At 71.2% G+C, this 41,227-nt stretch carries 43 protein-coding genes; 18 read left to right on the forward strand and 25 right to left on the reverse strand.

What is annotated here, in order from left to right; translation table 11 throughout:
- Nucleotides 1-29 precede the first annotated feature (29 nt).
- Nucleotides 30-1,205, forward strand: a complete 1,176-nt coding sequence (locus tag MFF40_RS19290) for a vWA domain-containing protein (RefSeq protein ID WP_147854879.1) — start codon at nucleotides 30-32, stop codon at nucleotides 1,203-1,205.
- A gap of 24 nt (nucleotides 1,206-1,229) precedes the next feature.
- Here the strand turns inward: MFF40_RS19290 and MFF40_RS19295 are convergent, their stop codons facing one another.
- The 4 genes from MFF40_RS19295 to MFF40_RS19310 all read right to left on the reverse strand — a co-directional run bounded on the left by MFF40_RS19295 (nucleotide 1,230) and on the right by MFF40_RS19310 (nucleotide 2,771).
- Nucleotides 1,230-1,526 carry a type II toxin-antitoxin system RelE/ParE family toxin gene (locus MFF40_RS19295; protein ID WP_147854872.1) on the reverse strand — a complete coding sequence of 99 codons (297 nt, stop codon included), beginning with the start codon at nucleotides 1,524-1,526 and terminating at the stop codon, nucleotides 1,230-1,232.
- A gap of 24 nt (nucleotides 1,527-1,550) precedes the next feature.
- The gene (locus MFF40_RS19300; RefSeq protein ID WP_147854871.1) at nucleotides 1,551-1,781 is read right to left on the reverse strand and encodes a hypothetical protein; all 231 of its coding nucleotides are present in this window, start codon (nucleotides 1,779-1,781) and stop codon (nucleotides 1,551-1,553) included.
- Nucleotides 1,782-1,980: 199 nt separating this feature from the next.
- A complete protein-coding gene (locus tag MFF40_RS19305; protein ID WP_147854870.1) occupies nucleotides 1,981-2,301 on the reverse strand; it encodes a 2Fe-2S iron-sulfur cluster-binding protein in 321 nt (106 codons plus the stop codon).
- A 146-nt stretch (nucleotides 2,302-2,447) separates the two neighbouring features.
- A complete protein-coding gene (locus MFF40_RS19310) occupies nucleotides 2,448-2,771 on the reverse strand; it encodes an Hpt domain-containing protein (protein ID WP_147896987.1) in 324 nt (107 codons plus the stop codon).
- A 290-nt stretch (nucleotides 2,772-3,061) separates the two neighbouring features.
- Here MFF40_RS19310 and MFF40_RS19315 point away from each other — a divergent pair, with 290 nt between their 5' ends.
- Nucleotides 3,062-10,576 carry an apolipoprotein A-IV repeat region-like domain-containing protein gene (locus MFF40_RS19315; RefSeq protein WP_238261834.1) on the forward strand — a complete coding sequence of 2,505 codons (7,515 nt, stop codon included), beginning with the start codon at nucleotides 3,062-3,064 and terminating at the stop codon, nucleotides 10,574-10,576.
- A gap of 51 nt (nucleotides 10,577-10,627) precedes the next feature.
- Here MFF40_RS19315 and MFF40_RS19320 read toward each other — a convergent pair whose 3' ends face one another.
- On the reverse strand, nucleotides 10,628-11,068 hold the full coding sequence (locus MFF40_RS19320) for a DUF1489 family protein (RefSeq protein ID WP_147857009.1): 441 nt from the start codon (nucleotides 11,066-11,068) through the stop codon (nucleotides 10,628-10,630).
- A gap of 71 nt (nucleotides 11,069-11,139) precedes the next feature.
- A complete protein-coding gene (locus MFF40_RS19325) occupies nucleotides 11,140-12,111 on the reverse strand; it encodes a hypothetical protein (protein ID WP_147857010.1) in 972 nt (323 codons plus the stop codon).
- A gap of 164 nt (nucleotides 12,112-12,275) precedes the next feature.
- On the opposite strand from MFF40_RS19325, the gene MFF40_RS19330 reads away from it, so the two are divergent.
- The 5 genes from MFF40_RS19330 (at nucleotide 12,276) to MFF40_RS19350 (ending at nucleotide 17,337) form a co-directional block, all read left to right on the forward strand.
- A complete protein-coding gene (locus MFF40_RS19330) occupies nucleotides 12,276-13,442 on the forward strand; it encodes an MFS transporter (RefSeq protein WP_147896985.1) in 1,167 nt (388 codons plus the stop codon).
- Between the two features lie 66 nt (nucleotides 13,443-13,508).
- A complete protein-coding gene (locus MFF40_RS19335) occupies nucleotides 13,509-14,633 on the forward strand; it encodes an ABC transporter permease (protein WP_147855719.1) in 1,125 nt (374 codons plus the stop codon).
- 10 nt (nucleotides 14,634-14,643) lie between these two features.
- Nucleotides 14,644-15,453 carry an ABC transporter ATP-binding protein gene (locus MFF40_RS19340; RefSeq protein ID WP_187277788.1) on the forward strand — a complete coding sequence of 270 codons (810 nt, stop codon included), beginning with the start codon at nucleotides 14,644-14,646 and terminating at the stop codon, nucleotides 15,451-15,453.
- 98 nt (nucleotides 15,454-15,551) lie between these two features.
- Nucleotides 15,552-16,634 carry an MlaD family protein gene (locus MFF40_RS19345; protein ID WP_147855716.1) on the forward strand — a complete coding sequence of 361 codons (1,083 nt, stop codon included), beginning with the start codon at nucleotides 15,552-15,554 and terminating at the stop codon, nucleotides 16,632-16,634.
- Between the two features lie 121 nt (nucleotides 16,635-16,755).
- Nucleotides 16,756-17,337 (forward strand): ABC-type transport auxiliary lipoprotein family protein, encoded by a 582-nt coding sequence (locus MFF40_RS19350; protein ID WP_238261836.1) that lies wholly within the window; start codon nucleotides 16,756-16,758, stop codon nucleotides 17,335-17,337.
- 33 nt (nucleotides 17,338-17,370) lie between these two features.
- On the opposite strand, the gene MFF40_RS19355 is transcribed toward MFF40_RS19350, so the two are convergent.
- The 5 genes from MFF40_RS19355 to thiE form a co-directional block, all read right to left on the reverse strand.
- Entirely contained in the window at nucleotides 17,371-17,676 is a 306-nt protein-coding gene (locus MFF40_RS19355; RefSeq protein ID WP_147855714.1) for a DUF4258 domain-containing protein, read from the reverse strand.
- The gene (locus tag MFF40_RS19360) at nucleotides 17,673-18,080 is read right to left on the reverse strand and encodes a hypothetical protein (protein WP_147855713.1); all 408 of its coding nucleotides are present in this window, start codon (nucleotides 18,078-18,080) and stop codon (nucleotides 17,673-17,675) included. Before MFF40_RS19360 ends, MFF40_RS19355 begins: the two co-directional genes overlap by 4 nt.
- Nucleotides 18,081-18,164: 84 nt before the next feature.
- A complete protein-coding gene (locus MFF40_RS19365; RefSeq protein ID WP_147855717.1) occupies nucleotides 18,165-18,791 on the reverse strand; it encodes a helix-turn-helix domain-containing protein in 627 nt (208 codons plus the stop codon).
- Nucleotides 18,792-18,887: 96 nt separating this feature from the next.
- On the reverse strand, nucleotides 18,888-19,703 hold the full coding sequence (gene thiD, locus MFF40_RS19370; RefSeq protein ID WP_147855712.1) for a bifunctional hydroxymethylpyrimidine kinase/phosphomethylpyrimidine kinase: 816 nt from the start codon (nucleotides 19,701-19,703) through the stop codon (nucleotides 18,888-18,890).
- Complete coding sequence (thiE, locus tag MFF40_RS19375) at nucleotides 19,700-20,410, reverse strand: thiamine phosphate synthase (protein ID WP_147896984.1); 711 nt, start codon at nucleotides 20,408-20,410, stop codon at nucleotides 19,700-19,702. Before thiE ends, thiD begins: the two co-directional genes overlap by 4 nt.
- A 203-nt stretch (nucleotides 20,411-20,613) precedes the next feature.
- Between thiE and MFF40_RS19380 the strand changes: the two genes are divergently transcribed.
- Nucleotides 20,614-21,609, forward strand: a complete 996-nt coding sequence (locus tag MFF40_RS19380) for an NUDIX hydrolase (RefSeq protein WP_147896983.1) — start codon at nucleotides 20,614-20,616, stop codon at nucleotides 21,607-21,609.
- A gap of 69 nt (nucleotides 21,610-21,678) precedes the next feature.
- On the opposite strand, the gene MFF40_RS19385 is transcribed toward MFF40_RS19380, so the two are convergent.
- On the reverse strand, nucleotides 21,679-22,899 hold the full coding sequence (locus MFF40_RS19385) for a YbfB/YjiJ family MFS transporter (protein WP_238261838.1): 1,221 nt from the start codon (nucleotides 22,897-22,899) through the stop codon (nucleotides 21,679-21,681).
- A gap of 68 nt (nucleotides 22,900-22,967) precedes the next feature.
- Here MFF40_RS19385 and MFF40_RS19390 point away from each other — a divergent pair, with 68 nt between their 5' ends.
- A complete protein-coding gene (locus MFF40_RS19390; RefSeq protein ID WP_147855197.1) occupies nucleotides 22,968-23,846 on the forward strand; it encodes a LysR family transcriptional regulator in 879 nt (292 codons plus the stop codon).
- Nucleotides 23,847-23,861: 15 nt separating this feature from the next.
- Here the strand turns inward: MFF40_RS19390 and panB are convergent, their stop codons facing one another.
- The 4 genes from panB to MFF40_RS19410 all read right to left on the reverse strand — a co-directional run bounded on the left by panB (nucleotide 23,862) and on the right by MFF40_RS19410 (nucleotide 27,425).
- Nucleotides 23,862-24,680 carry a 3-methyl-2-oxobutanoate hydroxymethyltransferase gene (panB, locus tag MFF40_RS19395; protein WP_147855196.1) on the reverse strand — a complete coding sequence of 273 codons (819 nt, stop codon included), beginning with the start codon at nucleotides 24,678-24,680 and terminating at the stop codon, nucleotides 23,862-23,864.
- A 314-nt stretch (nucleotides 24,681-24,994) separates the two neighbouring features.
- Nucleotides 24,995-25,591: a rhodanese-like domain-containing protein gene (locus MFF40_RS19400; protein WP_238261840.1), complete on the reverse strand. Its 597-nt coding sequence runs from the start codon at nucleotides 25,589-25,591 to the stop codon at nucleotides 24,995-24,997.
- Between the two features lie 2 nt (nucleotides 25,592-25,593).
- Nucleotides 25,594-26,412 (reverse strand): quinoprotein dehydrogenase-associated SoxYZ-like carrier, encoded by an 819-nt coding sequence (locus MFF40_RS19405; protein ID WP_147855194.1) that lies wholly within the window; start codon nucleotides 26,410-26,412, stop codon nucleotides 25,594-25,596.
- Between the two features lie 41 nt (nucleotides 26,413-26,453).
- Entirely contained in the window at nucleotides 26,454-27,425 is a 972-nt protein-coding gene (locus MFF40_RS19410; RefSeq protein WP_147855193.1) for a quinoprotein relay system zinc metallohydrolase 2, read from the reverse strand.
- Nucleotides 27,426-27,553: 128 nt separating this feature from the next.
- On the opposite strand from MFF40_RS19410, the gene MFF40_RS19415 reads away from it, so the two are divergent.
- Nucleotides 27,554-28,120, forward strand: a complete 567-nt coding sequence (locus MFF40_RS19415) for a TetR/AcrR family transcriptional regulator (protein WP_147855192.1) — start codon at nucleotides 27,554-27,556, stop codon at nucleotides 28,118-28,120.
- On the opposite strand, the gene queC is transcribed toward MFF40_RS19415, so the two are convergent.
- From queC to cobT, 3 genes are all read right to left on the reverse strand, one after another.
- The gene (gene queC / locus MFF40_RS19420) at nucleotides 28,107-28,826 is read right to left on the reverse strand and encodes a 7-cyano-7-deazaguanine synthase QueC (RefSeq protein ID WP_147855191.1); all 720 of its coding nucleotides are present in this window, start codon (nucleotides 28,824-28,826) and stop codon (nucleotides 28,107-28,109) included. The two genes, MFF40_RS19415 and queC, sit on opposite strands and share 14 nt — an antisense overlap.
- A complete protein-coding gene (gene queD / locus MFF40_RS19425; RefSeq protein WP_147855190.1) occupies nucleotides 28,816-29,172 on the reverse strand; it encodes a 6-carboxytetrahydropterin synthase QueD in 357 nt (118 codons plus the stop codon). Before queD ends, queC begins: the two co-directional genes overlap by 11 nt.
- Before the next feature lie 233 nt (nucleotides 29,173-29,405).
- Nucleotides 29,406-30,458, reverse strand: coding sequence for a nicotinate-nucleotide--dimethylbenzimidazole phosphoribosyltransferase (cobT, locus tag MFF40_RS19430; RefSeq protein WP_147855189.1), 1,053 nt, complete (start codon nucleotides 30,456-30,458; stop codon nucleotides 29,406-29,408).
- A 132-nt stretch (nucleotides 30,459-30,590) separates the two neighbouring features.
- Between cobT and cobS the strand changes: the two genes are divergently transcribed.
- The 5 genes from cobS to MFF40_RS19455 all read left to right on the forward strand — a co-directional run bounded on the left by cobS (nucleotide 30,591) and on the right by MFF40_RS19455 (nucleotide 33,168).
- Nucleotides 30,591-31,415: an adenosylcobinamide-GDP ribazoletransferase gene (cobS, locus tag MFF40_RS19435; protein WP_238261842.1), complete on the forward strand. Its 825-nt coding sequence runs from the start codon at nucleotides 30,591-30,593 to the stop codon at nucleotides 31,413-31,415.
- Nucleotides 31,416-31,484: 69 nt separating this feature from the next.
- Nucleotides 31,485-31,727, forward strand: a complete 243-nt coding sequence (locus tag MFF40_RS19440; RefSeq protein WP_238261844.1) for a DUF433 domain-containing protein — start codon at nucleotides 31,485-31,487, stop codon at nucleotides 31,725-31,727.
- Between the two features lie 2 nt (nucleotides 31,728-31,729).
- Nucleotides 31,730-32,125 (forward strand): hypothetical protein, encoded by a 396-nt coding sequence (locus tag MFF40_RS19445; RefSeq protein ID WP_238261846.1) that lies wholly within the window; start codon nucleotides 31,730-31,732, stop codon nucleotides 32,123-32,125.
- A gap of 141 nt (nucleotides 32,126-32,266) precedes the next feature.
- Nucleotides 32,267-32,479, forward strand: coding sequence for a DUF1289 domain-containing protein (locus MFF40_RS19450; protein WP_147855238.1), 213 nt, complete (start codon nucleotides 32,267-32,269; stop codon nucleotides 32,477-32,479).
- A complete protein-coding gene (locus MFF40_RS19455) occupies nucleotides 32,476-33,168 on the forward strand; it encodes a retropepsin-like aspartic protease family protein (protein WP_147855237.1) in 693 nt (230 codons plus the stop codon). Before MFF40_RS19450 ends, MFF40_RS19455 begins: the two co-directional genes overlap by 4 nt.
- Nucleotides 33,169-33,181: 13 nt before the next feature.
- Here MFF40_RS19455 and dusA read toward each other — a convergent pair whose 3' ends face one another.
- Nucleotides 33,182-34,198, reverse strand: a complete 1,017-nt coding sequence (gene dusA / locus MFF40_RS19460) for a tRNA dihydrouridine(20/20a) synthase DusA (protein WP_147855236.1) — start codon at nucleotides 34,196-34,198, stop codon at nucleotides 33,182-33,184.
- A gap of 198 nt (nucleotides 34,199-34,396) precedes the next feature.
- Nucleotides 34,397-35,272: an SDR family oxidoreductase gene (locus MFF40_RS19465; protein WP_147855235.1), complete on the reverse strand. Its 876-nt coding sequence runs from the start codon at nucleotides 35,270-35,272 to the stop codon at nucleotides 34,397-34,399.
- Here MFF40_RS19465 and MFF40_RS19470 point away from each other — a divergent pair.
- On the forward strand, nucleotides 35,271-35,537 hold the full coding sequence (locus MFF40_RS19470) for a hypothetical protein (protein ID WP_147855234.1): 267 nt from the start codon (nucleotides 35,271-35,273) through the stop codon (nucleotides 35,535-35,537). The genes MFF40_RS19465 and MFF40_RS19470 overlap by 2 nt on opposite strands.
- Before the next feature lie 290 nt (nucleotides 35,538-35,827).
- On the forward strand, nucleotides 35,828-36,040 hold the full coding sequence (locus tag MFF40_RS19475; RefSeq protein ID WP_147855233.1) for a hypothetical protein: 213 nt from the start codon (nucleotides 35,828-35,830) through the stop codon (nucleotides 36,038-36,040).
- 116 nt (nucleotides 36,041-36,156) lie between these two features.
- Here the strand turns inward: MFF40_RS19475 and MFF40_RS19480 are convergent, their stop codons facing one another.
- From MFF40_RS19480 to bchO, 3 genes are all read right to left on the reverse strand, one after another.
- On the reverse strand, nucleotides 36,157-36,957 hold the full coding sequence (locus MFF40_RS19480; protein WP_238261850.1) for an outer membrane protein: 801 nt from the start codon (nucleotides 36,955-36,957) through the stop codon (nucleotides 36,157-36,159).
- A 270-nt stretch (nucleotides 36,958-37,227) separates the two neighbouring features.
- A complete protein-coding gene (locus tag MFF40_RS19485) occupies nucleotides 37,228-37,998 on the reverse strand; it encodes a gamma-glutamyl-gamma-aminobutyrate hydrolase family protein (RefSeq protein ID WP_147855231.1) in 771 nt (256 codons plus the stop codon).
- A 90-nt stretch (nucleotides 37,999-38,088) separates the two neighbouring features.
- On the reverse strand, nucleotides 38,089-38,994 hold the full coding sequence (gene bchO / locus MFF40_RS19490; protein WP_238261852.1) for an alpha/beta fold hydrolase BchO: 906 nt from the start codon (nucleotides 38,992-38,994) through the stop codon (nucleotides 38,089-38,091).
- A 207-nt stretch (nucleotides 38,995-39,201) separates the two neighbouring features.
- On the opposite strand from bchO, the gene MFF40_RS19495 reads away from it, so the two are divergent.
- Nucleotides 39,202-39,348 (forward strand): hypothetical protein, encoded by a 147-nt coding sequence (locus tag MFF40_RS19495; protein WP_187277752.1) that lies wholly within the window; start codon nucleotides 39,202-39,204, stop codon nucleotides 39,346-39,348.
- Nucleotides 39,349-39,387: 39 nt separating this feature from the next.
- On the opposite strand, the gene MFF40_RS19500 is transcribed toward MFF40_RS19495, so the two are convergent.
- Nucleotides 39,388-41,046 (reverse strand): magnesium chelatase subunit D, encoded by a 1,659-nt coding sequence (locus MFF40_RS19500; protein WP_147897718.1) that lies wholly within the window; start codon nucleotides 41,044-41,046, stop codon nucleotides 39,388-39,390.
- Nucleotides 41,047-41,227: the final 181 nt, after the last annotated feature.

Below are 41,227 nucleotides of genomic sequence, written 5' to 3' on the forward strand. Positions count from 1 at the left end.
CGCGCGCTTTGCTGGCGCGTTCTTCGGGGATGCTGCTGCACTTCTTCACGGCCCTCCGAGACGCGAAGGTTCCCGTCTCCCTCAAGGAGTACCTGACCCTGCTCGGCGCTCTCGACCAGGGCCTAGCCGAGCGGGACGTCGAGGCGTTCTACTTCCTCGCGCGCACGGCCCTGGTGAAGGACGAGGCGCATCTCGACCGGTTCGACCGGGTGTTCGGCACCGTCTTCAAGGGGCTGGAGACTCTCGGGGAAGCGGTGGAGCCCGCAGCCATCCCCGAGGAATGGCTGCGCAAGCTCGCGGAGAAGTATCTGACCGACGCCGAGAAGGCCGAGTTGCAGGCGCTCGGCTGGGACAAGTTGTTCGAGACCCTGAAGCAGCGCCTAGCCGAGCAGAAGGAGCGCCACCAGGGCGGCTCGAAATGGATCGGTACCGGCGGGACCTCGCCGTTCGGCGCCTACGGCTACAATCCCGAGGGCATCCGCATCGGCCAGGACGGCAACCGCAACTTCCGCGCGGTGAAGGTCTGGGACAAGCGCGAGTTCAAGGATCTCGACGACGACCGCGAGATCGGCGCGCGCACCATGCGCCTCGCGCTGCGGCGGCTGCGCCGCTTCGCCCGGACGGGAGCGGCCGAGGAACTGGACCTCGACGGCACGATCCGCGAGAGCGCTCGCCAGGGCTACATCGACGTGCGGCTGCGGCCGGAGCGGCGCAATGCCGTCAAGGTTCTGCTGTTCCTGGATGTCGGCGGTTCGATGGACTGGCACATCGAGCAGGCGGAGGCGCTGTTCTCGGCGGCGCGCTCGGAGTTCAAGCACCTCGCGCACTACTACTTCCACAACTGCCCCTACGAGGCGGTCTGGACCGAGAACCGGCGCCGGCACGAGGCCAGGACCCCGCTGACGGAGGTGATCCGCACCTACGGCAGCGACTATCGGGTGGTGTTCGTCGGCGACGCCTCGATGAGCCCCTACGAGATCGCCACGCCGGGCGGCTCGGTGGAGCATTGGAACGCGGAGCCCGGCGCCGTCTGGATGCAGCGGCTCCTCGACCATTTCCCGAAGGTGGCCTGGCTGAACCCGATACCGGAGACCCACTGGGGCTACACCCAGTCGATCGGGATGGTGCAGCGGCTCGTGGGCGGCCGCATGTTCCCCCTCACCCTCGACGGGCTCGACGCGGCGGCCCGGGCGCTGGTGCGGTGAGGGCCGGTCAAAACAGACAGGGCGTCAAAGGTTATCCGAACTCTGGCCGGGTCCGAAGACGCAGAGCACATCGACTGTCCCCGTGCCTTCGTCGTCTGTCATCGCGTAGACGATTCGGTGGCCCGCTACGGTGCGGGATCGCGTTCCATCATGCTCGCCGTCCGGCCACATGAGCGGGGTGTGTCGCAGTTCCTGAAGGGCTCTGTTGATCTGAGCAAGGCGGTGTGCCGCCCTCTCCCCTGCGACAGGCTGGCGGAGCCATCTTCGCACGGAAGCGAGATCAGCCGCCGCCGCGCGGGAAATCCGAAAGCGAAACGACACGGTTCGGAGTTCGTACGTCGCAAATTAGCGCTTGCGCGAGTGGGCAGAGGCTTCAGGAAGCTCGACCGGCTCTCCATTCACCCAGGCATCAAGCCAAGCATCGACATCGCCGTCCGCGATATATCGACCGTCTGCGATATCCGCTTTGGCGACCGCCAGCATCGACGCTTCGGCTGCGAGGCGAGCCTTACGCTGTTGTGCCGTTTCGTCGGACGAGTCCAGCCGATGTTCCTGCCGGAATTCAACCCTGGTCATGTTCAGGCTCCCGCAGCGTCGTCCCGAAAGATGGTAGCTTGCTTTCGGAAAACGATGATACCCGCGCGACAGCTCAGCCCCGCGCGAGCCTCATGGGGAGTCATCCTCGACTTCACCTGCGCGCTGAATATGACGCGTGAAGGCAAGCCCTATCGAAGGTGGGCAACCTTATTCTCTCGTCAGCTAAGCGCCTGATAGCCTATCCCTGCTGCGCCGGGGTCGAGACCACCAGCCCGTCCAGGTTCGGGGCGATCTTGATCTGGCAGGACAGGCGGGAATTCTCGCGCACGTCGGAGGCGAAATCGAGCATGTCCTGCTCCATGTCCTGGGCCTTGCCCACGACGTCGATCCACGCGTCGGCCACGTAGACGTGGCAGGTGGCGCAGGCGCAGGCGCCGCCGCACTCCGCATCGATGCCCGGGACGTTGTTGCGCAACGCCGTCTCCATCACGGTCGCGCCGACGCTGCCTTCGACGGTCCTCTCCGTCCCGGCGTGGTCGACGTATGTGATCTTGGGCATGCTCGGCTCCGGGCTCGCGTCGAGCGGCCTCGCTTCGACGGGCGGGGTGACTGCTTGGCGGCTGAGGCCATGGAATGCAAGCGCGGTGGCGGCGGTCCGTTCCGGATCGATCGCCGCATCGGCGCCTGTTCGGCGAACCGACGCTCTTAAGACTCGGCGTCCGGCGCGATCTCGGCCAGTGCCGCCGCGACGGCCTGAACGAGGTCGTCGAGGGCGACCGCCCCGGCGCCGGCCCGCAATCGTGCCTCGGCGGCGTCCGCGCAGGCGCGGACCCGGGTGGCGCCGACCCCGGAGGCCGAGCCCTTCAGGGTGTGGGCGAGGTCGGCGCGCTGGGCGGCCGGCAGGGACGGGTCGGTCAGCCGAGGTAGGATCGACCGGCATTGCCCGGCAAACAGCGCCAGCACCTCGTCGGCCAACTCGGCGTCGCCGAAGGTCTGCGCATCGAGTTCCGCACGGTCGATGGCCAGCATGCTCGAACTCCCGGAATCCGCATTCTTCTGGGGGTTGCCGAACCTCTCCCCATGATTCACCCCCCGATTCGCTGGACGGGGATCGCGCAGGGACCCTCATCTGCGCCAAGATGGTGGAGCCGGAAGGCGGCGGACCCGGTAACCATTCTCGTAACGGTTTCTGGGGTCGGACGGCGGCTCGGGTATCGGCAATCGGTGTCCGCGTCTAATCCTGTAATGGTAAACGGGACGTTGCGTCTCTGGCATCAGCCTCCCCAGGTGCCGGTGAAACCCGTGTGACGAGGCGTTGAATGGCGACCGAGAAGAAGCTGAAGGATCCGGCCGAGGCCGCGCTTTCTGCGATCGAGCAGGCGCTGAACCTCGACGCCCTGACGCCGACCGGCACCGAGAGCCGCGCCGAGCCGCGCCTGCCCGATGTCGGGGATGCCGATCCCCTGCTCGACGGTGCCCTCGACCCGGCCGGCCGCCAGACGCCGCCGCGCCTCGACCTCGACCCGCCGCTGGCCTCCGACCTGCCCCCGCCCGGCCGCGAGCGTCCGCGCCGCGAGGGCGGACTGCTGCCGCCCGACCGCTCGCTGGTGGCGAACGATGACCGGCGCAACATCGGTATCCTGCAGCAGACCTTGCGGGTGCGCTCCTCGCCCAAGCCTTATCTGTACGCGTTGCTGGCCGGCCTCGCTTGGATCGCCGGCCTGGTGCTGGTCGCCTGGCTGCAATCCGGCGGCGACCTGCGCGGCGTCGTCTCGGGCCTCACCCCGCTCCAGGCGACGGTGGGCGCCGCGGCCCTGCTCGGGCCGGTCGTCCTGTTCGTGATCGCCGCCATGCTGGCCGCGCGGGCGCAGGAGATGCGCCTCGTTGCCCGCGCGGTCGGCGAAGTCGCGGTGCGCCTGGCCGAGCCCGAGAGCTTCTCCACGGATGCGGTCCTGACCATGTCGCAGACGGTGCGCCGGGAAGTCGCCGCGGTCGGCGACGGCGTCGAGCGTGCGCTCGCCCGGGCCGGCGAACTCGAGACCCTGGTGCGCGGCGAGATCGCCACCCTGGAGCGGGCCTATTCCGACAACGAGATCCGCATCCGCTCCCTCGTCGAGGAGCTGGTGGCCCAGCGGGAATCCATCGTCACCAACGCCGAGCGGGTGCGCGGCGCGATCACCGGCTCGCACCAGAGCCTGAGCCAGGAGCTGGAGGGCGCGTCCGAGCGGATCGTCCTGGCGCTCAACGGCGCGGGCGAGCGCGTGACCGGGGCGCTCGACGCCCGCGGCGCGGCCATCACCGCATCCCTTGGCGAGGCCGGCGACCGGGTCGTCAGCCTGATGACCGGGCGCGGCGACGAGTTGATCGAGAACCTCGCGGCCACCAGCGAGGGCGTGCGCGGCAGCCTGCTGGACGTCGGCGAGAGCCTGACGCGCGCCTTCGAGACCCGCGCCCGCGACGTGACCGGCGCGTTCCAGTCGACCGGGGACGCCCTCACCGGGCGGATCGCCGAGAGCACCGCCTCCGTCGCCCAGAGCCTCGCCGAGACCGGCCTGCGCGTCAGCGAGTCCCTGGAGCGCCAGGGCGGCGTCGTGCGCGAGAGCTTCGAGCGCTCGGTGATCGGCCTGGAGAACGCTTTCCTGTCGCGGAGTTCCGAGCTGACGGAGCGGTTCGGCGCGATGGGGACTCAGATCACCGCGCGCTTCGCCGAGACCGGCGCGGCCCTCACCCAGGACATTGCCGGCCGCGGCTTGGCGCTGCGTGCCGAGATCGAGACGGCCGGCCTCTCCGTCGCCGAGGCGATCGAGAGCCGCGGGCGCGACGCCCAGGCCGCCCTGGCGCTGGCCATGGGCGGCGTCGGCGAGACGCTGACCAGCCAGGCCGGCACCGTGCGCGATGACCTGATCGGCACCGCCGAGCGGATCGCCGAGACGATCGCCGAGCGCGGCGATGCCCTGGCCGGGCGCATGGACGGCATCGCGGCGCGCCTGCACGACACCGTGACGGTCCAGGCCTCGGACCTCGAGAGCCGCGTCCAGGCGGCGGCCGAGCGGGCCGGCGGCCACATCACCGACAGGACCGAGGCCGCCACCCAGAGCCTGGAATCCGCTTTCTCGGCGCTGGGCCACGGCTTTGAGGCCGGCGCCGCCGCCGCCGTCCAGTCCCTGCGCGGCTCCGCGAGCACCGTCACCGGCGAACTCGAGGCCCACACGCGCGCGGCGTCCGCCCGCCTGGCCGATACCCTGCAGACCCTGCGCCACGGCTCGGCCGAGGTGACCGGCGCGGTCGCGGCCGAGACCGCGAACCTGCTGACCCATTTCCGCGATGCCGCCGACCGGGCCGGCATCGAACTCAATGAGCGCGGCTCTGCCGCGGTGACCGCCCTGCGCGGCGCCCTCGGCGACCTCAACCGCGAGCTGTCCGCCCGCACCGGCGACGCCACCCGCAGCCTGGCACAGGCCGCCCGCGCCATCTCGGACGACCTCGCCGCCCGCATCGGGGAGATGGAGGCCGCCTTCGGCGAGCACGGCAAGGGCGTGGCCGAACTCCTGGCCAGCCATGCCGAGGAGACCCAGACCCGGATCAGCGGCACCGGCCGCGACATCGTGCTCGCGGTGGCGAGCCAGGGTGCGCGCATCGCCGACACGCTCAGCCAGACCGGCGCGAGCTTCGCCGAGACCGCCGACGGCCGAGTCCGCGCTATCGACGAGACTCTCGGCAGCCGCCTCGCCGCCCTGCAGGAGACCATCGCCCGCGGCGACATCCTGGCCGACCGCATCGGCCGCGACACCGCGACGATGGGCGAGACCGTCGGGGCCCGGCTGGAGGAGATGGACCGGCTCATCACCGTCAAGGGCCAGGCGGTGGCCGAGACCATCGCGACCCGCGCCCGCGAGGCCGGCAGCCTGGTCGAGACCCATCTCGGCGACCTGGAAGCGCGCTCGGCCAAGCGCGCGGCCGAGATCGGCGACGTCGTGGCGAACCTGGTCGATCACGTCGACGGCCGGATCGACGCCCGCGGCAAGGCCCTGAACGAGGCGCTGGCCGCCCGGACCGGGGAGATGGCCCGGATCATGGAAGAGGGCAGCCGCAACCTGGTCGCGGTGCTCGACGGCCGGGCCGAGGGGCTCGGGCAGGACATCGACCGGCGCACCGCCGAGATGGCCCGCCGTATCGCGGGCAGCGCCGAGCATTTCGACGCCGGCGTCATCAGCCGTCTGCAGGAGATTGCCAACGCCCTCGATGAGCGCGCCCGCCTCGTGGACGAGAGCTTCGGCGTGCAGGCCTTCGAGGCGATCCGCCTGATCGAGGCGCGCACCCGCGCGGTCGACGAGGAACTGGCCGGCCGCACCCGCGACCTGGTCGCGACGATCACCGACCGGACCGGCGGGATCGACAAGGCGATGGCCGAGAGCATCGGAAGCCTCACGGGGGCCGTGGCCGAATCCACCCGGGTCCTCGAGGCTTCGCTGTCGGGCCGGGTGCAGGAGATCGTCCAGCTGGTGGACGAGCGGGCCCAGAGCGCCGACGCGGCCCTCTCCGCCCGCACCGAGGCCGTGCGCGCGGCCTTCGCCGAGCGTTCGGAACTGCTCGCGACGTTGATCGACGAGCGCATCGCCGCCATGTCGAGCGAACTCGACGAGAAGGGCCGGACCGTGTTCGGGGCGATCGGCGGCCGCATCACCGAGCTGGCGCGCCTGTTCGACCGCGGCGGCACCTCGCTGGCCGAGCTGATCGACCAGCGCGGCGACAGCGTCCTGTCCAAGCTCCAGCAGACCATTGCGGATGCCGAGCGGATGCTGGAGGCCGGCGAGGGCCGCCTCGGCCACACCCTGTCGAGCCGCACCGCCGACATCAGCGGCCTGCTCGACGAGGGCGTGCGTTCGGTCCACGGCCTGCTCGAAGACCGCACCAACCAGATCCGCGTGATGCTGGACGGCCATGCCGGCACCCTGGCCACCACCCTCGACGGCCGCATGGGCCCGCTCAACGAGGCGCTGGATACACGCGGCCGCGCCCTGATCGCCGCCGTCGAGGACGCCTTCGGCAGCGCCGCCGGGGCCCTGGATTCCCGGACCCAGGCGCTCGGCGGCCTGTTCGACGAACGCCTCGGGCACCTGGAGAACCTGGTCGAGGGTCGCGGCAACCGCCTGGCCGAGACCCTGGACGCCCGCGCCCAGGGCCTGCGGACCCTGTTCGAGGAAGCCCACACCGCCCTCGACGCGGTTGTGGAAGGCGGGGGCGGCCGCTTCGCCGCCTCGGTCGACACCAAGATCCAGGCGTTGCGGACGATGCTGGAGGCGGCGCCCGCCGCCGTCACCGCGCTGGTCGAGACCCGGGAGCGCCAGCTCGCCGCGACCCTCGACAGCCGCACGCAGCGCCTCCAGGCCCTGTTCGAGGAGGCTCAGGCCGGCCTGCGCGATCTCGTGGAGGTGCGCGGTCAGGAACTCGCCGACACGATCACCACCCGGACCGAGGGCCTGCGCCAGACCCTCGACGCGGCGCCCACCGACATGGCGGACCTGCTGGATGCCCGCTTCGCCGACCTGCGCGCCTTGTTCGATCGGGCGCAGTCGGAGATCGACCGCCTGGTCGACGGCCGCAGCCGCGAGATCGCCGGCACCATCGAGCACCGCACCCAGGCCCTGCAGACGGCGATCGAGCAGGCCAGCCCGGCCATCGCCGGCCTGCTGCAGGCGGGTGAGACCCAGATCGCCCAGGCCTTCCAGGCCCGGAGCGGCAACTTGGAGGCCCTGTTCGCCCAGGCGCAGTCGGAGATCGATCGTCTGGTCGACGGCCGCGGCCGCGAGATCGCGGGGGCGATCGAGCACCGCACCCAGGCTCTGCAGACCGTGATCGAGCAGGCCAGCCCGGCCATCGCCGGGCTGCTGCAGGCGGGGGAGACCCAGCTGGCCCAGGCCTTCGAGGCCCGGAGCGGCGACCTGCAGGCCCTGTTCGCTCAGGCCCAGGCTGAGATCGACCGTCTGGTCGATGGCCGCGGTCGCGAGATCGCGGGGACCATCGAGTACCGCACCCAGGCCCTGCAGACCGTGATCGAGCAGGCGAACCCGGCCATCGCCGGCCTGCTGGAGGCCCGCGAATCGCAGTTCGCCGAGACCTTCGAGGCCCGCAGCGGTCAGCTCCGGACCTTGTTCGAGCGGGCGCAATCCAGCCTTGAGCTCTCGGTGGAGAGCCGCGGCCGGGAGATCGCTATGGCGGTCCAGGCGCGCACGCAGGACCTGCGTACCCTCCTTGACGCGGCGCCTACGGGCGTGGCCGCCCTCCTGGACACCCGGATCGAGACCCTGCGCACGACCTTCGACGAGGCCCGTTCGGCGATCGAGACGTTGCTCAGCGAGCGCAGCCAGGCGCTGCTCGACGCCGCGCAAGGGCGCACCGGCTCGCTGGTCGAGGCCTTCGATGCGCGGATCCGCGACCTCGACGGCGTCGTCGAGGGGCGCACCGCGGCCCTGGTGCACACGGTCGAGGCGCAGAGCGAGGCGCTGGCCCGCGGGGTCGATGCCCGTGCCGACGCCTTCACTCAGCGCATCGACAGCCGCATGCGGCTGTTCGCGACGCTGGTCGCCCAGCGCGCCGAGACGCTGGCCACCGCCTTCGACGACCGCCACGACGCCTTTGCGGGCCTCATGGACGAGCGCACCGCCAGCCTCGTGGCGGCGCTCGACGAGCGGGCGCGGGCGCATGCCGAGCAGGTCGACGCGCACAACGCCGCCCTGGCCGACACGCTCAGCCGTCGCGAGGCGGCGCTGGCGGGCCTGATCGACGCCCGCACCGAGGCTCTGGGGGCCGGCTTCGAGCGCCGCGCCACCGCGCTCGGCGCCCTGGTCGATGCCCGCGGCGAGGCTCTGTCCCGCCGCCTCGCGGAGAGCGCCGAGGTGCTGGTCCGCGCCATCGAGGAGAAGGGCGGGGCGCTCATCGCCAGCGTCGACGGCAGCTGCCGTGCGGTCGGCGACAGCCTGGAAGGGCATGTCGAGCGCCTGCGCGCGGCCATCGACGGGCCGATGCTCGACCTGTCGCGGGCCCTGGCCGACCGTGCCGACGCCATCGAGCGCGTGCTGATCGAGACCGGCGTGCCTCTGGCCGAGACGCTACGGCTGCAGACCGAGGAACTGGCCGCGCAGTCGCGGGCCTCGGCCGAGCTGCTCCGCGCCGCCATCGACGACGGCGCGGGCCGCGCCCTCACCGAACTGTTCGAGACCAACGACCGGCTGGGCCGCGAGCTGGGTGCCGTCCTCCAGCGGATCGAAGGTGCCAACGCGGCGCTGGGCGAGCTGGTGTCCGGTGCAGGCACCAACCTCGGCGCGATCGAGCAGGGGCTGGCGGGCCGGGTCGAGCAGGTCCAGTCGGCGCTGCAGCGCATCGCCTTGGAGACCGGCCGCGCCACCGCCGGTGTTGCGTCCCAGGTCGAGGCCCTGCGCGAGGTCGCCAACACGGCGCTGCGCGAGGCGACCGGCCTCGCCGAGTCCCTCGACGGCCGCGGCCGTGCGCTCGGCGAGCAGACGTCCGTGCACGTTTCAGCGCTCGACCGGGCGGCCTCGTCGCTCGCCGCGATCGAGGAGCGCCTTGGGGCTACCCTGTCGGGCCGCGAGGCCGCGCTCGCGGAGGCGCTGGCCGGGTTCGAGGCACGCGCCAACACCCTGGAGCAGCAGGGCGGCGCCCTGGCCGAGACGATCGAGCGCACGCTGCGGACCGCCGAGGAGCGCGCCCGCGCCGTCGGCGAGGCGCTGACCCGCTCGGCGGAGGGCGCGGGGGCTTCGGTCACCAGCGCCTTCGAGGGCCTCAAGGACAGCGCGGGAGCCGAGAGCGAGAAGGCGGCCCAGGGCGTGCGGCAGGCCATCGAGGAGGCCGCCCGGGAGATGCGAAGCGGCCTCGACGAGGCGCAGACCAAGTTCGGGGCCTCGGTCTCGTCCCTGCGGGAGATGGCGGGCTCGATCCGCGGCGAACTCGACGCGACTCGCGCCGAACTCGCCCGGGGCGTCCTCGACCTGCCGCGCGAGACGCAGGATGCCACCGGCGAGATGCGCCGGGTGGTGGCCGACCAGATCAAGGCGCTGAACGAGTTGTCGGCCCTCGTGTCCCGCACCACCCGCTCGGTGGACGTGGCCCAGCCGCAGGCCCAGCGCCGGGTAGCCGAGGGCGGCTCCCGCGCCGTCTCGGCGGCGCAGGTGAGCAGCGCTTCGACTGCGACGCAGGCTCAGCCGGTCTCGACTCCGGCTCTGCCGGCGCCCCAGGTTCCGGCGCGGTCCGCCATCGGTCCGGCCCGGATCGAGGCGCCGCGGCCCTCTGCGACTGCCCGCCCCGCCGCCATGACGGCGGGCGGCGCCAAGCGCGGCTGGCTGTCGGACCTGCTGACGCGCGCCTCGCTGGACGAGGACGACGACGCCGAGCCGGCGGCCACCAGCGCCGCGTCCCCGGCGCCGTCGGGCCGCCAATCCCCGGCGCAGTCTCAGGCCCCCGCCGAGACCGGCCGGATCGCGCTGGACACGATCTCCACCGACATCGCCCGGATGATCGAGCACCGGACCGTGGTGGACCTGTGGGAGCGCTATCGCCGGGGTGAGCCGAACCTGTTCGACCCGCGCATCTACACGCCGCAGGGCCGGACCACCTTCGCGGAGATCCAGCGCCGCTACCGCGCCGATGCGGAGTTCCGCCGCAGCGTCGACCGGTACGTGGGTGAGTTCGAGCGGCTGCTGGGCGACGTGGTCAAGAACGACAGCGACGCCAAGCGGACCGACGCCTACCTCACCTCGGAGACCGGCAAGGTCTACACGATGCTGGCCCATGCCAGCGGGCGCTTCGACGGGGCGTAGGACGACGGCCGGCGCGGGTGCATCACGTACCCGCGCCGCCGGTACGCGGCCTCAGAGAAGGCCCAGACCGACCAGCTCGCGGCGCAGGGCCTCGGGCATCTCGGCGAGGTCGCCCGATTGCCCGGCGCCCAGGTCGGCCGGTGCGTCTCGGGCCGTGAGGTAGCGCCAGCCCTGGAACGGTCGGCAGGGGCGGGGCGACACCGGAACGAGGCGCGGGTCGAAGACGAGCCGGCAGCGCGGGATGCCGTCCTCTCCGGTCAGCTTCTCGATCGCGGTGATCGCCTGCCGACAGGACAGGGTCCCGCGGATCACCCAGTAGATCGAGCCCTTGCCGGCGATCTCGCGATGGCGCTTGGGCAGGGTGCGGGTGACGTGGAACGGGTCGGCCGGCCGACCCTCGCGCAAAGCCTCGGCCCGGTACCGCTCCTGACGGGCTTCGAGGTCGGCGATGGAGGCGGGTCCGACGCAGAGCTTGATCAGGTTCAGGGCCACGGAAGCGTTTCGTCTGACGGCCCTCGGCGGGCGGGGCCCCCTGATAGCAGGCTCCGGGCGCGTCCGCGCCGTCAGGCGAACAGGGCGAGCCGCTGCTCCGGCGGCAGCGCGTCGATCGCCGCGAAGCTCAAGGCCGGCAAGCCCGGTTCCAAGGCGGGTGCGGCCGCGAACTCGGCCCCATCCGCGTTGGGGCTGGGCTCGGCGTGTATGGCATCCATGCCTACGAACGCGTTTTCCGCCGCGAGATCCTCGATCGTCGCGTTTTCCGCCTCGTCCGAGACGGGCAGGAACACGATGTCCTCGTGCAGCGGCGGGCTTCCCGGGCGGGCGACGAGCGCCGCCGCGGTCACGGCCGGGACCTCCATGGCGATGTAGCGGTCGATGTCGCTCTGGCAGAGGTCGAGCGGTGGCGCGTCCGGCAGGGCCCCGGCCGCCGGGTTGACCGGCATCGGCGGGATCCGCTCGGCGTCGGTGCCCCAGATCGCGATCATCGACGCGAGCCGGTCCTCGAGGTAGCGCAATGTATAGACGATCCGGGCGGTGCGCTGGGCGGTGAGATCCTGAAACGAGCAGGCCGTGTAGATCGCGGTCGCGTGCCGATCCAGCGCGTCGCAGGTCGGGGCGTCGGCGCCCCGCTCGCGCAGGGTCCAGGCCGCCTCCTGGATCGCTTCGGCCGAGCCGAGGATGTCGGAGGTCGCCTGCTCGGTCTCGCGGACGATGGCGTCCAGCGCCAGGGAGGCCTGCGTCAGGCGGGTCTGCTCGTTGTCGCGCGCGCTGATCGCGGCGATCTCGGCCTTGGTCTGGCTGATCGCCGCGGCCATCTCGACGAGGTTGCCGTGCAGCTGACCGAAGGCTTGGTTGTCCCGCTCGGCCGTCACCACGTGCTCGAGCCGGCTCATGGCGCCGAGCAGCATCTCGGTCTCGGCGGCCCGGTTGCGCCGGGCATACTCGGCCAGAAACCAGCGCCCGCGCTCGCTGAGGCAGATCGTCGCCTCGATCGCCTCGTACTCGGCGAGGGCGCCTGCGGGGGCTGAACCGGACATGGGATCCCTCCGAACCCGAAAGGACGGCACGGCGACGGCCGGCGCGCGGTGCGAACCGGGAGACGGCAAATTGACAGGGAGGGTTTAACGGGCGCTTACGGCGTTCGCACCCGGGACCCGGGACGTCCCCGAACCCGCTTCCCTTCCTCCGGGACCTCTTATCCTTGCCTCGTCCGTCCGGCCCGGCGCGCCTGTCGCTGCTGTACGCCGTCGTCTTCACCGAGATCGGCATCGCGATGCCGTTCATGCCGCTCTGGCTCGACGGCCTCGGCCTCGATGCCGGGGTGATCGGCGTGCTGCTCGCCCTGCCGATCGCCACGCGGATCGTCGCGACGGCGCCGCTGATGAGCCTGCTCGACCGCGGGCTGGGTCCGCGGCGGCTGATCATGATCGGCAGCCTCGCCCTCAGCCTGACCTACGCGCTGATGCCCGGCGCCGCCGGGCTCGGCTGGCCCGCGCTCGCGTCGCTCATCGTCCTCAACGCCGTGGCCGGCGCGCCGCTGGTGCCGTGCATCGACTACCTGACTCTGGCGGCCGTGCGCCGCGACGCCCGCCTGGTCTACGCCCGGATCCGGATGGCGGGCTCCATCGCGTTCCTGCTGGCCAACCTCGCGGGCGGCCTGATGCTCTCCGCGCTCGGCGGCCAGCTCGCGGTGCCGCTGCTGCTCACCGGCCTCGCCCTGGCGGCGGGGTTCGTGGCCTGGCGCAGCCGCTCGGTGGTGGCCCTGCCGCAGGTCCCGTCCGGGACCGTGCGGCCGCGCCTGCCGCTCAGGCTGTGGCTCTGCATCGGCGCCGCGGCGGCGATCCAGGCGAGCCACGGGGCGATCTACGGGTTCGGCAGCATCTACTGGACCAGCCAGGGGATCGCACCGGCCTGGGTCGGCTCGCTCTGGGCGACCGGCGTGCTGGCCGAGATCGCGCTGTTTGCCGGCATCACCGCCCTCCCCGCCGCCTGGCGCAGCCCGGTGCGGCTGCTGGCTCTGGGCGCCGCGGCGGCGATCCTGCGCGCGGTCGGCATGTATCTTCTGGGCGACCACCTGGCCGCCCTGGTACCGCTCCAGGGCCTGCACGGCCTGACCTTCGGGGCGACGCAGCTCGGCGCGATGGCGGCGGTGTCGGCCTACGCCCCCGAGGGCGCGCGGGGCCGGGCGCAGGGCACGCTCAGCGCGGTCAACGCCGGAATCTCCGTGGTCGCCACCCTGGCGAGCGGGCTCGCCTACCGGGCCGGCGGCCCCCTCGCCTTCCTGCTGATGGCGCCGCTCGCCGCCTGCGGCCTGGGTCTGGCGCTCGCCTCCGGCCGCGTGCCGCCGGATACGGATCGTCAACCGTAATGTCGACATAACCACACGGCAGGGTGGTGCCTCCAATCGAGGAGTTAGGGCTTGCTGAGCGAGGGCATGGTTCCCGGCGCATCGCTGCGGGACCGGCCGGCGGATGGCCGGTTGGCGCTCGACGGGCGCTGGACCGCCGACCAGGCGCCGACCGTCGAGGCGAATGCGGCGCGCATCCTGGCGGCCGGCCGGACCGGTTCCGTGACGGTGGACCTGTCCGGGATCGAGCGGCTCGACACGCTGGGCGCCTGGGTGCTCGAGCGGACCCGCGCCGAGATCGAGCACGCGGGAGGCGCGCTGACCTATGTCGGCGTGCGGACCGAGCACCGGACCCTGCTGGGCGAGGTCCGCCTGCGCGAGGTCGAGGCCGCGGACCCGCTGCGACGCGGCCGCGTCGTCGGGTTCCTCGACACGGTCGGCCGCGAAACCGTGCGCGGCGGCCGCGAGTTCGTCACCGCCCTCGCCTTCCTGGGCGAGGTGATCGCCGCCTGCGGGCGGGTGGCCCTGCGGCCGGGCACGTTCCGGGGCACCGCCCTGGTCAACCAGATCCAGCAGGTGGCCTTCAACGGCGCCCCGATCATCGTGCTGATCTCGTTCCTGGTCGGCGGCATCGTCGCCCAGCAGGGCATCTTCCAGCTCCAGCGCTTCGGCGCCCAGACCTTCGTGGTGAACCTGATCGGCCTCCTGATCCTGCGCGAGATGGGCGTCCTGCTCACCTCGATCATGGTCGCGGGCCGCTCGGGCTCGGCGATCACCGCCGAGATCGGCTCGATGCGCATGCGCGAGGAGGTCGACGCCCTCCGGGTCATGGGCCTCGATCCCATCGAGATCCTGATCGTGCCACGGGTGCTGGCCCTGATGGTCGGCCTGCCGATGCTGACGCTGATCGGCGACATCGCCGCGCTCACTGGCGGCGGCCTCACCGCCATGCTGTACGGCGGGCTGACGCTGGATCAGTTCCTGGTCCGGCTCCAGGCGGCGGTGGGCGTGCACCACGTCATGGTCGGCCTGATCAAGGCGCCGTTCATGGCACTGATCATCGGGATTCTCGCCACGATCGAGGGCTTCGCCGTGGAGGGCTCGGCCGAATCTCTGGGCCGCCACGTCACCGCCTCAGTCGTGAAGTCCATCTTCATGGTCATCGTCCTCGATGGATTGTTCGCCGTGTTCTTCGCCGCGATCGATTTCTGAGCCCGCTGTGATGATCGCCCCCGCCATGCCCGAGACCGCCGCCGGCCCCGCACCCATCATCCGGGTTCGCGACCTCGTGGTCGGCTTCCGGGACCGCACCATCCTCAAGGGGCTGAACCTCGACATCCGCGCGGGCGAGATCATGGGCTTCGTCGGGCCGTCGGGCCAGGGCAAGTCGGTGCTCACCCGGACGATCCTGGGCCTGACGCCGAAGCGGGCGGGCACGATCGAGGTGTTCGGCCGCGACGTCGACGGCATGACCTATGCCGAGCGCCGCCGCATGGAGCAGCGCTGGGGCGTGCTGTTCCAGCAGGGCGCCCTGTTCTCGGCGCTGACGGTCAAACAGAACATCCAGGTGCCGATGCGCGAGCATCTCGACTTGTCCGAACGCCTGCTCGACGAGTTCGCCCGGCTCAAGATCGAGATGGTCGGCTTGCAACCGGATGCGGCGGACAAGCTGCCCTCCGAGCTGTCCGGCGGCATGATCAAGCGCGCGGCGCTCGCCCGCTCCCTGGCGCTCGATCCCGAGATCCTGTTCCTCGACGAGCCGACCTCGGGGCTCGACCCGATCGGCGCGGGCGAGTTCGACGACCTCGTCTCGACCCTGAAGGAGACGCTGGGCCTGACCGTGTTCATGGTCACCCACGACCTCGACAGCCTCTACACCGCCTGCGACCGCATCGCGGCGCTGGGCGACGGCCAGATCATCGCCGCCGGCACGATCGAGGAGATGCTGGCGAGCGACCACCCCTGGTTGCGCTCATACTTCCACGGCAAGCGGGCCCGCGCCATCACCCCCGGGGTGCCGGCGCATGCCTGACCGCCCCTTCCCCCTGATCCCGTCCCGGTCCCGCCTGGGATCGTGGACACGCAGCTCGGCCGGACCCCGTTCGCCGAGCGGAACCGCAGGCTGATCGCATGGAAACCCGCGCGAACTACGCCCTCATCGGGGCCTTCACCCTCGCCGTCATCCTGGCGGGCTTCGGCACCGTGCTGTGGCTCTCCGGTGGCTCCTCGCGGCAGGTGAGCCAGATCGTCCGCATCGTATTCTCCGGCTCGGTCGGGGGGCTCTCCCGCGGGTCGAGCGTGAACTTCAACGGCATCAAGGTCGGCGAGGTCACCGATATCCGCCTCGCCCCGCAGGACCCGCGCCGGGTGCTCGCCCAGATCAAGGTCGACCCCTCGACGCCGCTCCGGGCCGACACCCGCGCCCGGCTCGATTCGGCGATGCTGACCGGCGTCTCGGTGATCTCCCTGTCGGGCGGCAACGCCGACGCGCCCGTGCTCGCCCCGATGGCCAACGGCGAGCCGCCGACGATCTTCGCCGATTCCTCCGACATGCAGGACATGATGGCGCTGGCCCGCCAGGTCGCCCAGCGGGCCGACGACATGCTCGCCCGGCTCGACCGGATCGTGGCCGGCAACGAGGGCGCGATCAACCGCGCGCTCACCAATGTCGAGGCGTTCTCGAAGACGCTCGCCGATGCGGGCCCGAACATCGCGACCCTGGTCAAGGCGGTGGATGGGGTGAAGCTCGGCCACGTAATCGACAATGCCGACCGGTTCTCGGCGGCCCTGTCGAAGTCCAGCCCGGACATTGAGGGCGCCGTGCACGACGCCCGCTCACTGGCGGCCAAGCTCAACGCATCGGCCGACAAGATCGACGCGGTGCTCAACGGCGCCCAGAGCTTCCTCGGCTCCGCCTCCGGCCAGGAGGGCTCCAGCACATTCACGGAGATCCGCGCGGCCGCGGTCTCGGTGCGCGACGCCGGCAAGGCCTTCCGCGTCATGTCGGAGAACCTCGACAAGCGCACCGCCAGCATCTCGACGAATTTCGGCCGCCTGAGCGGCACCGGCCGCCGGGAGGTGGAGGCCCTGTCGGGAGACGGGCAGCGCACCCTCAACACCCTGAACCGCACCGTGCGCAGCCTGGAGCGCGACCCGAGCCAGGTGATCTTCGGCGGCAAGCCGTCGTTGCCCGAATACAACGGCGGGCGGTGAAATCACCGTGCGCCCGGCCGATGTGTCCCGGCGCACGGCACTTATACGAGCGAGGGATAGTTTCTGCGGCATAGCTTATACAGCTCTGCCGTTCGCCGGCGGGGTTCCTCAGGTTGTGCGTATGGCCCGCTGCTCGTCCCACCTCATCGCCGCCGCGCTGCTCGCCGCCCTGCTGGGTGGCTGCGGCGGTGCGACGCCCCTGACCTTCGATCTCGCGGCGCTCCCTCCGGCCGGGCGCCCGGTCGCGGCCGGCCGCTCGATCGCCGTGTCGGAGCCCGTGGGGATCCAGCCGTTCGAGGCCGACCGGATCATCGTGCGCGAATCCGGCGGCGCCCTCGCCTTCCTGGGCGGCGGCCAATGGGCCGACCGGCTGCCGCGGCTGATCCAGACCCGCCTCCTGCAGAGCCTGGAGAATTCCGGCCGGCTCCGCTCGGTCAGCCGGCCCGGCGACAAGGTCGTGGCGGATTATCAGCTGATCAGCGAGATCCGCGCCTTCGACATCCAGGCGACGACCGGTGAGGCGGTGGTCGACCTGTCCCTGAAGCTCGTGGCCGACGGCACCGGTAAGGTCACCGCCGCCCGGATCTTCACCGCCCGCGTGCCGGTGGCCGAGATCGACGCCGGCAACGGCGCCCGCGCCCTCGACCAGGCCCTGACCACCGTGCTGGCCGACGTGGTGCGGTGGGTGAATACCGGACGGTGACGGGGCGCGGCCTGAGCCGCACGATGCCGTCGATCAGACGCCCGGCTGTAATCGGTCGATGGAAGACGGCGCTTCGTCAGCCCGGAATACGCCGAGGACGATCATCTGCTCCGGTCGGTCTTGCGTGAGCGCCAAGACAGCCCTCATGTCGCCGGCACGAACGATGAAGGTCTCCTCGCCGTGACGCTTGCCTAAGCGGACGACATCTTCCGAACGCGTCAGGGTCTCGCGATCTCTCGAGACATGCTCGACCTTCTCGAGAAGACGGCTCACGTCGATGTCGTTGACGTCGCGCGCCTGCATGCGGTCGACGGCATGTTGGGTGAACACGGTGTTCATGGCTGACGATCCCCCGACTCGGATCCGAACATTCGCTTGACGTCGTCGAGCGTCCGCAGCTTCCTGTCCTGAATATCGCGTTTCGCCGCTTCGATCATCGGGCCGACCAGTTCCTGAAGCGCGATGCCCAGAACGTCGGCCTCACTCAATGCGCGGCGCATCCTGTTTTCGTAGCGGGCGGCCCCCCAACCGTACAAACCCATGCCTGATAGGACGATCACGAGAAGCCAGAACGAACGGCTGTAAGGCGTCGCGCTCCAATCGAGAACCTGTACTCCGTCGATCGTCTTCGTGATCTCGAAGATGTAGGCGCCCGACAGAACGTTGCCAAGAAGACCAAGGAGGCCGAGTCCGACGGCTTTCACAAGGGGGTGGTCAAAGAGCAGCCGCCCGATACGCTCCACGGGGCCGCCCTTGATTCCCGTAATGCCTCTCGGTCTTGAGGTTGCTACAACCCAATCGTTCGCACAAGAAGGTCGCCCGGCCGGTCACTCCATCACGGCCGCCTTTAGGATCACCACCATGGTAGCCCGGGCCGGGCCCTCGGTGCAGCGCACGAGGTGAGGCCGGTCGCAGCGGTAGCGCAGGGTCTCGCCGGTCCGGGCGCGCTGCACGATCCCGCCGATCTCGACCTCGAACGCGCCCTCGGCGACCGAGAGCGATTCCACCGAGCCGCGCTGGTGCGGATCCGAATCGAGGACGCCGCCGAGGTCGGCCGTGACCTCATACCATTGCAGCCACTCGATCGTCTTGATCCAGCCGATGATCGCCAGCCGGACCTTGCCGTCCTCCGAGACCAGGATCGGGGTGTCCGCCCGGGAGGTCTTCTCGATGAACGGCTCCTCGTCGCTCGACGCCAGGACCCGGTCGATCGACACGTCGAGCGCCTGGGACAACCGCCAGATCGTCGCCAGCGTCGGGTTGGTCTCGTTGCGCTCGATCTGGCTGATGATCGACTTCGCCACGCCCGATTGCTCGGCGAGTTCCGACAGCGAAAGGTTGTAGGCCTTGCGCAGGCGCTGGATCGTCTTGCCGAGCTGGCCGGAGAGCACCTGCGCCCCGGTCAGCAGGTCGCGTCCGCGCGTCCGGTCGGGCCGTTCCGCCTGGTCCTGCATCGTCACCGGTCCACCCTGGCCGTTCCGTTATCCGAACGATCGTGCGCTTCTTCAAACGCAATCGCCGTCCGGACGCAAGGCAGGGGGCTTTGGAAGCTAACGCCAGATCGCGTGGAAGTGGTGGACCGGCCCATGGCCGGCGCCGATCGCAAGGCGATCCGCGGCCGTGAGCGCGGCCGTGAGGTAGTCCTTCGCGGCCGTCACCGCCTCCGGCAGCGTCAGGCCCCGGGCGAGCCCCGCCGCGATCGCGGACGAGAGCGTGCAGCCGGTGCCGTGGGTGTTGCGCGTGGCGATTCGCTGGGCCGCGAAGGTCTGCGCGTGACCCTCCCGTGTCACGAGGTGATCGACGCTTAGCGCCCCGGTCCCGTGGCCGCCCTTGATCAGCACGGCGCGGGCGCCCAGCGCGATGAGCCGCCGGGCCTGGGCGACGATTGCCGCCTCGTCCCCGGCGACCGGCTCGCCGAGCAGCACCGCCGCTTCCGGCAGGTTGGGGGTGATCAGGTCGGCCCGGCCCATCAGCCGCTCGCGGAGCGCCGCCACGGCGTCCTGCGAGATCAGCCGGTCGCCGCTGGTGGCGACCATCACGGGGTCGAGGACCACCGGGGCGGTCCCGGCCCACCGTGACAGCCCGTCGGCGACCGCCTCGATCACCGCGATCTGCGACAGCATGCCGATCTTCACGGCATCGACCGCCAGATCGGAGAACACGCTGTCGATCTGCCGGGCCACGAAGTCGGCCGGCACGTCGTGGATGCCCTGGACGCCGCGGGTGTTCTGGGCGGTGAGCGCCGTGATCACGCTGGCGCCGTAGACGCCGAGCGCCGAGAAAGTCTTGAGGTCGGCCTGGATGCCGGCGCCGCCGCCGGAATCCGAGCCCGCGATGGTGACCGCGATGGGGCTGGCGCCGCTCACCTTGAGTCTCCCCGCACCGACAGGGCGGCGTCGATGGCCGCGCGCAGTTCCCGGGCGCGCTGGCGCACCGGCTCGGTCCCGAACAGGGCGGTGATCACCGCGACGCCGTCCGCACCGGCGGCGATCACCGGGGCGGCGTTGTGCAGGCCGATGCCCGCGATGGCGCCGAGCGGCAAGCCGGCGCCGCGGGCGAGCCGGGCCCGGAAGGCGATGCGCGAAAAGCCATCGAGGCCGACCGGTGGATCGGGATTATCCTTGCTGGTGGTGGCGAACACGCCGCCGATGCAGGCGTAATCGACCGGCAGCCGATACAGCTCGTCGGCCTGGACGGCGGTCTTGACGGTCAACCCGATGATCGCCCCCTCCCCCAGCAGGCAGCGCGCCTCGGCCGGGTGGAGATCGCTCTGGCCGAGATGGACGCCGTCCGCACCGGCTGCCAGGGCCAGGTCGACCCGGTCGTTGACCAGTACCGGCACCCGCCCGCCCACGGCGGCCTGGATCGCCCGGATCCGCGCGAGCGCGACGCGGGCGTCCGGGATGTCCTTCTCGCGGTACTGGAGCAGGGTCGCGCCCCCCGTCGCCGCGTCGGCGGCGAGCCGCGCCAGATGATCGCCGTCGGCGCCGCAGACGCCGACATCGAGGAGGCCGTAGAGCCGCAGATCGACGGGCCGGCTCCCGGCCGTCGCGGAGTTCGCGCGCGCTGCCATTCTGGTCGCCGGCCCCCGCCGGAACTGGCCCTGCGCCGGCCCCGCGCCGGCGCATCTCGGGCGGTCCTGTTTGGGCAGCGGCCGTCGGCTTTGCAACCCGTCCGGTCACAGAGCCGCGTTGACGCGCGGCGATCCTGTACCCCTATAGAGACGTATCAGTCTGGGATCCCGCACCCGGCGGGAGAGGTTTTTCTAGAGGGACGATGACGGTCGGCGAGGCACAGACGGGTGCGCGCGGGGCACAGGCCCTGCCGGAGCGCTCCTCCGTGGGCCTCGTCGCGGTGATCGTCGCGGCGACCAAGGGGGAGCCGCGCGCCCTGACCATCCGGGTCCCGGATCAGGCCCCGGGCCGCGGCGACGGCCTCCCGGCCGGGCCGCTCGTGCCCGAGCACGCCACCCTGGAGCGGGGCCTGCGCGCCTGGGTTGAGCGGCAGACGCACCAGCGCCTCGGCTATGTCGAGCAGCTCTACACCTTCGGCGACCGCGACCGCTCCGGCACCGCCGACATGCCGGACGCGCATTCGCTCTCGGTGGCCTACCTCGCCTTGGTCCGCGAGGAACGCCCGGCCGGCCTGGCCGAGGCGGCGTGGCAGAACTGGTACCGCTACCTCCCGTACGAGGATTTCCGCAAAGGCCGGCCGCCCCAGCTCGACGCGATCGAGACGCAGCTCGCCGCCTGGGCCGCCGAGCCGACGGATTGCGCGATCCGCACCCGCCGCCTCGACCGGCTCGGCCTGACCTTCGGGATGAACGGCGGCACCTGGAACGAGGAGCGCGTGCTGGAGCGCTACGAGTTGCTGTTCGAGGCCGGCCTGATCCCGGAAGCGAAGGGCAATGCCGGCCCGGCGGTGCCGAACGACCCGACCGGCGTGCCGATGGCCTTCGACCACCGCCGGGTGCTCGCCACCGCGATCGGCCGGCTGCGCGGCAAGATCAAATACCGCCCGGTGGTGTTCGAGCTGATGCCCCCGGCCTTCACCCTGCTCCAGCTCCAGCGCACCGTCGAGGCCCTGTCGGGCACGCAGCTGCACAAGCAGAACTTTCGCCGGCTCGTCGCCCAGCAGGGGCTGGTGGAGGAGACCGAGGCCCTCACCAGCGGCACCGCCGGCCGACCGGCCCGCTTGGTGCGCTTCCGCCGGGAGGTTCTTTTGGAAAGGCCGGCCCCGGGGCTGCGGCTGCCGTTGCGGCGGGTGGGGTGATCGGCGCAGCCTCGCTCGACGGTGCCAGCCAAGGGCTCACCAGATTGGGGTGCGCGACCCGACGCCGTGTCAGATCGGCACCAGCCGCTCAGGCGATACGCGCGCGGCGCGCCACAGCCACAGAGCCGTCAGCACCAGCAGCAGGGTGGCGACGGCGCCGGTGCAGTCCAGGGCGTCCCAGCCGGCGCGGCGGCCGGGACCCAGCAGGCGCACGAGCACCGGGCCGAGGATCTGTCCGGCCGCGAAGGCGGCGGTCATGCGGGCGAGGAGCGGCGTTGGGTTGTCGGGCCGCGCCTCGCGGGCCAGTTGCAGGCCCGCCATGGTGGCGACCATGAAGGTCCCGCCCACCAGCACCGCCGAGGCCGCGACCGCCCAGAGGGTGTGGGCCGCCAGGGGCAGGCCGGTGCCGAGCGCCATGAGGCCCTGCGCCGCCGCCCAGAGAAGCCGCCGCGGCACGCGCGTCAGCCAGTGGGCCACGGCCGCGACCGACAGGGCCGAGGCGAGGCCGAACAGCGGCCAAGTCAGGCCGAACACCCTTGGGTCGGAGGCCAACTCGCGGGCCATCGCGGGCAGGAACGTGGCCGGCACGATGTAGCCGAACCCGAAAATTCCGTAGCACAGGACCAGGGCCGCCTGCCCGCTCCGTGACGGACGGGCGAAGGACGCGGCCTCGCGCTCGCCGATCCGGACCGGGGCCAGGCCCTGCCCCCGGGACAGGAACCCGACGAGCAGCGCGCCCAAACCTGCGACGAGGCCCAGTTCGAGCCACAGCCGCGTCGCCTGCTGGGTTCCACCCAGCCAGGCCAGCGCGCCGGCCAGCGCGATGCCCAGGCCCACGCCGGTGTAGATCCATGCGCCGAGCCGCGCGACGTGGCGCCGGGCGAGCTCGGCGAGGCACCAGCCGCTCGCGCAGATCAGGGCCCACGCGCTGAACACGCCGGCCAAGGCCCGCAATCCGGCACCGAGCCCGGCCGGCGCGGCGTGATCGGCCGCCGCCATCGCCACCGTCGTCAGCGCCACGCCGGCGAGGCTGAGCAGGAGGCCCCGGAGCGGAGCGCGGGCGAACCAGGGGGCCGTCAGCGCACCGACCAAGTACCCGACATAATTCGCCGCGGCCCATTCGGCGCCCGCGGCGGCGGTGAGGGTGTCGTCGCGCATCATCAGCGGCATCAGGGGCGTGAACGCGAACCGGCCGATCCCCATCGCGACCGCGAGGGCGACGAGGCCGCTGGCGACGATTGGCCAGGGCGGGCGATTCGGATCGGTCGGAGCGTGCGGGAGCGTACTCATGTCGGCACCCCTTGAACACCCGCGGGGCGTTCTTGGAAAATGAATTTTTGTGACGTACGGTTCTCTTGATGAGAACGATGGATCTGGACGACCTCGACATCTTCCGCTGTGTGGTCCGAGAGGGCGGCGTGACGCGGGCGGCGACGCGGCTGCACCGGGTCCCGTCCAACGTGACGACCCGCATCAAGCAGTTCGAGGCCCGTCTGGGCGTGGCCCTGTTCCGCCGCGAGGGCCGCAGCCTGAACCTTACCGAGGCGGGGCGCATTCTCCTGGGCCATGCCGAGACGCTGCTGCGGATGGCCGATCTGGCCGAACAGGAGCTGCGCAGCGGCGTGGTCCGCGGCGTCCTGCGCCTGGGCTCGCTGGAGAGCGCGGCGGGGGCGCGGCTGCCGCCGATCCTGTCGGCCTTCCACGCCCAGTTCCCCGACGTCACGATCGAGCTGCAGACCGGGACGAGCCGCGCCATGCTCCGGCAACTCGAGCGCTTCGAGATCGAGGCGGCCTTCGTCTCCGAACCGTTCGATCACTCGAGCCTGTCGTCGGTGCCGGCCTTCGACGAGGAGCTGGTGCTGATCACCGGCCGGAATGCGCCCGGGATCGGCACCGGCACCGGCCGGCGGACCCTGGTGGCGTTCCCGCACGGCTGCTCCTATCGCCAGCGCCTGATCGCGTGGCTGGCGGAGGACGGGGCGTCCTACGACCGGGTTCTGGAGATGAGCTCGTACCACGCCATCGTGGCATGCGTGGCCGCCGGCACCGGTATCGCCATCGTGCCGGCGGCGGTGCTCGACAACGCGGTGATGAGCACGGCGATCGAGCGCCATCCGCTGCCGTCGCACCTGCGCATTAACTGGACCCGCCTGGTCTGGAAGGGGGAGGCCAGCGCGGCCCTGCGCGCGCTCACGATGCTGCTGCCCGATGCGGCCGGGACCAGCGCGCCGGCGTAGGGCGCGTGTTCGCCCCTACCCGTAGGTGTGGTCGTCCGCCGGGAACCGACCGGCCTGCACGGCGTCGGCGTAGGCTTTCACGGCATCCTCGATATGGGCCCGCAGCGACCCGAACTGCCGGACGAATTTCGGGGTGCGCTCGGACAGGCCCAGCATGTCCTCCAGCACCAGGATCTGCCCGTCGCAGACCGCCGAGGCGCCGATGCCGATGGTGGCGGCGGCGACCTGCGGGGACGTGGCGATGGTTCGCGCCACCGGCTCGACGATGCCCTCCAGCACGATCGCGAAGGCCCCGGCCTCGGAGATCGCGCGGGCATCCTCCAGCAGGCGGCGCTCGTCGTCCGGCGCCCGGCCCTGGACCTTGAACCCGCCCATCGTGTTCACCGCCTGCGGGGTCAGGCCGATATGGCCCATCACCGGCACGCCGCGCTGGACTAGGAAGGCCACCGTCTCGGCGAAATGCGCCCCGCCCTCCATCTTGATCGCCCCCGCGCCGCTTTCCTTGAGCACCCGGGCGGCGTTGAGGAAGGCCTGCTCCCGGCTCGCCTCGTAGGAGCCGAACGGCATGTCGACCACCACCAGCGCCTTGGCGGTGCCGCGGATCACCGCCTGCGCCTGCAGGATCATCATCTCCAGGGTCACCGGAATGGTCGATTCCATCCCGTGCATCACCATGCCGAGCGAGTCGCCCACCAGGATGAAGTCGCAATAGGGATCGACGATGCCGGCGGTGTGGGCGTGGTAGGCGGTGAGCGCGATGATCTTGCGCCCCTCGGCCTTGCGCTTGCCGATGTCGATGGCTCGGAGCCGGCGGGACTGCACGACCTGCGACATGGTTCGGACCTCTTTCGGCTCATCGGGGTCGGCGGATGGCGCCCGAAACACCACGTTTCCCTCTCCCCTCTGCGGGGAGGGTGGGCCGGCCGTCAGGCCGGGTCGGGAGAGGGGAGCCCGGTTTCAGGAAAGGGCGTTCCAAGCCTGCAGGCCAGAGCCCAATCCTGAGCCGTCGCTCCCCTCTCCCGGCCCCCTTCGGGGGCCACCCTCCCCCGCAGAGGGGGGAGGGAGACACGTCTGCTCCGCTAGACCACACGAGAGGAGGGACGCGTTCCGCTTCATGCGACTCCTCATACACCGCCCCGCCCCGCGGGTCAGCGCCCCGCCTGGGGTTCGGCCGCAGCCTTCCAGGCCGGGTCCTCGCGCAGGGTCGCGGTCTCGTGCGTCTCCTGCCAACCCTCGACGCCCTCGGGGAACCAGCGCACGCCGGTATAGCCCTTGCGGACCAGACGCTTGGCCGCGTTCCAGCTACCCCAGCACTCCACATGGCAGAACACCACGACGGGTTTAGCCGTGTCGCCGCCGGTCAGCTCCGCGACCCGGGCGTAGAACAGGGCCTCCCGCTCGGGGGCGATCGGCTCGGCCCCGGCCAGCGGCATCCAGACCGAGCCGGGGATCGAGGGATGCACCGGCAGCCAGAGGCGGCCTTCGGGGAAGTTCGACGGCTTGCGGTCCGGGGCGGCGACGTCGATCAGCACCGGCTTGTCCGGCCCCGCCATGAGGGCGGCGAGCGCGTCGGCATCGACCACCGCGGCGCCCTTCAGGGTCTGTGGGGTGTAGCCCTTGGGCGGGCCGGCATAGAGCTCCTCCGGCTCGGGCACGTTGACGGGGGAATCGGCCGGTGCGGCGGCGAGGCAGCCGACGGCGGCGAACGCCGCCGCCAGCCGACCGATCAGGGATGCGCGCCGCATGGTCAGTTCGTCGGGCTCGGCGGGGTGAAGCTGTGCTGCCAGCTACCGCCGGCATTGTCGCTCGCCGCGACCTGGAGCGGCTTGCCGTCAGGCTTGAACGCGAAGTTGATCACCGGGTTCGAGGCGATCGAGATGTCGCCCGTCATCGTGAAGACCTTGCGGTCGCCGGCCGAGACGGTGAGCTTGTCGATGTAGCGGGCCGGCGTGTAGTCGCGGGTGACCTGGTTCATTTGCATGCCGGAGAAGTTCGGGTGGCGGATCATCAGCGTCGCCTCCACGGGCTTGCCGGCCTTCGTCTCGGCGAACTTCATCCGCATGTCGCCCATGCCCTTCATGGCCTCCTCGTCGCTCATGCCCATCGGGGCCGAGCAGCCGCCGGACGCCTTCACGAACTGCTTGGCCTCGTAGAGCTTGCCGTCCTGGGTCTCCACCACGGCGTGCATGTCGGTATAGTTGTTGACCCGCACCCGGAGCTTCAACTCCGCCGGGTCGGCGGCCGGCCCGAACTCGAACCGGGCCGCGTAGGGCGCCGGGTTGTCGTCGATGATCAGCGACACGGCCTTGATCTGCCCGTCCTGCGGCATGGTCAGGGTGATGGGGACCAGGGCGGCGTCGAGCGCGCGCGCCGGCGCATCGATCTTCACCAGGCTGTCTGTGGTCTCGATGGCGCGGTCGCCGAAGATCGACTTGGCGATCTCCTGCCAGCGCGCGGTCCGCTCCTGCTCGGTGTCCGAGGCGCCGGCGGCCCGGACGGGCCCCGACAGGGCGGTGGTTGCAAGGATGAGGGCGAGCGCTGCCGCGTGGGCGGTCTTGAGCGTCATGGCGTTTCTCCCGGTTGGTCTCAATATGGAGGTTCGAGCGACTATTCCCACTCGAGTTCCTGATAGGCCACGGTGACGTTGCGGCCGTGATAGGTGTCGAACAGGGCCCACTTGTCCCGCTGGTCCCGGGCGACGCTGGCCACCGCCTTCTCGATCGAAACATCCTTGGCGATCGCCGCCCGGGTGCCGTCGCGCAGGGCGGTCAGGTAGCCGCTCAAGTCGTCGAGTGCCGGGGCGAGATCGACCGAGACCGGCCCATGGCCCGGCACCGCCCGGGTCGCCCCCATGGCCTTCAGCCGCTCGATTTCCTTGAGCCAGCCCCGCAGGCTGCCGTCCAGCGACGGGATCCGGTTCACGAACAGCAAGTCGGCGGGGAACAGCAGGCCGCTGGCGGAATCGCGCATCGACAGGTCGCAGCTGGTATGGGCCGGCCCGTGCGCCGTGAAGGTCAGGCGCCGGTCGCCGAGGTTGATCTCCGCCGTGTCGGCCACGCTGAGGGTCGGGTAGACCACCGGCCCGGTGCGCGCCTCGCCGAGCATCTCGATCAGGCGCTGACGGTAGAATTCGCCCCGTGCGCCCAGCGCTTCGGCGAGCTTGGCGTGGCCGATGAACACTGGTTTGTCCTGCACGAAGGCACCCGCCCCGAACACGTGGTCCGGATGGACATGGGTCAGCACCACGTGGGTGATCGGCTTGGGCGTGCGCTTGGCGATCTCGGCCCGCAGCCACTGGCCGTCCACCAGGCTGCCGCCGGTCTCGGTCACGAGCACGCCATCGCGGCCGACGAGGAAACCGATATTGGCGATCGCGTCGGCGTTGTCCGGCGAAGCGTCCGCCGTGAGGCCCTGGCGCATGAAGATGCCGGGGCCGACCTCTTCCATCGCGAAGCCCTCGGCGGCGCGCCCGAGACTCGGCAGGCAGCATAGGCAGAGGCCGGCGAACAGGGCGTGACGTCGCGACAGGGTGCAGCCCGCACCGGCGGATTCGCCTGGATGGACGGCGGACGCCGTCATGCCGGAACCTCCCTGGTCTTGTTGCCTACCATTAAGTAGGTAGATCTTTCGGTGGTCAAGTGGCATGTTGGGGGGCGGGCCCCGGACGGTCACACGTTCACGCGAGCCGCAGAAACGATGTCTGACCGATGCGAGACACACGGACCGAGCTGCTGAACCAAGCCGAGATTCTGGTCCGGGGGCGCGGCTATGCCGGCTTCAGCTACGCCGATCTCGCCGAGGCGGTGGGCATCCGCAAGGCGAGCATCCACCACCATTTCCCCACCAAGGTCGATCTCGGCGCCGCCCTGGTGGCGGCTTACGCGGCCCGCTACGACGCCGCGCTCACGACGATCTGCGCCGATGTGCCGGACGGTCCCGGCCGGATCGTGGCCTATGGCCGACTCTATCTCGGCGGCGTCGAGCAGGGGCTCGGCTGCCTGTGCGCGGCTTTGGCCATCGAGGGCGAGGCCTTGCCCGAGCGCCTGCGCGCCGACATCGCGGCGTTCTTCGAAACGCATCTCGCCTGGCTGGAAACGATCCTGCGTGAGGGGCAGGCCGACGGCAGCGTCCAGCCGGGCCAGGAACCGGCTGTGCTCGCCCGCTACGTCATCGCCACGCTGGAGGGGGCACTGCTGATGGAGCGGCTGTTCGCGAGCCCGGCGGCCTTTTCGGGGACTCTGGCCGTGCTGGTGGACGGCCTCAGGCCGCGATGAACCGCGCGAACCCGTCCGCCCGCAGCCGGCAGGCCGGGCAGGTGCCGCAGCCGTAGCCCCAGGCGTGCCGCGCCCCGCGCTCGCCGAGGTAGCAGGTGTGGCTGTCCTCCACGATCAGCTCGACCAGCGGGCGCCCGCCCAGAGCTTCGGCCAGCCCCCAGGTCTGCGCCTTGTCGAGCCACATCAGCGGCGTGTGCAGCACGAACCGGCGCTCCATGCCGAGGTTGAGCGCCACCTGCAGCGCCTTGATCGTGTCGTCCCGGCAATCGGGATAGCCGGAATAATCGGTCTCGCACATGCCGCCGATCACGTGCCGGATGCCGCGCCGATAGGCGAGCGCCGCCGCGAAGGTCAGGAACACGAGGTTGCGGCCGGGCACGAAGGTGTTGGGCAGGCCCGACGCCTCGAACCCGATCTCGGCATCCCGGGTCAGCGCCGTCTCGGAGATTTTTCCCAAAGCATCGAGCGCGACCGTGTGGTCGTCCCCGAGGCGGGAGGTCCAGGCCGGCTGGACGCGGCCCATGCCGGCGCGCAGGACGGCCCGGCGGTCGAGCTCGACCCGGTGTCGCTGGCCGTAATCGAAGCCCAATGTCTCGACAAGGTCGTACCGGTCGAGCGCCCAGGCGAGGCACGTGGCCGAATCCTGGCCGCCGGAGAACAGGACCAGCGCCGATCGGTCGCCGATGATCGCAGCGTCAGTCGCCATCGTACTCCGCCCAGGACATCGGCGTCTCCGCGACCCGCACCCGGGCGAGCCCCGGCAGGTCCGGCCGCAGCCGCTGCCAGATCCAGGCCGCGATGTTCTCGGCGGTCGGGTTTTCCAGCCCCTCGATCTCGTTGAGGCAATGGTGGTCGAGCCGCGCCAGCAGCGGCCCGAAGATGCTCTCGATATCGTAGAAGTCGATCACCCAACCCGTATGCGGATCCACCGGCCCGGAGACGGTCAGCTCGACGCGGTAGGAATGCCCATGCATCCGGTGGCAGCGATGCGTCGCGGGCACGTTCGGTAGCCGGTGGGCCGCCTCGAAGGTGAAGGCTTGGGTGATGTTCATCGTTTTTTTCGTAGCGATCCCGCCCGCGCCCCACATCCTGAGGTGCCCGGCGATCGGAGATCGACGGGCCTCGAAGGAGCCCTCCAGGGATCGCCGCGAGTCCTGGGGCTCTCCTTCGAGGGCTCCGCTTCGCTGCGCCACCTCAGGATGAGGTGATCTGGTGGGAGGAACGCGGGATCGACGGATCCGTTATCGGGTCCGCCCGATATAGCATCGAATCGTGGTTCGCGCGCCTACCCACCGCTCTTCCCGGAAACCCCAGCCTGCGCGAAGGTCGCCATGCCGGTGTGGCAGGCGAGCGCGCCTTTGAGCAGACCGATTGCCATGGCGCTCCCGGAGCCCTCGCCGAGCCGCATCCCCAGTGCGAGCAGTGGTACCAGGCCAAGCCGTTCCAGCACCTCCGCGTGGACGCCCTCGGCCGAGACGTGGCCGGCCAGGCAATGGTCGAGTGCGGTCGGGTCCACGGCGTGGAGCAAAGCCGCTGCCGCGGTGGCGACGTAGCCATCGATCACCACCGGGATGCGCTGCAGTCGGGCGGCCAGGATCGCGCCGGCCATGGCGGCGATCTCGCGGCCGCCGAGCCGGGCCAGCACCTGGAGCGGGTCGCCGAGATGGCCGGCATGGTGGGCGAGCGCCGCCTCCACGGCTGCAACCTTCCGGGCCAGGCCGTCCTGATCGACGCCGGTGCCGCGCCCGACCCAGTGGGCGGGCTCGCCACCGAACAGGGCGGCGTAGAGGGCGGCCGCCACCGTGGTGTTGCCGATGCCCATCTCGCCGATGCCGAGGCAATCGGTGCCGGCGGCCACCGCCTCCATGCCGAACGCCATGGTCGCCACGGTGGCGCGCTCGTCGAGGGCCGGGCCTTCGGTGATGTCGCCGGTCGGCATGTCGAGGGCAAGGTCGAACACCTTGAAGCCGAGCCCGTAGGCCGCGCAGATCTGGTTGATCGCCGCCCCGCCGGCCGCAAAGTTGTCGAGCATCTGGCGGTTGACCGCATCCGGGAAGGCCGAGACGCCCTTGCGCGTCACCCCGTGGCTGCCGGCGAAGACGCAGACCAGCGGCCGGTCGAGGCTCGGCGGTGCCTTGCCCTGCCAGGCTGCCAGCCAGGACACGAGGCTCTCCATCCGCCCGAGCGAGCCCGCCGGCTTGGTCAGGGTCGCGTCCCGGGCGGCGACTGCCTCCTGCGCGTCCCGGTCGGGGCCCGGCATCGCCTTGAGCAGGTTGCGGATGTCGTCGAACGGGCCCGGATCTGTCTTTGCGGCGTCGGACTTAACGGGGTCGGTCATGGCGGCGATGATTTCCTGTGGGCGCCCGCGAACGGGGAGACGGCGGCGTATCGGGGCGCCTATAGTGATCCTGTGCCGCCCGACCGTTCGCGATCGGCTCGCCCCGCCGGGGGCGGTGGGGGAGAGACCGCGATGGACAGGCAGACCGGCGGGGAGGCCGACTGGCCCGGGCGCGGCGCCCTCTACGACCTCGCCGGGTGCCTGCGGTTCTACTCCCGCCTGCCCGTGCCGCAACTGCCCGGCGAGCCCGATCCGCACCGGGTCCCGGATTTCACCGCCCTGCCCCGGATGCTGCCCCTCGCCGGCCTGATCCTCGCTCTTCCCGCCGCCCTGACGCTGACGGTGGGTTGGTGGATCGGGCTGGGGCCGTTCCTGGCCGCGACCCTGGCGGTGGCCGTCATGGTGCTGGCCACGGGCGCGCTCCACGAGGATGGCCTGGCCGACGTCGCCGACGGCTTCGGGGGCGGCGCCACGCTCGAACGGCGCCTGGAGATCATGCGCGACAGCCGGATTGGCGCCTATGGCGGGGCGGCCCTGGTCCTGGCGCTCGCCCTGCGCATCGGCGCGCTGGCGACGCTCCTCGACCGCGCCGGCTACGCGGCCGCGACCGCGCTGATCCTGGTCGCGGCCCTGTCGCGGCTCGCCGCCCTCGCCCCGATGGTGCTGCTGCCGCCAGCCCGGCCGGGCGGCCTCTCCGCCGCGGTCGGCCGCCCGGACCGGGCGAGCCTTTGGGTCGCCCTCGGTAGCGGCCTCGCCATCGCGCTGGGGAGCGTTCTCCTCGGCCTGCCGGTGGCCGGCGTCGCGCTGATGATCCTGTTCGCCGGCCTCGGGGCGCTCGCTCTCACCCGGCTCGCCCGGAACAAGATCGGCGGTCAGACCGGCGACGTGATCGGCGCCTGCCAGCAGCTGGCCGAGATCGCCGCGCTGCTGGCCCTGGTGGCGTCGCTGGCGGATTGAGGCTCGTCGGCGGTTCCGACATGATGCTTCAAGGCCAGCCGACCTGATGCAATCCGTGGAGCCATCGCCATGCAGTCCGATTCCCAGCGCGGACCGACGCTCGAGGATCTCATCACCTCGGATCCCACGATCATGGGCGGTCGACGCGTCTTCCGAGGGACACGTGTACCTGTCGAGGTGCTGTTCGAGAATTTGGCTGACGGGCTCTCTGTCGATGAGATCCTGGACGCCTATCAGACTCTGGATAAAAACGACGTGGTGCGAGTCCTCATGCTTACCTCGCGGTCACTGGCCGGTTCGAGAGCGGCGTGAGGGTGGTTCTCGACGAGGGCGTGCCGCGGCATCTCGCCGACGCGCTGCGGGCCAGCGGTGTGGATGCCGATCGGTTTCGGACGGCTTGGAAGGGCATCGGCAACGGCACGCTGCTCCGAGCTGCCCAGGCCGCAGGCTACGCCGTCCTGGTCACGAATGATAAGAATATCGCCGACCAGCAGAGCTTCGTCGGACGCATGCTCGCCGTCGTCTCTTTACCGGTCAATCGGCGCTCCGCCCTCATGGCGCGGGTGGCGAACATCGCCGACACCATTCTCCGGACCAAGCCAGGACAGCATGTTGCGATAACCCTGGACGGGCGCCGCCACGTGCGGCGTTTCGCGGACGGTCTGCTGGTGGAAGAAGAATGGCCCGCGGTGCCGCCCTTCGCACCGTAGCGGATCGGTCCGGATCACTGAACCGGCGCGATGCAGGAACTCGTTGATTTATCCCACGTCTTGCCGAGGGCCTGCGGCTGCCATTCGGGATGATGCCCGAAGGCCTTGATCGAGCCACGATCCCTCGGCCATGGATCCGCGATGCAGCCCGCGCCCAAACCCTCGTCCCCCTGCACCAAGGTCTGCGTGCTCGACGCCGGCAGCGGGCTGTGCCGCGGCTGCGGGCGTACCCGCGACGAGATCGCCACATGGGGCGGGATGCCGGAGACGCGGCGGCGCGCCATCATGGCCGGGCTCGGTGCGCGGCTGCGTGCGGCCGGTTTCACCCCCGTCGAGGAGCCGCTGCCGTCATGATCTATCTCGGGCTCGCCGCGATCGCCCTGGTCATGGCCGTGCTGGTCCTCAGCGACGGCAGCGAAAGCATCGGCGGTGTGATCGAGCCCGACCACCTCGCCGGGCTCGCCTCGACGGGAGGCATCCTGATCCTGGTGGTCGCCGGCTACTGGCGGCAGATCACGACCTCGCTCGGCCCGAGCCTGCGGGCGCTGCTGGCCTGGGCGCTGATCGGGCTCGCCCTGGTCATCGGCTACAGCTACCGCGACCGGATCCAGGGCGTCGGTGCCCGGGTGCTCGGCGAACTCCGGCCGGGCTCGGCCGTCTCCAACCCCGGCGGCGGCGTCACGATCACCCGGCGGGCGGACGGCGACTTCCGGGTCGACGCCGAGGTCAACGGCCGCATCCAGCCGTTCCTGTTCGACACCGGCGCGAGCAGCGTGGTGCTGACCGCCGAGAACGCAGCCGCCCTGGGCCTCACCCCGGCGGCGGCCGACTTCACCGCCCGGGTGTCCACGGCCAACGGCATCGCGTATGCGGCGCCGATCCAGCTGGATTCGCTGCACATCGGCACCATAACCGAGCGCCGGGTGAACGCCATGGTGGCGCGGCCGGGCTCGCTGGCCGGCAACATGCTGGGCCAGACCTTCCTGACGCGCCTGTCGGCCTACGAGGTCCGAGGCGACCGGCTGATCCTGAGCCCGCCCTGAGGCGGCGCACGCCTCAAGCCGCCTGCGCCTCCGGCGCTTCATGCGAGACCATGGCCACCGCGTCCCGCAGGGTCTGGAGTCCGGCGTCGGGCCGCATCCCGTGGGTCGAGAGGTGGCGCCGGAAAGCCCGGGCCCCGGGCCTTCCGTTGAACAGGCCGAGCATATGCCGGGTCACGGCATGCAGGCGCTCGCCCCGGGCCAGGATTTCGGCCAGGTAGGGCTCGAACGCCGCCACGGCCGCGAAGGCGTCGGGGACCGGTGCGTCCACGCCGAACAGTTCGGGATCGACGCCGAGCAGCAGCGCCGGCTCGGTATAGGCGGCGCGGCCGACCATCGCGCCGTCCACCTCGGCGAGGTGCGCGCGCACTGTATCCAGGTCGCGCAGGCCGCCGTTGACCGCCACCGGCAGGGCGCCGAGCCGCTGCTTCAGCCGGGCGGCACGGCCGTAATCGAGGGGCGGCACGTCGCGGTTCTCCTTGGGCGAAAGGCCCTTGAGCCAGGCCTTGCGGGCGTGGACGATCAGCCCGTCCACCCCTGCGGCCACGACCGCGTCGGCGAGCGCATCCAGGGCCGCCTCGGGATCCTGGTCGTCGACGCCGATCCGGCACTTGACCGTCACGGGAACCGACACCGCCGCCTTCAGGGCCGCCACGCAGTCGCCGACCAGGGCCGGCTCGCGCATCAGGCAGGCGCCGAAGCGGCCGTCCTGCACCCGGTCGGACGGGCAGCCGACATTGAGGTTGATCTCGGCGTAGCCGAAATCGGCCGCGATCCGCGCCGCCTGCGCCAGTTCGGCCGGATCCGACCCGCCCAGCTGGACCGCGACCGGATGCTCCTGCTTCGAGAACCCGAGCAGCCGATCGCGCGGGCCGTGCAGCACCGCGCCCGTGGTGACCATCTCGGTGTAGAGCCGCGCCCGCGCCGACAGGGTGCGGTGGAAGGCCCGGCAATGCCGATCCGTCCAGTCCATCATGGGGGCGACGGAGAACCGCCATCCCGGAAGTGCGCCGCAAGTCTCAGCCGCCGTCACGTGTGCGAGATCCGTGTTGACCCGTATCCTGCCGGCGCACCGCGCCTCGGGACGCGGTAGGTGTCTTCCGGTGGATCGAGGAGAAGGCCCCGCTGATACCACGGGCGGGCGAGCCTCGAAAAGCGCTCGGGTATGGGACACCGCCCGGGTGGGGCGCCTGGCGGTGTCCCCGGATACAGAGAGCAGGAACGATCCGGCTTAGAACACCGGCATCGCTCCGGCGACGGTGATGAGCGCGCCCGACGTGTAGCTGCTCTCCTCGGAGGCCAGCATCACGTACGCGGAGGCGAGCTCGGCCGGCTGGCCCGGGCGGCCGAACGGCACCTGGCTGCCGAAGGATTTCACCGAATCCTGGCTCATTCCGGACGGGATGAACGGCGTCCAGATCGGGCCCGGCAGCACGCCGTTCACCCGGATGCCCTTCTCGGCCAGGAGTTGGGACAGGCTCAGCACCATGTTGCTCAGCGCGCCCTTGGTGGCGCTGTAGGCCATGAGCGACGGCATCGGATGCTTGGAATTCACCGAGGAGGTGAAGATCACCGACGCGCCGGGCTTCAGGTGCGCCAGAGCCGCCTTGGTCACGTAGAACGGGCCGAACACGTTCGTGCGGAAATGGTCCTCGAAGATGGTGTCCTCGATGGCGTCCAGGCCCTCGTTCGGCTGCTGGAACGCGCCGTTGTTCACCAGCACGTCGAGGCGTCCGAAGGTCTCGGCGGTGCGGGCTACGATCGCGCGGCCGTAGGCGGGATCCTTGAGATCGCCCGGCAGCAGCAGGGCGCGCCGGCCAGCCTTCTCGATCCAGCCGCTCACCGCCTCGGCATCCGCCTGCTCCTCGGGCAGGTACGAGATGGCGACGTCGGCCCCCTCGCGGGCATAGGCGATCGCCACCGCACGGCCGATGCCGCTGTCGCCGCCGGTGATCAGCGCGACTTGGCCGGTGAGCTTGCCGGAGCCCTTGTAGCTGTCCTCGCCGTGATCGGGCTCGGGCGCCATGCGGCCGGTCTTGCCCGGAAAGCTCTGCGGCTGTGCCTCGAACGGCGGACGGGGATACTTGTGCAGCGGATCTGTGGTCATGCGGGGTCTCGCGTTGGGATACGGGTCCAACGATGGCTCGACCGGGGTGTTCCTGTGCCGCGCCGACGCGCCGATGGAGCAGAGACGCGGCGACATCGAGCAGCAACAGGCGGTCCCCACTCTCCGGCGCGAGGGAGAGGGCGCCATGATCGTGTTGGAATCGGAGGATCGCGTCGCACGCAGGATCGATCGCGCCCTGCTCGGTGCCGCGATGCTGTCGCTCACCCTCGGCCTGGCCGCGGGCCTGTGGGGCGTGCTCCAGTGAGCCCCGCACCGGGCGCCGCCCCGATCCGCAGCGGATGCCGGCGCATCATCCTGAAAGGCGGCCACCGGCGTTCGGCAAAGAGGCGATGCGCATCAGAAGGCCAGCGCATCGTGCCGGTTCCGGTCCCCGACACGATGCGTTAGGCCCGCTCACGATGCGCCGCCCCGGTCTCGATCGCACCGCCGTCGTTCTGATCTGCGCGGGCCTCGTTCTGCTCGCGATGGCGCAGCTGCTGGTTGGTTTCCCGTGACGGGCCGCGGGGGCCTCCAGCGTGAAAGGGGGCGGGACCGATGCTGAACCGCGCCTTCATGGCCGCGACCCTCCTCGCGGTGGCCGCGTTCCTGGTCTACCTGGCGGGCCTCGCCCGCGAGGCCCTGTCGCCGAACCAGACCTACGCGGCCAGCATCGGCCTGACCCTCGACCAATGCGTGACGGCCCAGGACGGCCTCTCGGACGCGGAGGCGCGCGCCTATTGCCGACGGCCGGTGCCGAAGCGGCCGTGAGGCGCGGATGCGAACACGGTTCGGGCTCGTCGGGCCGGCGTCTCCGCCTTGGGGATGCGCGGGCTTTTTGATTCGCATCATCCCGGAAGCCGGCGGCCGGCTTCCGGGATGATGCTCTAGCTGCCGAACTTGTAGTTCAGGCCGAAGCGGCCGAGCACGCCCTCGTTCCGGAAGCGCGCGGCGTAGGCGCCGACGCCTGGCCCCACCGCCACGAGCGGGACGGTGCGGCGGCCGAGATCGTAGTACAGCGCCTCGCCTCTGAGGGTCACGGCGTTGGTGTGGAAGATGTTGAACGCGGAATCGGTGGGTAGGGCGAACTCGATGCCGCCGCCGACGGCGTAGCCGGTCTCGACGCGCGAGCTGCTGCCGTAGAAGCTCGGTCGGCCGGCCGCTGTCTGGAACACGCCGCGGTAGGTCTCGCCCGCGTAGGCGAAGCCGCCGGTGCCGTAGACGAGGGTGCGGTCGAAGGCGTAGCCGACACGTCCGCGCAGTGTCCCGAGCGCGTTGCCCATCTGCCGGAAGGTGCTGATCCCGCCGAGCCGCCCGGTGCTGCTCCGGGTGCGGTTCAGGTCCGTGTAGGCCAGGTCGGCCTCGGCGCCGACGACGAAGCTGGGCGTCAGCTGGACATTGTAGCCGATCTGACCGCCGCCGACGAAGCCGTCCCGCGGCAGCGCGCGCGTGCCCGGACGATCGCCGGTCACGCCCCCGTTGTTGAGCGGGAGCACGCCCACGGTCGTCACGGCATCCTTGGTGCTGGTGATGTAGCCGGCGTTGATGCCGAAATACGGGCCCGCCCAGGTGAAGGCCGGCAGGGCCGGCGGCGGGGGCGTATATGCCCGGCGCGGAAGATCCGCGGCCGAGGCGAGCGTGGTCAAGGCAACGAGCGCGGCCAGGGGGGAAAAAGTCTTGTAGAACATGAGTCGTCCAAGCAAATGAAATACGAGCGTGGTATCAAATCGTAGAATGCGGAGCTGTCACGCAGCTGCAACACTTAAATACTTGCGTATTATGCAAATATAAAACAACTCGATCATATTATTTATTGAAATTTATCTAAATAACATCATTGTCATTTGAGAAAAAGCTGCTCTATGCAATAAATCGGTGCGCGAAAGCGCGATATCGAAGGGTGCCGGACCGATCGGCGGTGCCGCTTGAGGCCCGTCACAGGGTCTGTTCAACCCCGCTCATCGTGAGGCCCGTTGCCGCGCCGCCGCGGCTCCGAACGCCGCGAACAGCGCCCGGTTGATCGGGTTCGTCGCGGCGTCGTGCTCCGGGTGCCACTGTACGCCCAGGGCGAAGCCCGGCGCGTCGTGGATGCGGATCGCCTCGATGGTGTCGTCCTCGGCGATGCCCTCGATCACGATGCGGGCGCCCGGCTTCAGGATGCCCTGGCCGTGCAGGGAGTTCACCCGGATCGTCTCGCACCCGAGCAGCCGCGCGAAGGCGCCGCCCGGGGTCAGGCGGACCGCGTGGCGGTCGGCGAACACCACTTCGAGGTCCGGGTGGATCTCGCCGTTCTCGAGCCGTGGCATCCGGTGGTTGAGGCGACCGGGCAGATTGCGGATCTCCGGGTGCAGGCTGCCGCCGAAGGCGACGTTCATCTCCTGAAACCCGCGGCAGATGCCGAACAGCGGTACGCCCCGCGCCACGCAGGCCTCGATCAATGGCAGCGCCGTCGCGTCGCGGGCCTCGTCGTAAGGCTCGTGGGCCGGGTCTGCGGCGGTGCTGAAGCGGGTCGGATGGACGTTGGCACGGCCGCCGGTGAGCAGGATGCCGTCCACCGTGTCGAGGAGGTCGCCGAGATCGGTGATCCCGGGGCAGCCGGCGAACATCAGCGGCAGGGCCCCGGCCACGTCGGCCACCGCCCGAAGGTTGTTCTGGCCGACGATCTGGGCCGTGAACCGGTTGTCGAGCAGGCGCGCGTTTCCGATGACGCCGATCACGGGTCTCGCCATCGTCCCGGCCACTCCTTCGTCCCGGCTTCGCCGCAGGCCCCGCACCTTGCGGTTGGCTCTACGACCCACGCAAAGCTGGCGCCAGTCCCGTCAGAGCCCGGGAACACCCGCGGCCCGGGCTTCCTCGCGCAGCACCTCGGCGACCCGCTCGGGGGCCTCCTCGTGCGCGAGATGGCCGAGCCCCCGGATCAGCGCGACGCGGGCGTCGGGCAGGCGGTCGCGGACCGTGAAGGCGGTGTCGGGCCGGATCGCCCGGTCGTCGCCGCCGACGATCAGCAGGGTTCGGGTCGTGAGGTCCGGCAGCGCCCGGTGCAACCCGGCGAGATCCCAGTTCGCCATCATGCCCAGCGCCCCGCGGACGTGCCCGGCCCGGGCGAACAGGCGCCTGTACAAATCGACGCCCTGCGAATCGAGCCGTGAGCCGGTCCCCTCGATCAGCTTCTTGGCCGCCGACCGATCCGCCGTCCAGGCGAAGATTCTTGGCGTGAACGGGTTGAGGAACAGCAGCCGTGCCATGCCGGGGAACAGCAGGCTCGCCGCCCCGGGCAAGGGTGCGAGCGCACCGTTGAACGCCGCGAGCAGGCGCGGAGCGATCGACCCGTCCAGGCACATCCGCGCCAACACGGCCGCCCCGGCCGAGTGACCCGCCGCCACGATGGGCGGGCGTCCGAGCGCTCCCACGAGCCCCGCTACGGCCCGGGCCATGCCCGGCAGCGACAAGTCGGCGTCCGGTAGGGGATCGGTAAAGCCGTGGCCCGGAAGGTCCGGGGCGATGACGTAGAAATTTTGGGCCAGGAGCGGCGCAAGGCCGCGCCAGGAATGGGTGGCCGCCCCGGTTCCGTGCAGAAGCAGCAGCACCGGCGCCTCGGGCTGCCCGAACTCTTGCACATGCCAGCGCAGGCCCGCCGCCTCGACGAAGCGGCTCGCGTCCCGGTGCGGCCAATCCCGGCCCTCGACCGCCCAATCGGGCCGATCCGCGTCGCGCGGGCTCAGCACCGGCCGGAATCCCGCAGCGCACCAAGCGCAAGCGTACCGCCCGCGCCTGCGCTATCGTGCCGTGTCGGAAGTATTTCGTAAGATATTGAGAAAGCATGCGGAAACTGCATGCCACCGCTGCCGGAGCCCGGATTGCTGCGACGCAACATCGGGGGCATCAAAGGGGCGAACACAGGCACCGCGCATCTCTCACCGTTGGAACCGGCCATGATCGTCTTCACCTCCTCGACCCATCACTTCGCCGGCTCGACCGACGGCCGCTGGAGCTTCCGCGGCCTGTTCCGCGAGATGCTGAACGCCTGGATGTCCCACAACCAGCGCGTCGCCGATCTCGGGGCTGGCTACCACCTCTGATCGTCGACACGGCCGGCTCTTTCCGGCCCGATATCCCGCTCAGAGCGCGGCCCGCACCGCCGCGCTGAGCAGGCCGGCATCGGCCCGGGGCAGCACGAGATAGCGGGCGTCCATCGCTTCGGCGACCGCGCGGGCGCCTTCGCCTCGGGCCCCGGTATCGATCACCAGGGCCGGCAACCCGGCGGCCCGGAGCGCCCGGCCCGCCTGCAGGGCTTCGGCCCCGGCCCGGGCGCGGCCGCCCTCCCCCGAGCGCGCGACGTTGGCACGCCCGTCGGTCAGCAGCACGATCACCGGCCGGCTGCCGCTCCGGCGCACGCCGAGCGCCACGTCGAGTGCGGCATCGATCCCGGCGGCCAGCGGCGTTCCGCCACCGCCCGGCAGGCCCGAGAGACCGCGCTTCGCCCGGGTGAGCGAGCGGGTCGGCGGCAGCACCAGCTCCGCACCGCTGCCGCGGAACGCCACCAGGGCGACCCGGTCGCGCCGGACATAGGCCTCGGCCAGCAGCAGCTCGACCGCGCCCTTGGCCTCGGCCAGCCGTTCCAGGGCCGCCGAGCCCGAGGCGTCGACGCAGAACACCGTCGTGGTCTCGGTCCGCTGCCGCAGGATCCGGATCCGCAGGTCATCCCGCCGGACCACGATCGGGCGGGTTTCTCCCTCCGCCCGCCGCAGCGTCTGCCACGGGGCCGCCGCCCGCAGGGTCGCCAGCAGGTCGAGGCGCCCGCGCCGTGGATCGCCCCGTCGGCTGCCGATCGGCCGCCCGGTGCGGGACGCCGCCGGCTGGCCGACCCGCCCGGCCTTCGCAGCCGAGAGCCGCACGCCCCCCGCCAGCAACTGATCCAGGAGGTTCGCCGGGATCGCCGTGCGCACCGCCTCGAGCACGCGGTCGTCGGCCGCCTCGGCCGGGGCGGGATCCGCTGCGTCCTCCGCGGCGGCCTGGTCTTCCGCGGGCGGAGGCGGAGGGGGTGCCTCGGCGTCCTCGGAAGGCGCGTCCTCCGGCATGGGCAGCCGCGTGGCGCGCGGCGCCAGGACCAGGCGAGCCGCCGCCGTGACCTCGGCCATGCCGACCGGATTCCCGGCCACAAGGGCGCGCGCCACCCGGGCCGCCAGGATCGGCCCGCGCAGGGAGGCGACGCCGAACGCCTCCGCCAGCCGGCACAGCACGCCGAGCGGGTCGGCTTCCGGGTCGCCGGGATCGGCCTCCGGATCGACCTGAGCGGCGTCGCAATCCGCGAGCCCGACGCCGCTCAGGTTGATCCGGAAGGCGAGGCGGTCGGCGAGGGCCTCCGCCACGGTCTCGTCGCCATCGCCCTCGTCGAGCAGCACGAGGCCGAAGCGCGCCGGGCGCTCTGACGCGGTGCCGGTGTCGAGGGCGGTCGCGAGGCGCGCCGCGACGCCGGGGGGCAGTCGCTCGGCCATGGGCACGACGATCAGCCCGCCATCGGCCTCAGCGAGCAGGCCGGCCCGCGCCACCGGCCGGCCGGCCGCGAGCGTCGCGGCGAGGTCGAGGCCGCCGAGCAGGCCGTCGTCGCCGATGCCCGGCGGCAGCCGCCGCCAGGGCGTGCCGGGGGGGAGCGCGGCCCGCAGAGCGTCGAGCCAGCGGTCACGCACCGGTCCCGGCCAGGAACGCACAACCGCGCCGCCGAAGCCGTGCGGGTCGGTGGCGAGGAGGCGGGCGGCGAGCAGGGCATCGGGCCAGATTTTTTTTGGCGCTTCGGTATTTCCGGTCGCACGCTTTCCCTGTGAAACGTCGCCGCTGCTCAGCTCGCCACGTTCGCCCGCGAAAGCGGCGGGATTGATCGATTGGCCTCGGCTGGCCGCAACGGACCCCCTCTCCCGTGCGGGAGAGGGTTGGGGTGAGGGACCAGGTTTTTCCGGAGCA

Origin of the sequence: Methylobacterium mesophilicum (genome assembly GCF_022179445.1) — a bacterium.
Taxonomy (GTDB): domain Bacteria; phylum Pseudomonadota; class Alphaproteobacteria; order Rhizobiales; family Beijerinckiaceae; genus Methylobacterium; species Methylobacterium mesophilicum.

Excerpts from the sequence above, each read along its gene's own strand:
- MFF40_RS19305 (WP_147854870.1), bottom strand. The coding sequence starts at position 2,301 with ATGCCCAAGATCACATACGTCGACCACGCCGGGACGGAGAGGACCGTC.
- MFF40_RS19405 (WP_147855194.1), bottom strand. The coding sequence starts at position 26,412 with ATGACGCTCAAGACCGCCCACGCGGCAGCGCTCGCCCTCATCCTTGCA.
- cobS (WP_238261842.1), top strand. The coding sequence starts at position 30,591 with ATGGACAGGCAGACCGGCGGGGAGGCCGACTGGCCCGGGCGCGGCGCC.
- MFF40_RS19390 (WP_147855197.1), top strand. The coding sequence starts at position 22,968 with ATGAGAACGATGGATCTGGACGACCTCGACATCTTCCGCTGTGTGGTC.
- MFF40_RS19380 (WP_147896983.1), top strand. The coding sequence starts at position 20,614 with ATGACGGTCGGCGAGGCACAGACGGGTGCGCGCGGGGCACAGGCCCTG.
- MFF40_RS19450 (WP_147855238.1), top strand. The coding sequence starts at position 32,267 with ATGCAGCCCGCGCCCAAACCCTCGTCCCCCTGCACCAAGGTCTGCGTG.
- MFF40_RS19485 (WP_147855231.1), bottom strand. The coding sequence starts at position 37,998 with ATGGCGAGACCCGTGATCGGCGTCATCGGAAACGCGCGCCTGCTCGAC.
- MFF40_RS19290 (WP_147854879.1), top strand. The coding sequence starts at position 30 with ATGCTGCTGCACTTCTTCACGGCCCTCCGAGACGCGAAGGTTCCCGTC.
- MFF40_RS19440 (WP_238261844.1), top strand. The coding sequence starts at position 31,485 with ATGCAGTCCGATTCCCAGCGCGGACCGACGCTCGAGGATCTCATCACC.
- MFF40_RS19325 (WP_147857010.1), bottom strand. The coding sequence starts at position 12,111 with ATGTCCGGTTCAGCCCCCGCAGGCGCCCTCGCCGAGTACGAGGCGATC.
- MFF40_RS19350 (WP_238261836.1), top strand. The coding sequence starts at position 16,756 with ATGGCCCGCTGCTCGTCCCACCTCATCGCCGCCGCGCTGCTCGCCGCC.
- queC (WP_147855191.1), bottom strand. The coding sequence starts at position 28,826 with ATGGCGACTGACGCTGCGATCATCGGCGACCGATCGGCGCTGGTCCTG.
- MFF40_RS19465 (WP_147855235.1), bottom strand. The coding sequence starts at position 35,272 with ATGACCACAGATCCGCTGCACAAGTATCCCCGTCCGCCGTTCGAGGCA.
- cobT (WP_147855189.1), bottom strand. The coding sequence starts at position 30,458 with ATGACCGACCCCGTTAAGTCCGACGCCGCAAAGACAGATCCGGGCCCG.
- MFF40_RS19495 (WP_187277752.1), top strand. The coding sequence starts at position 39,202 with ATGATCGTCTTCACCTCCTCGACCCATCACTTCGCCGGCTCGACCGAC.
- MFF40_RS19385 (WP_238261838.1), bottom strand. The coding sequence starts at position 22,899 with ATGAGTACGCTCCCGCACGCTCCGACCGATCCGAATCGCCCGCCCTGG.
- MFF40_RS19310 (WP_147896987.1), bottom strand. The coding sequence starts at position 2,771 with ATGCTGGCCATCGACCGTGCGGAACTCGATGCGCAGACCTTCGGCGAC.
- MFF40_RS19480 (WP_238261850.1), bottom strand. The coding sequence starts at position 36,957 with ATGTTCTACAAGACTTTTTCCCCCCTGGCCGCGCTCGTTGCCTTGACC.
- MFF40_RS19335 (WP_147855719.1), top strand. The coding sequence starts at position 13,509 with ATGGTTCCCGGCGCATCGCTGCGGGACCGGCCGGCGGATGGCCGGTTG.
- MFF40_RS19415 (WP_147855192.1), top strand. The coding sequence starts at position 27,554 with ATGCGAGACACACGGACCGAGCTGCTGAACCAAGCCGAGATTCTGGTC.
- MFF40_RS19340 (WP_187277788.1), top strand. The coding sequence starts at position 14,644 with ATGATCGCCCCCGCCATGCCCGAGACCGCCGCCGGCCCCGCACCCATC.
- MFF40_RS19315 (WP_238261834.1), top strand. The coding sequence starts at position 3,062 with ATGGCGACCGAGAAGAAGCTGAAGGATCCGGCCGAGGCCGCGCTTTCT.
- MFF40_RS19355 (WP_147855714.1), bottom strand. The coding sequence starts at position 17,676 with ATGAACACCGTGTTCACCCAACATGCCGTCGACCGCATGCAGGCGCGC.
- MFF40_RS19345 (WP_147855716.1), top strand. The coding sequence starts at position 15,552 with ATGGAAACCCGCGCGAACTACGCCCTCATCGGGGCCTTCACCCTCGCC.
- MFF40_RS19410 (WP_147855193.1), bottom strand. The coding sequence starts at position 27,425 with ATGACGGCGTCCGCCGTCCATCCAGGCGAATCCGCCGGTGCGGGCTGC.
- MFF40_RS19470 (WP_147855234.1), top strand. The coding sequence starts at position 35,271 with ATGCGGGGTCTCGCGTTGGGATACGGGTCCAACGATGGCTCGACCGGG.
- queD (WP_147855190.1), bottom strand. The coding sequence starts at position 29,172 with ATGAACATCACCCAAGCCTTCACCTTCGAGGCGGCCCACCGGCTACCG.
- thiE (WP_147896984.1), bottom strand. The coding sequence starts at position 20,410 with ATGGCAGCGCGCGCGAACTCCGCGACGGCCGGGAGCCGGCCCGTCGAT.
- MFF40_RS19455 (WP_147855237.1), top strand. The coding sequence starts at position 32,476 with ATGATCTATCTCGGGCTCGCCGCGATCGCCCTGGTCATGGCCGTGCTG.
- MFF40_RS19475 (WP_147855233.1), top strand. The coding sequence starts at position 35,828 with ATGCTGAACCGCGCCTTCATGGCCGCGACCCTCCTCGCGGTGGCCGCG.
- MFF40_RS19300 (WP_147854871.1), bottom strand. The coding sequence starts at position 1,781 with ATGACCAGGGTTGAATTCCGGCAGGAACATCGGCTGGACTCGTCCGAC.
- panB (WP_147855196.1), bottom strand. The coding sequence starts at position 24,680 with ATGTCGCAGGTCGTGCAGTCCCGCCGGCTCCGAGCCATCGACATCGGC.
- MFF40_RS19400 (WP_238261840.1), bottom strand. The coding sequence starts at position 25,591 with ATGCGGCGCGCATCCCTGATCGGTCGGCTGGCGGCGGCGTTCGCCGCC.
- MFF40_RS19365 (WP_147855717.1), bottom strand. The coding sequence starts at position 18,791 with ATGCAGGACCAGGCGGAACGGCCCGACCGGACGCGCGGACGCGACCTG.